The 57,671-nt window shown below is 39.0% G+C and carries 71 protein-coding genes and 3 other annotated features (1 of these 74 running past the window's edge); of the genes, 64 read left to right on the top strand and 7 right to left on the bottom strand.

Features of this window, described 5'->3' with window-relative positions; translation table 11 throughout:
- The 57 genes from gltX to RST01_RS16325 form a co-directional block, all read left to right on the top strand.
- Positions 1-707, top strand: partial view of a glutamate--tRNA ligase gene (gene gltX / locus RST01_RS13150; protein WP_147197428.1) — the 3' portion only. The gene continues 751 nt to the left of window position 1, outside the view; the window shows 707 of its 1,458 coding nt (coding positions 752-1,458); its start codon lies beyond the left edge, outside the window; its stop codon occupies positions 705-707.
- Between the two features lie 122 nt (positions 708-829).
- Positions 830-1,055 (top strand) — a binding site (T-box leader).
- Positions 1,056-1,123: 68 nt separating this feature from the next.
- Positions 1,124-1,765, top strand: coding sequence for a serine O-acetyltransferase (cysE, locus tag RST01_RS13145; RefSeq protein ID WP_147197426.1), 642 nt, complete (start codon positions 1,124-1,126; stop codon positions 1,763-1,765).
- 6 nt (positions 1,766-1,771) lie between these two features.
- The gene (gene cysS, locus RST01_RS13140; protein ID WP_147197424.1) at positions 1,772-3,172 is read left to right on the top strand and encodes a cysteine--tRNA ligase; all 1,401 of its coding nucleotides are present in this window, start codon (positions 1,772-1,774) and stop codon (positions 3,170-3,172) included.
- Between the two features lie 5 nt (positions 3,173-3,177).
- Positions 3,178-3,603: a Mini-ribonuclease 3 gene (locus RST01_RS13135; RefSeq protein WP_269465571.1), complete on the top strand. Its 426-nt coding sequence runs from the start codon at positions 3,178-3,180 to the stop codon at positions 3,601-3,603.
- A complete protein-coding gene (gene rlmB / locus RST01_RS13130; RefSeq protein ID WP_184117592.1) occupies positions 3,600-4,346 on the top strand; it encodes a 23S rRNA (guanosine(2251)-2'-O)-methyltransferase RlmB in 747 nt (248 codons plus the stop codon). The genes RST01_RS13135 and rlmB overlap by 4 nt, the downstream gene beginning before the upstream one ends.
- A gap of 9 nt (positions 4,347-4,355) precedes the next feature.
- Entirely contained in the window at positions 4,356-4,874 is a 519-nt protein-coding gene (locus tag RST01_RS13125; protein WP_066790963.1) for an NYN domain-containing protein, read from the top strand.
- Positions 4,875-4,932: 58 nt separating this feature from the next.
- A complete protein-coding gene (sigH, locus tag RST01_RS13120) occupies positions 4,933-5,580 on the top strand; it encodes an RNA polymerase sporulation sigma factor SigH (protein ID WP_066790960.1) in 648 nt (215 codons plus the stop codon).
- Between the two features lie 87 nt (positions 5,581-5,667).
- Positions 5,668-5,814, top strand: coding sequence for a 50S ribosomal protein L33 (gene rpmG, locus RST01_RS13115; RefSeq protein ID WP_084246973.1), 147 nt, complete (start codon positions 5,668-5,670; stop codon positions 5,812-5,814).
- Positions 5,815-5,856: 42 nt separating this feature from the next.
- Positions 5,857-6,042 (top strand): preprotein translocase subunit SecE, encoded by a 186-nt coding sequence (gene secE / locus RST01_RS13110; protein WP_066790958.1) that lies wholly within the window; start codon positions 5,857-5,859, stop codon positions 6,040-6,042.
- Between the two features lie 100 nt (positions 6,043-6,142).
- Complete coding sequence (gene nusG, locus RST01_RS13105) at positions 6,143-6,676, top strand: transcription termination/antitermination protein NusG (RefSeq protein WP_066790956.1); 534 nt, start codon at positions 6,143-6,145, stop codon at positions 6,674-6,676.
- A 179-nt stretch (positions 6,677-6,855) separates the two neighbouring features.
- Complete coding sequence (gene rplK, locus RST01_RS13100; RefSeq protein WP_066790954.1) at positions 6,856-7,281, top strand: 50S ribosomal protein L11; 426 nt, start codon at positions 6,856-6,858, stop codon at positions 7,279-7,281.
- A gap of 126 nt (positions 7,282-7,407) precedes the next feature.
- Positions 7,408-8,109: a 50S ribosomal protein L1 gene (rplA, locus tag RST01_RS13095; protein ID WP_066790953.1), complete on the top strand. Its 702-nt coding sequence runs from the start codon at positions 7,408-7,410 to the stop codon at positions 8,107-8,109.
- Between the two features lie 49 nt (positions 8,110-8,158).
- Positions 8,159-8,302 (top strand) — a sequence feature (ribosomal protein L10 leader region).
- A 32-nt stretch (positions 8,303-8,334) separates the two neighbouring features.
- Positions 8,335-8,835 carry a 50S ribosomal protein L10 gene (gene rplJ, locus RST01_RS13090; protein WP_066790951.1) on the top strand — a complete coding sequence of 167 codons (501 nt, stop codon included), beginning with the start codon at positions 8,335-8,337 and terminating at the stop codon, positions 8,833-8,835.
- Between the two features lie 71 nt (positions 8,836-8,906).
- Complete coding sequence (gene rplL, locus RST01_RS13085) at positions 8,907-9,266, top strand: 50S ribosomal protein L7/L12 (protein ID WP_066790948.1); 360 nt, start codon at positions 8,907-8,909, stop codon at positions 9,264-9,266.
- A gap of 214 nt (positions 9,267-9,480) precedes the next feature.
- Positions 9,481-10,080, top strand: a complete 600-nt coding sequence (locus tag RST01_RS13080) for a class I SAM-dependent methyltransferase (RefSeq protein WP_147197422.1) — start codon at positions 9,481-9,483, stop codon at positions 10,078-10,080.
- Between the two features lie 237 nt (positions 10,081-10,317).
- Complete coding sequence (gene rpoB, locus RST01_RS13075) at positions 10,318-13,872, top strand: DNA-directed RNA polymerase subunit beta (RefSeq protein ID WP_066790946.1); 3,555 nt, start codon at positions 10,318-10,320, stop codon at positions 13,870-13,872.
- 128 nt (positions 13,873-14,000) lie between these two features.
- Positions 14,001-17,603, top strand: a complete 3,603-nt coding sequence (rpoC, locus tag RST01_RS13070; protein WP_147197420.1) for a DNA-directed RNA polymerase subunit beta' — start codon at positions 14,001-14,003, stop codon at positions 17,601-17,603.
- Between the two features lie 460 nt (positions 17,604-18,063).
- Positions 18,064-18,483, top strand: a complete 420-nt coding sequence (rpsL, locus tag RST01_RS13065; protein WP_066790943.1) for a 30S ribosomal protein S12 — start codon at positions 18,064-18,066, stop codon at positions 18,481-18,483.
- A gap of 35 nt (positions 18,484-18,518) precedes the next feature.
- Entirely contained in the window at positions 18,519-18,989 is a 471-nt protein-coding gene (gene rpsG, locus RST01_RS13060) for a 30S ribosomal protein S7 (protein ID WP_066790941.1), read from the top strand.
- Positions 18,990-19,031: 42 nt separating this feature from the next.
- Positions 19,032-21,113, top strand: coding sequence for an elongation factor G (fusA, locus tag RST01_RS13055; RefSeq protein WP_147197418.1), 2,082 nt, complete (start codon positions 19,032-19,034; stop codon positions 21,111-21,113).
- A gap of 145 nt (positions 21,114-21,258) precedes the next feature.
- The gene (gene tuf / locus RST01_RS13050) at positions 21,259-22,446 is read left to right on the top strand and encodes an elongation factor Tu (RefSeq protein ID WP_066790935.1); all 1,188 of its coding nucleotides are present in this window, start codon (positions 21,259-21,261) and stop codon (positions 22,444-22,446) included.
- Positions 22,447-22,809: 363 nt separating this feature from the next.
- Positions 22,810-23,118, top strand: coding sequence for a 30S ribosomal protein S10 (gene rpsJ, locus RST01_RS13045; RefSeq protein ID WP_066790933.1), 309 nt, complete (start codon positions 22,810-22,812; stop codon positions 23,116-23,118).
- Between the two features lie 45 nt (positions 23,119-23,163).
- Positions 23,164-23,793 carry a 50S ribosomal protein L3 gene (gene rplC / locus RST01_RS13040; protein WP_066790931.1) on the top strand — a complete coding sequence of 210 codons (630 nt, stop codon included), beginning with the start codon at positions 23,164-23,166 and terminating at the stop codon, positions 23,791-23,793.
- A 26-nt stretch (positions 23,794-23,819) separates the two neighbouring features.
- Positions 23,820-24,443 (top strand): 50S ribosomal protein L4, encoded by a 624-nt coding sequence (rplD, locus tag RST01_RS13035; RefSeq protein WP_147197416.1) that lies wholly within the window; start codon positions 23,820-23,822, stop codon positions 24,441-24,443.
- A complete protein-coding gene (gene rplW, locus RST01_RS13030) occupies positions 24,443-24,721 on the top strand; it encodes a 50S ribosomal protein L23 (protein ID WP_066790927.1) in 279 nt (92 codons plus the stop codon). The genes rplD and rplW overlap by 1 nt, the downstream gene beginning before the upstream one ends.
- A gap of 40 nt (positions 24,722-24,761) precedes the next feature.
- Positions 24,762-25,592: a 50S ribosomal protein L2 gene (gene rplB, locus RST01_RS13025; RefSeq protein WP_147197414.1), complete on the top strand. Its 831-nt coding sequence runs from the start codon at positions 24,762-24,764 to the stop codon at positions 25,590-25,592.
- A gap of 60 nt (positions 25,593-25,652) precedes the next feature.
- Entirely contained in the window at positions 25,653-25,934 is a 282-nt protein-coding gene (gene rpsS, locus RST01_RS13020) for a 30S ribosomal protein S19 (protein ID WP_066790923.1), read from the top strand.
- Positions 25,935-25,955: 21 nt separating this feature from the next.
- Complete coding sequence (gene rplV, locus RST01_RS13015) at positions 25,956-26,300, top strand: 50S ribosomal protein L22 (RefSeq protein WP_066790918.1); 345 nt, start codon at positions 25,956-25,958, stop codon at positions 26,298-26,300.
- A 3-nt stretch (positions 26,301-26,303) separates the two neighbouring features.
- Complete coding sequence (gene rpsC / locus RST01_RS13010; RefSeq protein WP_147197412.1) at positions 26,304-26,960, top strand: 30S ribosomal protein S3; 657 nt, start codon at positions 26,304-26,306, stop codon at positions 26,958-26,960.
- Between the two features lies 1 nt (position 26,961).
- Positions 26,962-27,396, top strand: coding sequence for a 50S ribosomal protein L16 (gene rplP, locus RST01_RS13005; RefSeq protein ID WP_147197410.1), 435 nt, complete (start codon positions 26,962-26,964; stop codon positions 27,394-27,396).
- Positions 27,386-27,586 (top strand): 50S ribosomal protein L29, encoded by a 201-nt coding sequence (rpmC, locus tag RST01_RS13000; protein ID WP_066790908.1) that lies wholly within the window; start codon positions 27,386-27,388, stop codon positions 27,584-27,586. Before rplP ends, rpmC begins: the two co-directional genes overlap by 11 nt.
- A 20-nt stretch (positions 27,587-27,606) precedes the next feature.
- Positions 27,607-27,870 (top strand): 30S ribosomal protein S17, encoded by a 264-nt coding sequence (rpsQ, locus tag RST01_RS12995; RefSeq protein ID WP_066790906.1) that lies wholly within the window; start codon positions 27,607-27,609, stop codon positions 27,868-27,870.
- A 41-nt stretch (positions 27,871-27,911) separates the two neighbouring features.
- Positions 27,912-28,280: a 50S ribosomal protein L14 gene (rplN, locus tag RST01_RS12990; protein WP_147197408.1), complete on the top strand. Its 369-nt coding sequence runs from the start codon at positions 27,912-27,914 to the stop codon at positions 28,278-28,280.
- 35 nt (positions 28,281-28,315) lie between these two features.
- Positions 28,316-28,627: a 50S ribosomal protein L24 gene (gene rplX / locus RST01_RS12985; protein WP_147197407.1), complete on the top strand. Its 312-nt coding sequence runs from the start codon at positions 28,316-28,318 to the stop codon at positions 28,625-28,627.
- 27 nt (positions 28,628-28,654) lie between these two features.
- Entirely contained in the window at positions 28,655-29,194 is a 540-nt protein-coding gene (rplE, locus tag RST01_RS12980; protein WP_147197405.1) for a 50S ribosomal protein L5, read from the top strand.
- 17 nt (positions 29,195-29,211) lie between these two features.
- Entirely contained in the window at positions 29,212-29,397 is a 186-nt protein-coding gene (locus tag RST01_RS12975) for a type Z 30S ribosomal protein S14 (protein ID WP_147197404.1), read from the top strand.
- Between the two features lie 30 nt (positions 29,398-29,427).
- Positions 29,428-29,826: a 30S ribosomal protein S8 gene (gene rpsH, locus RST01_RS12970; RefSeq protein WP_066790894.1), complete on the top strand. Its 399-nt coding sequence runs from the start codon at positions 29,428-29,430 to the stop codon at positions 29,824-29,826.
- A 32-nt stretch (positions 29,827-29,858) separates the two neighbouring features.
- A complete protein-coding gene (gene rplF / locus RST01_RS12965; protein ID WP_147197402.1) occupies positions 29,859-30,398 on the top strand; it encodes a 50S ribosomal protein L6 in 540 nt (179 codons plus the stop codon).
- Between the two features lie 33 nt (positions 30,399-30,431).
- Positions 30,432-30,791 (top strand): 50S ribosomal protein L18, encoded by a 360-nt coding sequence (rplR, locus tag RST01_RS12960; RefSeq protein ID WP_147197400.1) that lies wholly within the window; start codon positions 30,432-30,434, stop codon positions 30,789-30,791.
- Positions 30,792-30,812: 21 nt separating this feature from the next.
- Entirely contained in the window at positions 30,813-31,316 is a 504-nt protein-coding gene (gene rpsE, locus RST01_RS12955) for a 30S ribosomal protein S5 (protein ID WP_066790882.1), read from the top strand.
- A 14-nt stretch (positions 31,317-31,330) separates the two neighbouring features.
- Complete coding sequence (rpmD, locus tag RST01_RS12950) at positions 31,331-31,513, top strand: 50S ribosomal protein L30 (protein WP_066790880.1); 183 nt, start codon at positions 31,331-31,333, stop codon at positions 31,511-31,513.
- A 32-nt stretch (positions 31,514-31,545) separates the two neighbouring features.
- On the top strand, positions 31,546-31,986 hold the full coding sequence (gene rplO / locus RST01_RS12945) for a 50S ribosomal protein L15 (RefSeq protein ID WP_066790877.1): 441 nt from the start codon (positions 31,546-31,548) through the stop codon (positions 31,984-31,986).
- Positions 31,986-33,272 (top strand): preprotein translocase subunit SecY, encoded by a 1,287-nt coding sequence (gene secY / locus RST01_RS12940; RefSeq protein ID WP_066790875.1) that lies wholly within the window; start codon positions 31,986-31,988, stop codon positions 33,270-33,272. Before rplO ends, secY begins: the two co-directional genes overlap by 1 nt.
- A 64-nt stretch (positions 33,273-33,336) precedes the next feature.
- Complete coding sequence (locus RST01_RS12935) at positions 33,337-33,990, top strand: adenylate kinase (protein WP_147197398.1); 654 nt, start codon at positions 33,337-33,339, stop codon at positions 33,988-33,990.
- A gap of 410 nt (positions 33,991-34,400) precedes the next feature.
- Positions 34,401-34,619 carry a translation initiation factor IF-1 gene (gene infA / locus RST01_RS12930; protein ID WP_038179110.1) on the top strand — a complete coding sequence of 73 codons (219 nt, stop codon included), beginning with the start codon at positions 34,401-34,403 and terminating at the stop codon, positions 34,617-34,619.
- Between the two features lie 37 nt (positions 34,620-34,656).
- The gene (rpmJ, locus tag RST01_RS12925) at positions 34,657-34,770 is read left to right on the top strand and encodes a 50S ribosomal protein L36 (protein WP_000868344.1); all 114 of its coding nucleotides are present in this window, start codon (positions 34,657-34,659) and stop codon (positions 34,768-34,770) included.
- 23 nt (positions 34,771-34,793) lie between these two features.
- Positions 34,794-35,159: a 30S ribosomal protein S13 gene (gene rpsM, locus RST01_RS12920; RefSeq protein ID WP_066790872.1), complete on the top strand. Its 366-nt coding sequence runs from the start codon at positions 34,794-34,796 to the stop codon at positions 35,157-35,159.
- Between the two features lie 25 nt (positions 35,160-35,184).
- Positions 35,185-35,574, top strand: coding sequence for a 30S ribosomal protein S11 (rpsK, locus tag RST01_RS12915; RefSeq protein WP_066790867.1), 390 nt, complete (start codon positions 35,185-35,187; stop codon positions 35,572-35,574).
- Between the two features lie 133 nt (positions 35,575-35,707).
- A complete protein-coding gene (locus tag RST01_RS12910; RefSeq protein WP_066790865.1) occupies positions 35,708-36,652 on the top strand; it encodes a DNA-directed RNA polymerase subunit alpha in 945 nt (314 codons plus the stop codon).
- A gap of 51 nt (positions 36,653-36,703) precedes the next feature.
- On the top strand, positions 36,704-37,084 hold the full coding sequence (gene rplQ / locus RST01_RS12905) for a 50S ribosomal protein L17 (protein WP_066790864.1): 381 nt from the start codon (positions 36,704-36,706) through the stop codon (positions 37,082-37,084).
- Between the two features lie 392 nt (positions 37,085-37,476).
- Positions 37,477-38,322: an energy-coupling factor ABC transporter ATP-binding protein gene (locus RST01_RS12900; RefSeq protein ID WP_147197396.1), complete on the top strand. Its 846-nt coding sequence runs from the start codon at positions 37,477-37,479 to the stop codon at positions 38,320-38,322.
- Positions 38,298-39,170, top strand: a complete 873-nt coding sequence (locus RST01_RS12895) for an energy-coupling factor ABC transporter ATP-binding protein (RefSeq protein WP_147197394.1) — start codon at positions 38,298-38,300, stop codon at positions 39,168-39,170. Before RST01_RS12900 ends, RST01_RS12895 begins: the two co-directional genes overlap by 25 nt.
- On the top strand, positions 39,167-39,970 hold the full coding sequence (locus tag RST01_RS12890; protein ID WP_066790861.1) for an energy-coupling factor transporter transmembrane component T family protein: 804 nt from the start codon (positions 39,167-39,169) through the stop codon (positions 39,968-39,970). The genes RST01_RS12895 and RST01_RS12890 overlap by 4 nt, the downstream gene beginning before the upstream one ends.
- A 20-nt stretch (positions 39,971-39,990) precedes the next feature.
- Positions 39,991-40,734 carry a tRNA pseudouridine(38-40) synthase TruA gene (gene truA, locus RST01_RS12885; RefSeq protein ID WP_147197392.1) on the top strand — a complete coding sequence of 248 codons (744 nt, stop codon included), beginning with the start codon at positions 39,991-39,993 and terminating at the stop codon, positions 40,732-40,734.
- Positions 40,735-40,918: 184 nt separating this feature from the next.
- Positions 40,919-41,356 (top strand): 50S ribosomal protein L13, encoded by a 438-nt coding sequence (rplM, locus tag RST01_RS12880; RefSeq protein WP_066790859.1) that lies wholly within the window; start codon positions 40,919-40,921, stop codon positions 41,354-41,356.
- A 21-nt stretch (positions 41,357-41,377) separates the two neighbouring features.
- Positions 41,378-41,770 (top strand): 30S ribosomal protein S9, encoded by a 393-nt coding sequence (gene rpsI, locus RST01_RS12875; protein ID WP_066790857.1) that lies wholly within the window; start codon positions 41,378-41,380, stop codon positions 41,768-41,770.
- Between the two features lie 140 nt (positions 41,771-41,910).
- Positions 41,911-42,096, top strand: a complete 186-nt coding sequence (locus RST01_RS16325) for a CPCC family cysteine-rich protein (protein WP_147197390.1) — start codon at positions 41,911-41,913, stop codon at positions 42,094-42,096.
- A gap of 217 nt (positions 42,097-42,313) precedes the next feature.
- Here the strand turns inward: RST01_RS16325 and RST01_RS12865 are convergent, their stop codons facing one another.
- From RST01_RS12865 to bla, 3 genes are all read right to left on the bottom strand, one after another.
- Complete coding sequence (locus RST01_RS12865; protein ID WP_147197387.1) at positions 42,314-43,696, bottom strand: SMI1/KNR4 family protein; 1,383 nt, start codon at positions 43,694-43,696, stop codon at positions 42,314-42,316.
- A gap of 159 nt (positions 43,697-43,855) precedes the next feature.
- A complete protein-coding gene (locus tag RST01_RS12860; RefSeq protein WP_147197386.1) occupies positions 43,856-44,482 on the bottom strand; it encodes a VanZ family protein in 627 nt (208 codons plus the stop codon).
- A gap of 868 nt (positions 44,483-45,350) precedes the next feature.
- Positions 45,351-46,274 carry a class A beta-lactamase gene (bla, locus tag RST01_RS12855; protein WP_147197384.1) on the bottom strand — a complete coding sequence of 308 codons (924 nt, stop codon included), beginning with the start codon at positions 46,272-46,274 and terminating at the stop codon, positions 45,351-45,353.
- 290 nt (positions 46,275-46,564) lie between these two features.
- On the opposite strand from bla, the gene RST01_RS12850 reads away from it, so the two are divergent.
- The 3 genes from RST01_RS12850 (at position 46,565) to RST01_RS12840 (ending at position 49,284) form a co-directional block, all read left to right on the top strand.
- Positions 46,565-48,340, top strand: a complete 1,776-nt coding sequence (locus RST01_RS12850) for a BlaR1 family beta-lactam sensor/signal transducer (protein WP_371859451.1) — start codon at positions 46,565-46,567, stop codon at positions 48,338-48,340.
- A 28-nt stretch (positions 48,341-48,368) separates the two neighbouring features.
- A complete protein-coding gene (gene blaI / locus RST01_RS12845) occupies positions 48,369-48,749 on the top strand; it encodes a penicillinase repressor BlaI (RefSeq protein ID WP_147197382.1) in 381 nt (126 codons plus the stop codon).
- Positions 48,750-48,894: 145 nt separating this feature from the next.
- On the top strand, positions 48,895-49,284 hold the full coding sequence (locus tag RST01_RS12840; protein ID WP_147197380.1) for a collagen-like protein: 390 nt from the start codon (positions 48,895-48,897) through the stop codon (positions 49,282-49,284).
- 200 nt (positions 49,285-49,484) lie between these two features.
- Here RST01_RS12840 and RST01_RS12835 read toward each other — a convergent pair whose 3' ends face one another.
- On the bottom strand, positions 49,485-50,024 hold the full coding sequence (locus tag RST01_RS12835) for a PadR family transcriptional regulator (protein WP_147197378.1): 540 nt from the start codon (positions 50,022-50,024) through the stop codon (positions 49,485-49,487).
- A 46-nt stretch (positions 50,025-50,070) separates the two neighbouring features.
- Positions 50,071-51,258, bottom strand: a complete 1,188-nt coding sequence (locus RST01_RS12830) for a YhgE/Pip domain-containing protein (RefSeq protein ID WP_147197377.1) — start codon at positions 51,256-51,258, stop codon at positions 50,071-50,073.
- A gap of 323 nt (positions 51,259-51,581) precedes the next feature.
- Positions 51,582-51,796: a binding site (T-box leader), on the top strand.
- 45 nt (positions 51,797-51,841) lie between these two features.
- Here RST01_RS12830 and proS point away from each other — a divergent pair.
- The 3 genes from proS (at position 51,842) to salA (ending at position 55,245) form a co-directional block, all read left to right on the top strand.
- Entirely contained in the window at positions 51,842-53,278 is a 1,437-nt protein-coding gene (gene proS, locus RST01_RS12825; RefSeq protein ID WP_147197375.1) for a proline--tRNA ligase, read from the top strand.
- Between the two features lie 118 nt (positions 53,279-53,396).
- Positions 53,397-54,110, top strand: a complete 714-nt coding sequence (gene cwlD, locus RST01_RS12820) for an N-acetylmuramoyl-L-alanine amidase CwlD (RefSeq protein WP_147197373.1) — start codon at positions 53,397-53,399, stop codon at positions 54,108-54,110.
- 70 nt (positions 54,111-54,180) lie between these two features.
- Positions 54,181-55,245, top strand: coding sequence for an iron-sulfur carrier protein/transcriptional regulator SalA (gene salA / locus RST01_RS12815; RefSeq protein WP_147197371.1), 1,065 nt, complete (start codon positions 54,181-54,183; stop codon positions 55,243-55,245).
- Between the two features lie 47 nt (positions 55,246-55,292).
- On the opposite strand, the gene gerD is transcribed toward salA, so the two are convergent.
- Positions 55,293-55,910 (bottom strand): spore germination lipoprotein GerD, encoded by a 618-nt coding sequence (gene gerD, locus RST01_RS12810; protein ID WP_066790833.1) that lies wholly within the window; start codon positions 55,908-55,910, stop codon positions 55,293-55,295.
- Between the two features lie 148 nt (positions 55,911-56,058).
- Between gerD and RST01_RS12805 the strand changes: the two genes are divergently transcribed.
- Complete coding sequence (locus tag RST01_RS12805; protein WP_147197369.1) at positions 56,059-56,781, top strand: KinB-signaling pathway activation protein; 723 nt, start codon at positions 56,059-56,061, stop codon at positions 56,779-56,781.
- Positions 56,782-56,822: 41 nt separating this feature from the next.
- Here RST01_RS12805 and RST01_RS12800 read toward each other — a convergent pair whose 3' ends face one another.
- The gene (locus RST01_RS12800) at positions 56,823-57,455 is read right to left on the bottom strand and encodes a hypothetical protein (RefSeq protein ID WP_066790831.1); all 633 of its coding nucleotides are present in this window, start codon (positions 57,453-57,455) and stop codon (positions 56,823-56,825) included.
- Between the last annotated feature and the right edge of the window lie 216 nt (positions 57,456-57,671).

Here is a 57,671-nt window from a genome sequence, read left to right as displayed (position 1 = left end):
ATAAAAAACTTTCTAAGCGTGATGAATCCATTATCCAGTTTGTGAAACAATATAGAGATCTTGGCTACCTGCCAGAAGCGATGTTCAATTTCTTTGCTCTTTTAGGGTGGTCTCCAGAGGGTGAAGAAGAGATCTTCACAAAAGAAGAGCTTATCGAAAAGTTCGATGAAAAACGTCTATCTAAATCACCATCCATGTTCGATAAACAAAAACTGAAATGGATGAATAACCAATACATGAAGAAGTTGAATAGCGAAGAAGTAGTTGCTTTAACCCTTCCATTCTTACAAAAAGAAGGACTTCTTCCTGAAAACTTATCCGAGGAACAACAAGAGTGGGCTAATAAGTTGATTGGTTTATACCATGAGCAAATGAGCTTTGGAGCAGAAATTGTTGATTTATCTCGTATGTTCTTCACAGAGGAACTTGCATATACTGATGAAGAAAAAGAAGTTCTTGCAGGAGAGCAAGTACCAGAAGTAATGGCTGCGTTCAAAGAACAGTTACAACAGTTGGAATCATTTGAGCCTGCAGACATTAAGAAAGCAATCAAAACAGTGCAGAAAGAAACAGGCCATAAAGGCAAAAATCTTTTCATGCCAATTCGTGTAGCTACTACAGGTGAAATGCATGGACCAGAACTAAATGATGCACTTTCATTACTGGGCAAAGAAACTGTTGTTAAACGGATCGAAGCATTCATTTAGTAATACTTTTATTCATATGCTGTCGTAGGGCAGAATGGATGAAATAGGTTTATCATTTTTAATCGGTTTTTATTTTGATTGATTTTTTTTCGCTACATTGTAAAATGAAGCTAACAAATGATATAAAAGCGATGAAGAGGAGAAGTACGCAATTCATGCTCTATAAGAGAGGACCATCACCGGCTGAAAATGGTCTGAGCCAATGAATTACGGAAATGCACCTCTGAGCGTTAAGTTGAAATAGTCACTAGAGTAGACTTAGCCGGTAATCTCCGTTAAAAGATGTTCAAGCGGGAAGCGAGTATGCTTCCAATCAGAGTGGAACCGCGCATAGTAGGCGTCTCTGTCTTTCATTAGACAGGGGCGTCTTTTTTGTTGAATCCAAATGTCTTAGATATTTGTGGGGGAGGATTTACATGTTTAAGAATATGAAAGAAGACATTCAAACGATTTTTGATAATGACCCGGCAGCGCGAAGCACAATGGAAGTGGTATTAACCTATGCAGGCTTGCATGCTATATGGTCTCACCGTATTGCCCATGCTTTTTATAAACGCAAATTTTATTTTTTAGCAAGAGCGATTTCTCAGATTAGCCGTTTCTTTACGGGGATTGAAATTCACCCAGGGGCAAAAATTGGCCGGCGTTTCTTCATCGACCATGGTATGGGGGTAGTCATTGGTGAAACCTGCGAGATTGGCAATGATGTGACGATCTATCAAGGCGTGACATTGGGTGGTACAGGGAAAGAAAAAGGTAAACGGCACCCAACACTTCATGACAACGTACTAGTGGCCACAGGAGCAAAGGTATTAGGTTCGATTACAATTGGAGAGAATAGTAAAATCGGGGCAGGATCCGTTGTATTAAAAGAGGTTCCACCAAATGCCACTGTTGTAGGGATTCCAGGCAAAGTAGTCATCCAGGATGGCGTCCGTGTCAACCATAAACAAAAATTAGATCATCAAAACATACCTGATCCAGTAGAAGAACGATTAATGAAAATAGAAGAAAAAATAACGGCTTTAGAACAAGAAGAAAACAAAAAGGAGAGATAGTATTTTATGGGAATCCAAATTTTTAACACGTTAACAAGAGAAAAAGAATTATTTGTCCCTCTTGAAGAAGGAAAGGTTAAGATGTATGTATGCGGTCCAACCGTTTATAACTATATTCACATCGGAAATTCACGTCCTGTCATCGTATACGATACAGTGCGCCGTTATTTAACATATCGCGGATATGATGTGACATATGTTTCTAACTTTACTGATGTGGACGATAAAATTATCAAAGCAGCCAACGAATTAGGGGAAGAAGTGCCTGAGCTAACAGAACGTTTCATAAACGCTTATTTTGAGGATATCACTGCATTGGGCTGCCAAAAGGCGGATGCACATCCACGTGTAACTGAACATATGGATGAAATTATCGATTTTATTAAGGTGTTGGTTGATAAAGGCTATGCCTATGAATCACAGGGAGATGTTTATTACAGAACTCGTAAGTTCGAAGGGTACGGCAAATTATCACACCAGTCAGTAGATGATTTAAAAGTAGGCGCTCGCATTGAAGCGGGTGAGAAAAAAGAAGATGCTTTGGATTTTGCTTTATGGAAAGCAGCGAAGCCGGGAGAGATCTCATGGGAAAGTCCATGGGGCAAAGGACGTCCAGGATGGCATATTGAATGCTCAGTAATGGTGCACAATCATTTTGGTGATACAATCGACATCCATGCAGGTGGTCAGGATCTAACCTTCCCGCACCATGAAAATGAAATTGCCCAATCTGAAGCATACAGTGGCAAAACATTCGCGAGATATTGGATGCACAATGGCTATATCAATATTGACAACGAAAAAATGTCAAAATCACTAGGGAATTTTATCTTAGTGCATGATATTATTCAGCAAATTGATCCACAAGTTTTAAGATTCTTTATGCTATCGGTACACTATCGTCATCCAATTAACTTTGCTCAAGATTTAGTAGAAGCAGCAGCTGCTGGCTTAGAACGTATACGCACTTCTTATACGAATTTAAAACACCGGTTGCAAGTATCTGCGAACCTAGAAGATGCCGATACATCGTACTTGGATGAAATCAAAAAGCAACGCCTGGATTTTGAAACAGCTATGGACGATGATTTCAATACTGCTAATGCTATTGCTGCCTTATTCAGCTTATCAACTGAAGCGAATAAGTACTTGAATCAAGAAAATACTAATAAAGAAGTATTATCTGCTTTTATTGATACGCTATCTGAACTTTCACATGTATTAGGCCTTGAGCTCGAGGTGAAAGAGGAATTAGTAGATGATGAAATTGATGCTCTGATTGAAGAAAGACAACAAGCACGTAAAGATCGTGATTTTAAACGTGCTGATGAGATACGTGATCAATTGAAAGAAATGAATATTATTTTAGAAGATACACGCCAAGGTGTTCGATGGAAACGAGGTTAATAAAAGTGAAAGAACTGCGCACGGCGGATGTAAAACAACTGAACGCGCTGGCTTTAGCTTATATGGGAGACGCCGTTTTAGAGATTGCCATCCGTGAACACTTGCTACAAACTGGGCGAGTAAAGCCAAATGTTTTACACAGGGAAGCGACGCATTATGTTTCTGCTAAAGCACAAGCGATGGTCATTCGCCAAATGATGGATGAAGCATTTTTTACAGAAGAAGAAATGGCTGTATTAAAAAGGGGACGCAACGCCAAGTCTGGCTCAGTCCCCAAAAATACAGATGTACAAACGTATCATTATAGTTCCGCTTTTGAAGCGGTTCTTGGTTTTTTATATTTAACGAAACAGCAAGAAAGACAAGAACAAGTTATTCAATATGCCATACAATTAGTCGAAAATAAGAGAGAAGAGGTGGCGAAAAAGTGACTGAACAAACAAAAGAAATGATTGCCGGGAAAAATCCGGTTTTAGAAGCTCTTCGTTCAACGAGAGACATCAATAAAATATGGATTGCAGAAGGCGTTAAAAAAAGCGGCATCAATGAATTGATAAGTATGGCAAAAGAACGAGGAATCATCGTACAGTTTGTTCCAAAAAAGAAGATTGATCAACTATCTTCCGAAAACCATCAGGGAATTGTGGCATCTGTTGCAGCATACAATTACGCAGAGCTTGATGATTTATTCCAATTGGCAAAAGAACGCCAAGAAGATCCGTTCTTTATTATTTTAGACGAACTTGAGGATCCTCATAATTTGGGCTCTATTATGCGGACGGCGGACGCGATAGGAGCACATGGCATCATTATTCCAAAGCGCCGGTCGGTAAGTTTGACAGCTGTAGTTGCTAAAGCATCTACAGGGGCCATTGAATACATCCCTACTGTTCGCGTCAACAATTTAGCACAAACGGTAGAAGAGTTAAAAGAACGCGGTGTATGGATTGCAGGGACAGATGCCAAAGGTTCTGTTGATTATCGCAAAATGGATGCCACTCTTCCTCTAGCTGTCATTATCGGTAGTGAAGGAAAAGGAATGAGTCGTATCTTAAAAGAAAAATGCGATTTCCTTTACCACTTGCCGATGGTGGGTCATGTTACCTCTTTGAATGCTTCGGTAGCTGCTTCTCTTTTGATGTACGAGGTATACCGCAAGCGCCATGAGATTTAGGTGACATGAATGAATATACTCTTAGTTGATGGTTATAACATTATCGGTGCGTGGAAAGAGCTTCAACGTTTAAAAGAACATAAGCTTGTAGACGCAAGAGATCGACTGATAGAGTTAATGGCAGACTATCAAGCCTATTCTGGGATGCGAGTCATCGTCGTTTTTGATGCATACCTTGTACCAGGCATTGCCACAAAGTTGAAACAAAGTGATGTGGAAGTGATCTATACAAGGGCAAAGGAAACGGCGGATGATCGCATTGAAAAACTCACGGCAGAGCTGACTTCCAAACGCAATAAGATTTATGTGGCAACGTCTGATATGGCGGAGCAAAGCGTCGCATTTGGTAATGGCGCATTGCGAAAGTCTGCGCGTGAGTTTGAAATTGAGCTGCAGGAAGTCCAAATGCAAATAACGCATAAAGTAAAAAAAATCCAAACACAAAAGCCTAGTTCTAAAATCCCTTTATCAGCAGAAGTATTAGAAAAATTCGAACAAATGCGAAGAGGAAATAAATTGAGTGATTGACTGATAATTTCCACCTCCGTTATACTTGTTCTAAATAGCCATCTGGTGAGGTGATACTTTGGTAACAAGCGATCATTTGCAAGAGAAGCATATACGTCTTGAAGATTGTTCGGATGAGCAATTAGTCGAGATGGCATGCAATGCCGATTCAAACGCATTAGATTTTTTAATCAGCAAGTATAAACCTTTAGTGCGTTTAAAAGTAAAGTCCTATTTTTTAATTGGTGCTGATAAAGAAGATATTGTGCAAGAAGGAATGATTGGGCTTTATAAAGCAGTAAGAGATTTTAATGGCGAGAGAATCACATCATTTAAGGCGTTTGCAGAACTCTGTGTCAGACGCCAAATCATTACAGCAATTAAAGCAGCTACACGCCAAAAGCATATACCACTGAACTCTTATGTTTCGCTGGATAAACCTGTTTTTGAAGAAGAATCATCAGCAAAAACGCTTATGGATATGCTTTCAGGAGCAACAATTGATGATCCGGAAAAACTTATTATCCATCAAGAAGAGTTTAATAGCTTAGAAGAAAAGATTGGACAGGTATTAAGTGACTTAGAACGCCAAGTATTAACTCTATATTTAGAAGGCAGATCATATCAAGAGATTTCCGCGAGTTTGGACCGGCATGTGAAATCAATTGATAATGCTTTGCAGCGAATTAAACGCAAACTCGAACGCCATTTGGAAGTAGAAGTATAGTTTTGAGTGATTAAAAGGTTAGTTGACAGTATTTGTGATAGGTGATAGGCTTCTCTAAAGGGATTAAAGTGTAAAAAGGTGAGGACTATGGGGCAGAAAGTAGCATTAAGCTGCGAAAAATGCGGTTCTAGAAATTATCATTTACCCGCAACTAAGAATCATTCTATACGAATGGAGCTTAAGAAATATTGTTCAAATTGTAATGAGCATACATTACATAAGCAAACGAAATAATACGATTTAGTAGATAGACGATTATATTCGGAGGTTTGGTGAATGGGCAAGATAGGTGGATTTTTTAGCGGCGTTCTATCGGAAATGCGAAAGACAAGTTGGCCAAAACGCAAAGAATTAACAAAGTATACAATCATCATCGTGACAACTTTGCTATTTATGGCTGCCTTTTTTATGGTAGTTGACTTAGGTATTTCTAAATTATTGCGCTGGTACTTAGAATTGTGATTTAATAAGATTAATATGTTCGAATTAGCCCGTATATGAAACGGGTTTTTTCATTTGCCTTTTAGAAAAGGAGGGAAGGGCGGCAATCGCCCTATCTATTATGGAGAAAAATTGGTATGTTGTTCATACTTACTCAGGTTATGAAAATAAAGTCAAAGCAAACCTTGAAAAACGTGTTGAAACAATGGGGATGCAAGACAAAATCTTCCGTGTTGTAATTCCAGAAGAACAAGAAACAGAAGTAAAAGATGGCCGCAAAAAAACGTATATGCGCAAAACTTTCCCTGGCTATGTATTAGTAGAATTGATCATGACAGACGATGCTTGGTATGTTGTACGAAATACGCCAGGCGTTACTGGCTTTATCGGTTCATCAGGCGGTGGTGTAAAACCAACTCCACTATTGCCGGAAGAAGTAGAAGCTATTCTTAAACAAATGGGTGAAACTGAAGGTAAAGTGGATCTAGACTTCAACGTAGGAGACTTAGTAGAAGTTTTAGAAGGACCATTTGCCCACTTCCAAGGTATTGTAGGCGAAATCCTTAGCGACAAAGAAAAAATTAGCGTAACCATCGATATGTTTGGTCGCGAAACAAAAATGGAGCTAGATTTTGACCAAGTTCTAAAAGTTTAATCTCTAGGGACTTGCCTTGTATTTTAAAAAGTGTTATCATTTCAAAGGTCATACTATAGGAATTATCCATACGTAGTAGGCATCAGTAATTTTAATGTTATCGGATTAAGCCGACAGACAAATATTGAGTGGGAGGGGCAACCCTATTACCACATCACGGACTTAAGGAGGTGTGTCTCGTGGCTAAAAAAGTTATTAAAGTTGTAAAACTTCAAATCCCAGCTGGTAAAGCAAACCCAGCACCACCGGTAGGTCCTGCATTGGGTCAAGCAGGTGTTAACATCATGGGATTCTGTAAAGAATTCAATGCTCGTACTGCAGATCAAGCAGGATTAATCATCCCAGTTGAGATTTCTGTATTTGAAGACCGTTCATTCACTTTCATTACAAAAACTCCACCGGCAGCAGTATTACTTAAAGTAGCGGCTGGTATTCAATCAGGCTCTGGTGAACCAAACCGCAACAAAGTTGCTACTGTGAAACGTGATAAAGTACGCGAAATCGCGGAAACTAAAATGCCTGACCTAAACGCAGCATCAGTAGAAGCTGCTATGTCAATGGTTGAAGGTACTGCACGTAGCATGGGTATTGTAATCGAAGACTAATCCCATTACTTGATAAAGTATTGTTTTTGAGGTTGCGATTGTTTCTTATAGTCATATTTGAAACACGCAGCCTTTATTCGTGGGAGGTTTAATCCGTTACAACCACAATCAAGGAGGAAATTTAAAATGGCTAAAAAAGGTAAAAAAATGCAAGAAGCAGTTAAACTTGTAAATCGTGATCAACTTTACACAATTGCAGAAGCAACTGAACTTGCTAAAAAAACAAGCACTGTTAACTTTGACGCAACAGTTGAAGTGGCATTTAACTTAAATATCGATACTCGTAAAAACGACCAACAAATCCGTGGCGCAGTTGTGCTTCCAAACGGTACTGGTAAAACTCAACGTGTATTAGTTTTCGCTAAAGGCGAAAAAATCAAAGAAGCAGAAGCAGCTGGTGCTGACTATGTTGGCGATGCTGAATATATCCAAAAAATCCAACAAGGCTGGTTCGACTTCGATGTAATCGTTGCAACTCCAGACATGATGGGTGAAGTAGGTAAACTTGGTCGTGTATTAGGACCTAAAGGCTTAATGCCAAACCCTAAAACTGGCACAGTTACATTCGACGTAACAAAAGCAGTTAACGAAATTAAAGCTGGTAAAGTAGAATACCGTGCTGACAAAGCTGGTATCGTACATGCGCCAATCGGTAAAGTATCATTCGATGCTGACAAACTAGCTGAAAACTTCTCAACACTTGTTGATGTAATCGTTAAAGCAAAACCTGCAGCAGCAAAAGGTACTTACATCAAGTCTCTTCATGTAACTACTACAATGGGACCATCTATCAAAGTTGATCCATTAACAGCAACTGCAGTAAAATAGTATTTTTTCATTGACAAACTATTGATCGTTTGCTATGATGAATAACGTTGTGATTTATCCATTTGTACCGTAGACCGTAGGGGCCTAGTGCTTAATGATCCTACCGAGGGCAAAGGAACTCAGACTCTTGTTTTAAAGATGATGAAATTCCGCCTCTTGTCTACTGATGGCAAGAGGCTTTTCTTTTGTCGGTATAAATGACTCATTCTTATAGGAGGTGTCAATATGAACAAAGCAGTTGAAATGAAACAAGCTGTTGTTCAAGAAATCGCTGACAAGTTTAAAAATGCAGCATCAGTTGTTGTAGTTGACTACCGCGGACTTTCAGTAGCTCAAGTTACTGAACTACGTAAACAACTACGTGAAGCTGGTGTAGAATTTAAAGTATACAAAAATACTTTAGTTCGCCGTGCTACTGTAGAAGCTGGCCACGAAGATCTAAATGAAGTTCTTACAGGCCCGAACGCAATCGCATTCTCTAATGAAGATGTTGTTGCGCCTGCACGTATCATTAATAACTTCGCGAAAGAAAACGAACAATTAGAAATCAAAGCTGGCCTTATTGAAGGTGCTTACGCTGACGTTGCAGAAGTTAAAGCATTGGCAGAACTTCCATCACGCGAAGGTTTACTATCTATGCTACTTTCTGTTCTTCAAGCTCCAGTACGCAACTTCGCTCTTGCAACAAAAGCTGTTGCAGAACAAAAAGAAGAGCAAGGCGCTTAATTTTAAGTGCAGCTTAAATGCACTTGCATAAAACAAAAAAACTAATACATTCCACATAGGAGGAAAATATAATGAATAAAGAGCAAATCTTAGAAGCAATCAAAGCTATGACAGTTCTTGAATTAAATGATTTAGTAAAAGCAATCGAAGAAGAATTCGGTGTTACTGCAGCTGCTCCTGTAGCAGTTGCTGGTGGCGGCGCTGCAGCTGCAGAAGAAAAAACAGAATTTGATGTTGTTTTAGCTTCTGCTGGCGATCAAAAAATTAAAGTAATCAAAGTGGTTCGTGAAATCACTGGTTTAGGTCTTAAAGAAGCTAAAGAAGTAGTTGATAACGCTCCTAAAGCTCTTAAAGAAGGCGCTTCTAAAGAAGAAGCTGAAGAAATCAAAGCTAAACTTGAAGAAGTTGGCGCATCTGTAGAAGTAAAATAATTTCTACTGATTGATTGTAAAAGCTCGTCAATTTGGCGGGCTTTTTCTTTATCTCAAATTAATGGGCATAAAGTTTTTGTGCCGACTTTTAATAGAGTATAAGTTTGGAGCATTTACCCGTGAAATTACTGATTAGAACAGCAATCAGCAGATAGAAGAACAGCTCCGTTTGTTAGAAGTTTTACGTTATCATTACATGATGGGGGTATTTTTCTTGTCAGAACATTATTATTCCAAAAATCCTCAAGTAGAAAGCAAGCCTTCTAAATGGCAATACACACTACGAGGTTTTTTATTTACTTTTGAGACAGATGCTGGAGTTTTTAGTAAAAGCGAAGTAGATTTTGGTTCCCGTGTATTAATTGATTGTTTTGTTATGCCTGATGTTGAAGGGCATGTTTTAGATGTAGGGTGTGGTTATGGCCCGATTGGATTGTCGATTGCAAAAAGTTATCCTGACCGAATCGTTGAAATGATGGATGTAAATGAGCGGGCGGTTAATTTAGCAAAAAAGAACGCTGAATTGAACGGGGTTCAAAATGTGCAAATTTATGAAAGTGATGCACTTTCATCTGTTCCGAACGGAAAAATCGCTGCTGTTTTGACGAATCCCCCTATACGAGCTGGTAAGAATACTATTTTTAGATTCTATGATGAGGCGTATGATAAGTTGGCGGATTCAGGCGAGTTGTGGGTAGTGATACAAAAAAAGCAAGGAGCTCCATCAACTTTTGATTATTTGGAATTAAAATTCTCAAAAGTGGAGATAGTAGAGAAGAAAAAAGGTTATTGGATTATCAAAGCGAGGAAATAAAAACTTATAGATTGACTTGACAAATGCGCTATGATATTATAATAAAATGCAAAAATATTAATTTGAAGGCGTTTGCCCTTTGGCTGAAAAGTGAATAGCAAGAGCTTTCAAATTTGAATTTGGTTAATCGGAAATGAGCTCATATTTGAACTTATTTTCTTTTTTGTCTTTCGTTATCATACAACATTTATATGGTTTCTGAAAGACCTATTATCGCTTTATTGAGGGGTGAATGAGTTGACAGGTCAACTAGTTCAGTACGGACAACACCGAAAGCGTAGAAGCTTCGCGCGTATTAAAGAGGTGCTAGAACTTCCGAATCTTATTGAGATTCAAACTGCATCTAACGAGTGGTTCCTTGAAGAAGGATTACGTGAAATGTTTCATGATATTTCACCAATTGAAGACTTCACAGGGAATTTATCACTAGAATTCGTCGACTATAGTCTCGGAGAACCGAAATATGATGTCGACGAGTGTAAACAACGTGACGTAACTTATGCAGCTCCATTACGAGTTAAAGTGCGTCTACTCAACAAAGAAACAGAAGAAGTAAAAGAACAAGAAGTATTCATGGGTGACTTCCCGCTTATGACGGATACAGGTACTTTTGTAATTAATGGTGCTGAACGCGTCATTGTTTCCCAATTAGTACGATCACCAAGTGTTTACTATCACGATAAAACAGATAAAAACGGTAAAAAAGGCTTTGGTGCAACAGTTATTCCAAACCGTGGCGCTTGGCTTGAATACGAAACAGATGCAAAGGACATTGTATACGTCCGCATAGACCGTACGCGTAAATTACCGATTACGGTATTGCTTCGCGCGCTAGGGTTTGCATCTGATCAAGAGATTATCGATTTGATCGGTGACAATGAGTTTTTACGCAATACGTTGGAAAAGGACAATACAGACAGCACAGAAAAAGCATTGCTTGAAATCTATGAGCGTCTTCGTCCAGGTGAACCACCAACGGTAGAAAGCGCAAAAAATCTGTTGTATTCTCGTTTCTTCGACCCAAAACGCTATGACTTAGCGAATGTTGGTCGCTATAAAATGAATAAAAAGCTTCATATCAAAAATCGTCTTTTCAACCAAACGATCGCTCAAACATTAGCAGATCCTGAAACAGGCGAGATATTAGTTGAAGCGGGTACATTAATCGACCGTCGCGTTTTAGATCGCCTTATCCCTTATTTAGAAAATGGTGTAGGCTTTAAAACCGTATCAAAAGTAGGCGGTGTCCTTGAAGGTGATATCCAAATTCAAGAGATTAAGATCTATGCACCAAATGACGAATCACAAAAAGAAATTAAAGTGATCAGCAACGCATATATCGATGAAGAAGTTAAACATCTTACTCCTGCTGATGTAGTAGCATCTGTTTCTTACTTCTTTAACTTGCTATATGGTGTAGGTGATACAGATGATATTGACCATTTGGGTAACCGTCGTTTGCGTTCTGTAGGCGAATTGTTGCAAAATCAATTCCGTATTGGTCTTTCCCGTATGGAACGAGTGGTGCGCGAGCGTATGTCAATTAACGACACTGCTTCTCTAGTGCCACAACAATTGATCAATATCCGCCCAGTTATTGCGGCGATTAAAGAGTTCTTCGGAAGCTCTCAATTGTCACAATTCATGGACCAAACAAATCCATTAGCTGAGCTTACGCATAAACGCCGTCTATCCGCTTTAGGACCTGGTGGTTTAACGCGTGAACGTGCTGGCATGGAAGTGCGTGATGTTCACTATTCTCACTATGGCCGTATGTGTCCGATTGAGACACCTGAGGGTCCAAACATTGGTTTGATTAACTCACTATCTAGTTATGCGAAAGTAAACAAATTCGGATTTATCGAAACACCTTACCGTCGCGTAGACCCTGAAACAGGTCGTTTAACAAGCCACATCGACTATTTAACTGCCGATGAAGAAGATAACTATGTTGTAGCGCAAGCAAACTCTCCATTAAATCCAGATGGTTCGTTTGTTGAGGAAGAAGTTGTTGGCCGTTTCCGCGGTGATAACTCTGTGTTTAAACGTGATACAGTCGATTACATGGACGTCTCACCAAAACAAGTAGTATCAGCTGCAACAGCTTGTATCCCATTCTTAGAAAACGATGACTCTAACCGTGCCCTAATGGGTGCGAACATGCAACGCCAAGCTGTTCCTCTTTTAAATCCTGAAGCTCCATTCGTTGGAACAGGTATGGAACACGTAGATGCTAGAGACTCAGGCGCAGCAGTAGTTGCGAAATATCCTGGTATTGTCGAGCATGTTGAAGCACGTACTATTCATGTGCGTCGCATTGAAGAAATCGACGGTAAAGAAGTTAAAGGCGATTTAACAAAATATAAATTACAAAAATTCACTCGTTCTAACCACGGAACAAGTATCAACCAACGCCCGTTGGTAAAAGTCGGTGACCGTGTTCAACCTCGTGATATCTTAGCAGATGGTCCATCTATGGAAAATGGTGAGCTAGCACTAGGACGAAATGTTGTTGTTGCATTCATGACATGGAACGGTTACAACTATGAAGATGCTGTTATCATGAACGAACGTTTAGTGAAAAATGATGTGTATACATCTGTACACATTGAAGAGTACGAATCAGAAGCTCGTGATACAAAGCTCGGACCTGAAGAAATCACTCGCGATATTCCGAATGTCGGTGAAGAGGCATTGCGCAATCTTGACGAACGAGGAATTATCCGTATTGGTGCGGAAGTAAATGATGGCGATATCTTAGTAGGTAAAGTTACTCCTAAAGGTGTAACAGAACTAACTGCAGAAGAACGCCTATTACACGCAATCTTCGGTGAAAAAGCGCGTGAAGTACGTGATACTTCTCTTAAAGTGCCACATGGAGCAGGCGGTATTGTACTAGATGTCAAAGTCTTCAATCGTGAAGATGGCGATGAACTATCTCCAGGTGTTAACCAAATGGTTCGTGTCTATATTGTCCAAAAACGTAAAATCCGCGTTGGGGATAAAATGGCCGGTCGTCATGGTAACAAAGGGGTTATCTCTCGCATCTTGCCTGAAGAAGATATGCCATACTTGCCAGACGGCACTCCAGTAGATATCATGTTAAATCCACTAGGCGTACCTTCTCGTATGAATATTGGACAGGTATTGGAGATTCACCTAGGCATGGCAGCTCGCTATTTAGGCGTGTACATGGCTACACCAGTATTTGATGGTGCTTCAGACGAAGATGTTTGGAGAACAATGGAAGAAGCCGGCATGAACCGTGACGGTAAAACTGTTTTATATGATGGACGTACAGGCGAACCATTCGATAACCGCGTTTCAGTTGGGGTTATGTACATGATCAAACTGGCTCACATGGTTGACGATAAATTGCACGCTCGTTCAACAGGCCCTTACTCACTTGTTACGCAACAACCACTTGGCGGTAAAGCACAGTTCGGTGGACAACGTTTCGGTGAGATGGAAGTATGGGCGCTTGAAGCGTATGGCGCTGCTTATACTCTTCAAGAAATCTTAACAGTTAAATCCGATGACGTTGTGGGCCGTGTGAAAACATACGAAGCCATCGTTAAAGGAGAAAGCGTTCCTGAAGCAGGCGTTCCGGAATCTTTCAAAGTATTAATTAAAGAGCTTCAGTCTTTAGGTTTAGACGTGAAAATGTTGACTATCGATGATGAAGAAATCGAATTGCGTGATACTGAAGATGATGATGATCTTCAACCAAACGATTCATTCAATATTGCTTCGACTACAGAAGAAGAAGCATCAGTAGGATCAGCAGAATAAAAATATTTATAACTACAGGATACTGGACAGGACCGTTTGCGGGCTTGTCCTTATCCCCTTTTACCAATAAATATCGCCGAGCTAATGGAAAGTCACTTAAGACTTCAGAATAAAGGGAGGTAGGCTCCTTGATAGACGTTAATAATTTTGAATACATGAAGATTGGTCTAGCTTCGCCCGATAAAATCCGTTCATGGTCTTATGGAGAAGTCAAAAAACCAGAAACTATTAACTATCGAACACTTAAACCAGAAAAAGACGGTTTGTTCTGTGAACGTATCTTTGGACCGACAAAGGACTGGGAATGTCATTGCGGGAAATACAAACGTGTACGTTACAAAGGTGTTGTATGTGACCGTTGTGGAGTAGAAGTAACTCGCGCTAAAGTACGTCGCGAACGTATGGGGCATATCGAATTAGCTGCTCCTGTCTCACACATCTGGTACTTCAAGGGAATCCCGAGCCGTATGGGACTTATCCTAGATATGTCACCACGTTCACTTGAAGAAGTAATCTATTTTGCATCATATGTTGTAATTGAAGCGGCAGATACACCACTTGAAAAGAAACAATTGCTTTCAGAAAAAGAATACCGTGCGTACCGCGAAAAATACGGTAAAACTTTCGTAGCTTCAATGGGTGCTGAAGCAATTCAACAACTATTATCAGAAATTGATCTTGATAAAGAAACAGAAGCATTAAAAGAAGAACTTAAAACAGCACAAGGCCAACGCCGCACAAGAGCAATCAAACGTCTTGAAGTGGTAGAATCATTCCGCCATTCCGGCAACCGTCCTGAATGGATGATTCTAGATGTGCTACCTGTAATCCCGCCTGAATTGCGCCCAATGGTACAACTAGATGGTGGACGGTTCGCTACATCAGATTTAAATGACTTATATCGTCGTGTAATTAACCGTAACAACCGTTTGAAACGCCTTCTTGATCTAGGCGCGCCTGGCATTATTGTTCAAAACGAAAAACGTATGCTGCAAGAGGCTGTCGATGCACTTATAGACAATGGCCGTCGTGGCCGTCCTGTTACAGGACCTGGTAACCGTCCATTAAAATCTTTATCTCATATGTTAAAAGGGAAACAAGGTCGTTTCCGTCAAAACCTATTGGGTAAACGTGTTGACTACTCTGGCCGTTCTGTAATCGTTGTAGGTCCATCTTTGAAAATGTATCAATGTGGTCTTCCAAAAGGTATGGCAATCGAATTGTTCAAGCCTTTCGTAATGAAAGAGTTAGTAGAACGCGGTCTTGCGCATAATATTAAATCTGCAAAACGTAAAATTGAACGTATGCACCCAGAAATCTGGGATGTTCTAGAAGAAATCATGAAAGAGCATCCAGTACTTCTAAACCGTGCTCCTACTCTTCACAGACTTGGTATTCAAGCATTTGAACCAACTCTTATCGAAGGGAAGGCTATCCGTCTTCATCCATTAGTATGTACAGCTTACAACGCTGACTTCGATGGTGACCAAATGGCGGTTCACGTTCCACTTTCTGCAGAAGCACAAGCGGAAGCTCGTTTACTAATGCTTGCAGCACAAAACATTCTAAATCCAAAAGACGGTAAACCAGTTGTTACGCCATCTCAAGATATGGTACTAGGGAACTATTACTTAACACTTGAAAGAAAAGGCGCTATTGGTGAAGGTTCTGTCTTCTATGGACCAGAAGAATTAAATATTGCTTATCAAAATAACGAAGTGCACTTGCACTCACGTATTGCAATTAAAGCATCTTCTTTAAACAACAAGACATTTACAGAAGAACAAAACAATATGTTGTTGCTTACAACTGCTGGGAAAGTTTTCTTCAATGAAATCTTGGATAATTCATTCCCATATATTAATGAACCAACAAATACAAACTTGCATGATGCAACACCAGACAAATACTTTATTCCTACGACAACAGATGTGAAGGAACATATCGCTTCACAAGAACTTGTTAAGCCGTTTACGAAGAAGTATTTAGGTAATGTTATTGCAGAAGTATTTGCAAGATACCATATTACTGAAACATCCGTCATGCTTGACCGTATGAAAGATCTTGGCTTCAAGTATTCTACTAAAGCCGGTATTTCAATTGGTATTTCCGATATCATCGTATTACCAGGGAAACACGAGATCTTGCATAAAGCGCAAGAGCAAGTGGATAAAGTGATGAAACAATTCCGTCGCGGTTTAATTACAGAAGAAGAACGCTACGATCGCGTTATTTCTTTCTGGAGTGCTGCTAAAGACGAAATTCAATCAAAACTGATGGATTCCCTTCCAGCAGAGAACCCAATCTTTATGATGAGTGACTCTGGTGCCCGTGGTAACGCATCTAACTTTACTCAGCTTGCTGGTATGCGTGGTTTGATGGCCAATCCGGCCGGACGTATTATCGAACTTCCGATTAAATCATCATTCCGTGAAGGTTTAACAGTACTCGAGTACTTCATCTCTACGCATGGTGCACGTAAAGGTCTTGCCGATACAGCGCTAAAAACAGCCGATTCAGGTTACCTTACTCGCCGTCTAGTTGACGTAGCACAAGATGTTATTGTTCGTGAAGATGATTGCGGTACTGATAGAGGTTTAGCAATCTCTGCTTTGAAAGAAGGCACAGAGATTATTGAAACACTAGAAGAGCGTATGATCGGACGTTATGCGAAGAAAACAATTCGCCACCCAGAAACAAACGAAGTCCTTGTAGCACGCGACGAATTGATTACAGCTGAACTTGCTCGCCTAATTGAAGAAGTGGGCATTGAAGAGGTAACAATCCGTTCTGCCTTCACATGTAACACCAAACATGGTGTATGTAAAAAATGTTACGGTATGAACTTAGCGACAGGCGATAAAGTTGAAGTTGGTGAGGCTGTTGGTATCATCGCTGCACAATCAATCGGTGAACCTGGTACACAGTTAACAATGCGTACATTCCACCAAGGTGGGGTAGCCGGTGCCGATATTACACAAGGTCTTCCACGTATCCAAGAGATATTCGAAGCACGTAATCCAAAAGGTCAAGCGGTCATTACTGAAATCGCTGGTGTTGTAACAGAGATTGAAGAAATTCGCGAAGGCCAAAAAGAAATTACGGTCCAAGGAAAAGTTGAAACACGTAAATATTTAGCTCCATATAATGCACGTCTAAAAGTTCAATTGAACGAAAATGTGTATCATGGTCAAATATTAACAGAGGGTTCAATTGATCCGAAAGAATTACTTAAAGTTACAGATGTTTCTTCAGTAGAAGAATATCTATTAAAAGAAGTCCAAAAAGTATACCGTATGCAAGGGGTAGAAATTGGTGATAAACACGTAGAGGTAATGGTTCGCCAAATGCTTCGCAAAGTACGTGTTATTGAAGCTGGAGAAACAGACTTACTTCCTGGTACATTGCTAGATGTACACCAATTTGCAGAAGCAAATGCTGAAGCTATTGTTGAAGGTAAGATTCCAGCTACATGTCGACCAGTCATCTTGGGTATTACAAAAGCTTCTCTTGAAACAGAATCATTCTTATCTGCAGCTTCATTCCAAGAAACAACTCGCGTATTAACAGATGCAGCAATCAAAGGTAAACGCGATGAACTACTTGGACTGAAAGAAAATGTTATCTTAGGTAAACTTGTTCCTGCTGGTACAGGTATGCAACGTTACCGTCAAATTAAAATGGCCGATAACGAAACAGAAGAACAAGAAGAAACACTTGCAGTAGATTAGTTAAAAGTATGAGGGGAGGGGTAGTCCTCCTCCTCATCTTTTTAATAAATTCGTTGACAATATGATCAATGGATGATAATATATTTTAGGTTGATAGTTGGTTGTCTGTTGCACTCATCGATCTTGTATTGAACAAATGCATAGGATAACAAACAATCATTGGTAAGAAAACAAAACAGTACAGCATTGCAAGGGTATATTACCGAAGTTTTCGTTGCTCATATGCAGACGATCGAATGGCCACGCATGCGGTGCTTATAGCACAAAGAATTGGCATTCCCGTTGTATAGGTAGACTCGAAAAGAAGACTTGGTAGAGCCTACGCAATATAATAGAGCAACAATAGTGCGACCACTGAATATTGGTTTTTGCGATGATCACGCAAAAGCTTTGTTTTTTACCTTAAAATGAACCACCTGGATGTGTGGATTAAGAAACAGTATGAAGGGAGGAAAAATCGATGCCTACAATTAACCAATTAGTACGTAAGCCTCGTCAATCCAAAAGTAAAAAATCTAAATCACCAGCTCTAAACAAAGGTTATAACAGCTTTGTAAAATCATTGACTGATGTAAACTCACCACAAAAACGCGGTGTTTGTACACGTGTTGGTACAATGACTCCGAAAAAACCGAACTCAGCTTTACGTAAATATGCTCGTGTTCGCTTAACTAACCAAATCGAAGTTAATGCTTACATTCCTGGTGAAGGCCACAACTTGCAAGAACACAGTGTTGTTCTAATCCGCGGCGGCCGTGTAAAAGACTTACCAGGGGTACGTTACCACATCGTACGTGGTGCTTTGGATACTGCTGCAGTAAACGGCCGTATGCAATCTCGTTCTCTATATGGTGCTAAAAAACCAAAAGAAAAAAAATAATCTAATTATGCTTTTTAATGAAAGGAGGAAAACAAATGCCTCGTAAAGGTCCTGTTTCCAAACGTGACGTGTTACCAGATCCAATTTATAACTCAAAACTAGTAACTCGTTTAATCAATAAAATGATGGTAGATGGTAAAAGAGGTACTTCTCAAAAAATCTTATACGGAGCTTTCGAATTAGTAAAAGAACGCTCTGGTCAAGATCCACTAGAAGTATTTGATGCTGCTCTAAATAATGTAATGCCAGTTCTTGAAGTTCGTGCTCGCCGTGTCGGTGGTGCTAACTATCAAGTACCAGTTGAAGTTCGTCCAGAACGTCGTACAACTTTAGGTCTTCGTTACCTAGTGAACTACTCTCGTCTTCGTGGCGAAAAAACAATGGAAGAGCGTTTAGCAAATGAAATTCTAGATGCTTCTAACAACACTGGTGCGTCAGTTAAAAAACGTGAAGATATGCACAAAATGGCAGAAGCGAACAAAGCATTCGCTCACTATCGTTGGTAATCACAAACTAACCTTAATCCATTATGGAAGGAGAAAGACAGCATGACTAGAGAGTTCTCCCTTGAGAATACTCGTAATATCGGAATCATGGCTCACATTGATGCTGGTAAAACAACAACAACTGAGCGTATCCTTTATTACACTGGTAAGATTCACAAAATCGGTGAAACTCATGAAGGTGCTTCTCAAATGGACTGGATGGAGCAAGAGCAAGAACGTGGTATCACTATCACTTCTGCTGCTACAACAGCTCAATGGAAAGGCAACCGCGTAAACATCATCGATACTCCGGGACACGTAGACTTCACTGTAGAAGTTGAACGTTCTTTACGTGTACTTGACGGTGCAGTGACTGTACTTGATGCTCAATCAGGTGTAGAACCACAAACTGAAACAGTATGGCGTCAAGCAACAACTTACGGAGTACCACGTATCGTATTTATCAACAAAATGGATAAAATCGGTGCTGACTTCTTGTACTCAGTAAACACTTTGCATGAACGTTTACAAGCAAATGCTCATCCAATTCAGCTTCCAATCGGTGCAGAAGATGAGTTCAATGCTATTATCGACCTAATTGAAATGAAAGCTACTTTCTACAAAGAAGGCGATGACGGTTCTAACGCTGAAGTTCGCGAAATTCCAGAAGAGCACAAAGCTCAAGCTGAAGAATACCGCGAAAAATTAATTGAAGCTGTTGCTGAACTTGATGAAGATTTAATGGAAAAATACTTCGCTGGTGAAGAAATCACTAATGAAGAATTAAAAGCTGCTATCCGTAAAGCTACATTAAATGTTGAGTTCTACCCAGTAACATGTGGTACAGCATTCAAAAACAAAGGTGTTCAATTAATGCTTGATGCTGTAATCGACTACCTTCCTGCTCCAACAGACGTTGCTGCAATTAAAGGTACATCAGTCGATGGAGATGAAGAAATTGTTCGTCATTCATCTGATGAAGAACCATTCTCTGCATTAGCATTCAAAGTAATGACTGACCCTTATGTTGGTAAATTAACTTTCTTCCGCGTATATTCTGGTATCTTAGAATCTGGATCATACGTACAAAACTCTACAAAAGGTAAACGTGAACGCGTAGGTCGTATCCTACAAATGCACGCTAACTCTCGTGAGGAAATCTCAAAAGTATACGCTGGAGACATTGCAGCTGCTGTAGGTCTTAAAGCAACTACTACTGGTGATACTCTATGTGACGAAAAATCACTAGTGATTTTAGAGTCAATGGAATTCCCAGAACCAGTTATCTCACTTTCTGTAGAACCAAAATCTAAAGCTGACCAAGATAAAATGGGACAAGCTTTACAAAAACTACAAGAAGAAGATCCAACTTTCCGTGCTCACACTGACACAGAAACTGGTCAAACAATCATCTCTGGTATGGGTGAACTTCACTTAGATATTCTTGTGGACCGTATGAAACGTGAATTCCATGTGGAAGCAAACGTTGGTGCACCACAAGTATCTTACCGTGAAACATTCCGTTCTGGCGCACAAGTTGAAGGTAAATTTGTACGTCAATCAGGTGGTCGTGGACAATTCGGTCACGTATGGATCGAATTCCAACCAAACGAAGAAGGTAAAGGTTTCGAATTCGAAAACGCAATCGTTGGTGGTGTAGTTCCTCGTGAATACATTCCAGCAGTTGAAGCAGGTCTTCGCGACTCTCTAGAAAATGGTGTCCTTGCTGGATTCCCATTGATCGATATCAAAGCAAAACTATTTGATGGTTCTTACCACGATGTCGATTCAAATGAAATGGCATTTAAAGTAGCTGCTTCAATGGCACTTAAAAATGCAGTTTCAAAATGTAACCCAGTTCTTTTAGAACCAGTTATGAAAGTGGAAGTTGTAATGCCTGAAGAATACCTAGGTGATATCATGGGTAACATCACTTCTCGCCGTGGTCGCGTTGAAGGTATGGAAGCTCGCGGTAACGCTCAAGTTGTTCGCGCTATGGTTCCACTTGCTGAAATGTTTGGTTACGCAACAACTCTACGTTCTGCTACACAAGGACGTGGTACATTCTCAATGGTATTTGACCATTATGAAGAAGTTCCTAAATCAATTAGCGATGAAATTATCAAACAAAACAAAGGTGCATAATTTCAAAGTAATTTTTGATTGAATTTTACCTTTATATAAAGTATAAATAACATGTAAGCTATGTCATCTTCAGGAAGCAAGGGCCCTGCCTCCGAAGATACGTAACTATAAACTAAACTTATAACCTTGAGGAGGCAATTTTAAAATGGCTAAAGAAAAATTCGACCGTTCTAAAACGCATGCTAACATTGGTACAATCGGACACGTTGACCATGGTAAAACAACTTTAACTGCTGCTATCGCTACAGTTCTTTCTAAAAAAATGGGTGGAGAAGCTAAATCATACGATCAAATCGATAACGCTCCAGAAGAAAAAGAACGCGGTATCACAATCAATACTTCTCACATCGAATACGAAACAGAAAAACGTCACTATGCTCACGTTGACTGCCCAGGACACGCTGACTATGTTAAAAACATGATCACTGGTGCTGCTCAAATGGATGGCGCTATCCTTGTAGTATCTGCTGCTGATGGTCCAATGCCACAAACTCGTGAACACATCCTATTATCTCGTAACGTAGGTGTACCTTACATCGTAGTATTCTTAAACAAATGCGATATGGTAGACGACGAAGAATTACTTGAATTAGTAGAAATGGAAGTTCGTGATCTATTATCTGAATATGACTTCCCTGGCGATGATGTTCCTGTAATCAAAGGTTCTGCTCTTAAAGCTCTTGAAGGCGAAGCAGATTGGGAAGAACGCGTTGTTGAATTAATGAACGCTGTTGATGAATACATCCCAACTCCAGAACGTCAAACTGACAAACCATTCATGATGCCTGTCGAAGATGTATTCTCTATCACAGGTCGTGGTACAGTTGCTACTGGTCGTGTAGAACGCGGTCAAGTAAAAGTTGGTGACGTTGTTGATATCGTAGGTATCGCAGAAGAAACTAAACAAACAACTGTAACTGGCGTTGAAATGTTCCGTAAATTATTAGACTACGCTGAAGCTGGCGATAACATCGGTGCATTACTACGTGGTGTTGCTCGTGAAGAAATCCAACGTGGACAAGTATTGGCTAAACCAGGCACAATCACTCCACACACTAAATTCTCAGCTGAAGTTTACGTTTTATCAAAAGAAGAAGGTGGACGTCATACTCCATTCTTCTCTAACTACCGCCCACAATTCTATTTCCGTACAACTGACGTAACTGGTGTTATCACTTTACCAGAAGGTACTGAAATGGTTATGCCTGGCGATAACACAAAAATGAACATCGAACTAATTCACCCAATCGCTATCGAAGACGGTACTCGTTTCTCAATCCGCGAAGGTGGCCGTACAGTTGGTTCAGGCGTTGTTTCATCTATCGAAAAATAATTGTTTCTCGAAAACAATTTATTTATTAAGCTATCCCGAGTGCACACGGGGTAGCTTTTTTGTATTTCAATGATTTGGCAAGAATTCTTATGGACAAAACGATTGCCAAACAAGGAGAAATTTAATATACTGGAATACGTGCAAAACAAGATTTAGTAGATATGAAGACTTTCCAAAACAATATATAAAGAAATTCGTGAAATCACTTGCTTATTCACGAAAATCTATGTATAATATTTAATGTTGGTCTTTGACTGCGATGAAGCGGGAGGTTGCCGACACACCCGGCCGCATTGCCATGGCGCGTGTGTGGGAAATTTCCGTGGAGAATGTCTAGGAAATAGGCGAAAAGGAGGGAAAATAATGGCAAAACAAAAGATTCGAATCCGTTTGAAAGCATATGATCACAGAATTCTTGATCAATCTGCTGAGAAAATTGTTGAAACTGCGAAACGCTCAGGTGCAAGTGTATCAGGTCCGATACCTCTTCCAACTGAAAAATCCATTTACACAATTCTTCGTGCTGTTCACAAGTATAAAGATTCTCGTGAGCAATTTGAAATGCGCACTCATAAACGTCTAATCGATATCGTTAACCCAACTCCACAAACTGTGGATGCGTTAATGAAATTAGATTTACCATCAGGCGTTGATATTGAAATCAAACTTTAATGGTAAAAAATATATTAAATTAAATTATCTCAGGAGGTGTGACTAATGACCAAAGGAATCTTAGGTAGAAAAATCGGTATGACGCAAGTTTTTGCTGAGAATGGTGATTTAATCCCTGTAACTGTTGTTGAAGCTGCTCCAAACGTAGTTCTTCAAAAGAAATCAGTTGATACAGATGGCTACGAAGCAATCCAAATTGGTTTCGATGATAAACGCGAAAAGCTTTCAAACAAACCTGAAAAAGGACACGTAGCAAAAGCAAACACTACTCCTAAGCGCTTCATTCGCGAAATCCGCGATGTAAACTTAGCTGAGTACGAGGTTGGTCAAGAAGTCAAAGTTGAAATTTTCGCAGAAGGCGATGTAGTAGATGTAACAGGTGTTACTAAAGGTAAAGGTTTCCAAGGTGTAATTAAACGCCACGGACAATCTCGTGGTCCAATGGCCCACGGTTCTCGTTACCACCGTCGTCCTGGTTCAATGGGTCCTGTAGCTCCGAACCGCGTATTTAAACAAAAAAAATTACCTGGTCAAATGGGTGGCAACACAGTTACAATTCAAAACTTAACAATTGTTAAAGTTGATGCAGAACGCAACTTGCTACTTATCAAAGGTAATGTTCCTGGTTCTCGTAAAGCATTAGTAACAGTTAAATCTGCTATTAAAGCTAACTAATTTTCCGAAGAAAGGAGGAAACAGGAATGACAAAAGTTAACGTACTTAGTCAAACAGGTTCTTCTGTAGGCGAAATCGAATTAAACGATGCGATCTTCGGAATTGAACCTAATCAATCAGTATTATTTGACGCGATTATCGCTCAACGCGCTTCATTACGTCAAGGTACACATAAAGTAAAAAATCGCTCTGAAGTTTCTGGTGGTGGTCGTAAACCATGGCGCCAAAAAGGAACTGGACGTGCTCGTCAAGGTTCTATCCGTTCTCCACAATGGCGTGGCGGTGGTACTGTATTCGGTCCAACACCTCGCAGCTACAGCTACAAACTTCCTAAAAAAGTTCGTCGTTTAGCTCTTAAATCAGCACTATCTTCTAAAGTTGCTGAAACTAACTTTGTGGTACTAGAAGCATTGAAATTAGATGCGCCAAAAACAAAAGATTTCGCTAAAGTTTTAGCTGATCTTTCAATTAACTCTAAAGCATTATTTGTAACTGCTGATTTAGATGAAACCGTAGCATTATCTGCTCGTAACATCCAAGGTGTAACAGTTCTAACTGCAGCTGGAATCAACGTTCTTGATCTTGTAGGTCACGATAAAGTTGTATTCACTCAAGCTGCTGTAAAAAAAGTTGAGGAGGTGCTTGGTTAATGGAAGCACGTGAAGTTTTAAAACGTCCTGTCATTACTGAGCGTTCTTCAGAACAAATGGCAGAAAACAAATATACTTTTGAAGTTGACACTCGTGCCAATAAAACTGAAGTCAAAGATGCTGTAGAAGAAATCTTTGGCGTTAAAGTTGAAAAAGTTAACATTATGAATTACAAAGGTAAATTCAAACGTGTTGGCCGTCACGGTGGATACACTAACAAACGCCGTAAAGCAATTGTAAAATTGTCTGAAGGCGAAATCGAATTATTCGAAATGTAATATTCGTTCAATATGAACATTAAAGAAGGAGGGAACACAAATGGCGATTAAAAAGTATAAGCCTACCTCAAATGGTCGTCGTAACATGACATCATCTGACTTTGCTGAGATTACAACTAACAAACCAGAAAAATCATTGTTAGAATCTACTAAACGCAAAGCTGGTCGTAATAACCAAGGTAAAATCACTGTTCGTCATAATGGTGGTGGCCACAAACGTCAATACCGTGTCATCGATTTCAAACGTACAAAAGATGGCATTCCAGGACGCGTTGCTACTATCGAGTATGATCCAAACCGATCTGCAAACATCGCATTAATTAACTATGCTGATGGTGAAAAACGTTATATCCTAGCACCTAAAGGTCTAGTAGTTGGAATGACAATTGTATCTGGTCCTGATGTTGATATTAAAGTAGGTAACGCCCTACCATTATCAAATATCCCAATGGGTACAACAATTCACAACATCGAAATGAAACCAGGTAAAGGTGGACAACTAGTACGTTCTGCTGGTACATCTGCTCAAATCCTTGGTAAAGAAGGTAAATACGTAATCATTCGTCTTCAATCTGGCGAAGTTCGTATGATCCTAGCTGCTTGCCGTGCTACAATCGGTGAAGTTGGCAATGAACAACACGAGCTTATCAACATTGGTAAAGCAGGCCGTACTCGTTGGATGGGTAAACGTCCTACTGTACGTGGTTCTGTAATGAACCCTAATGATCACCCACACGGTGGTGGTGAAGGTAAATCTCCAATCGGTCGTAAGTCTCCAATGACTCCATGGGGTAAACCTGCACTTGGTTACAAAACTCGTAAAAAGAAAAACAACTCCGACAAACTTATCATTCGTCGTCGTAAAAAATAATGTGATTAGACTACGGTTCAATGATAGAGCCGTGGTGGAATCACGGAGGGAGGTTCCAAAATGGGTCGTAGCTTGAAAAAAGGACCTTTTGTTGATGAACACTTAATGAAAAAAGTGGAAGCTCAACAAGATTCAGAAAAAAAACAAGTTATTAAAACTTGGTCTCGCCGTTCTACAATCTTCCCGAACTTCATCGGTTCTACAATCGCTGTATATGATGGACGTAAACACGTGCCAGTATACGTGACTGAAGATATGGTAGGTCATAAGCTAGGCGAATTCGCACCAACTCGTACTTATAAAGGACACGGTGCAGATGATAAGAAAACTTCAGTACGCTAATTTGAGGGGAGGTAAATCCTGATGCAAGAAGCTAAAGCTATTGCTCGCACAGTTCGAATTGCTCCTCGTAAAGTCCGCTTAGTAGTTGATTTAATCCGAGGCAAGCAAGTTGGCGAAGCCGTTGCAATTTTACGCCATACTCCAAAAGCAGCATCTCCGGTAGTAGAAAAAGTGTTAAAATCTGCAGTTGCAAACGCTGAACATAATTATGACTTAGACGTTAACAATTTAGTGATCTCTAAAGTATTTGTAGATGAAGGTCCTACATTGAAACGTTTCCGTCCACGTGCACAAGGTCGTGCAAGTGCAATTAACAAACGTACAAGCCACATCACAATCGTGGTATCTGAGAAGAAGGAGGGATAATACGTGGGTCAAAAAGTACATCCAATAGGATTACGTGTTGGTGTCATTCGTGATTGGGAATCTAGATGGTACGCTGAAAAAGACTATGCTACATTACTACACGAAGACATCAAAGTTCGTAAATATATCGAAAAAACTTTAAAAGAAGCATCGGTTTCTAAAGTTGAAATCGAACGTGCTGCTAACAAAATCAACATTACAATTAGCACTGCGAAACCAGGTATGGTTATCGGTAAGGGCGGTACTGAAGTGGAAGCACTTCGTAAACACCTTAACGAAATGACTGGCAAACGCGTACACATCAACATCGTTGAAATCAAACGCGCTGATCTTGATGCTAAACTTGTAGCTGAAAATATCGCTCGTCAATTAGAAAACCGTGTATCATTCCGTCGTGCACAAAAACAAGCAATTCAACGTACAATCCGTTCAGGTGCTCAAGGTATCAAAACTCAAGTATCTGGTCGTCTAGGTGGCGCTGATATCGCTCGTGCAGAACATTATAGTGAAGGTACTGTTCCACTTCATACACTTCGCGCTGACATTGATTATGCTCATGCAGAAGCTGACACTACTTATGGTAAACTAGGTGTTAAAGTATGGATCTACCGTGGTGAAGTCCTTCCAGTTAAGAAGAACTCTGAGGAAGGAGGCAAATAATATGTTATTGCCAAAACGCGTTAAATACCGTCGTGTACACCGTGGCAAAATGCGCGGTCAAGCAAAAGGTGGTACAGAAGTTGTTTTCGGTGAATATGGTTTACAATCACTAGAAGCTAGCTGGATTACAAACCGTCAAATTGAAGCTGCTCGTATTGCTATGACTCGTTATACAAAACGTGGCGGTAAAGTTTGGATTAAAATATTCCCTCACAAACCATACACTAAAAAGCCTCTTGAAGTACGTATGGGTTCAGGGAAAGGTGCTCCTGAAGGTTGGGTAGCAGTAGTAAAACCCGGCAGAATTATGTTTGAAATCGGTGGGGTTTCTGAAGAAATCGCTCGTGAAGCACTTCGTTTAGCAAGTCATAAGTTACCTGTTAAATGCAAGTTTGTTAAACGTGAAGAAATTGGTGGTGAATCTAATGAAAGCTAATGAAATCCGTGAACTTACAACTGCAGAGATCGAAGTAAAAGTAAAATCACTGAAAGAAGAGCTTTTCAACCTTCGCTTCCAATTGGCGACTGGTCAATTAGAAAACACAGCTCGCATTCGTGAAGTACGTAAAGCGATTGCGCGTATGAAAACTGTGATTCGTGAAAGAGAAATCAGTGCAAATAACTGATAATGAGGAGGTTTGCAAGCATGACTGAGCGTAACCAACGCAAAGTTTACACAGGCCGCGTCGTTTCGGATAAAATGGATAAAACTATTACTGTTTTAGTTGAAACATACAAAAAGCACACGCTTTATGGCAAACGTGTAAAATACTCTAAAAAGTTCAAAGCGCATGATGAAAACAACACAGCTAAAGTTGGAGATATCGTACGCATTATGGAAACTCGTCCGCTATCAGCTACTAAACGTTTCCGTTTAGTTGAAGTTGTAGAAAAAGCGGTTATTATCTAATAAATTTCGGAATAAGACAAGTCCGAAGGGAGGTAACCTAAGTGATCCAACAAGAAAGTCGTTTGAAAGTTGCCGACAACTCAGGTGCAAAAGAAGTATTAGCTATTAAAGTACTTGGTGGTTCTGGTCGTAAAACTGCTAACATCGGAGATGTTATTGTTTGTACGGTGAAGAAAGCAACACCAGGTGGCGTTGTCAAGAAGGGTGAAGTTGTTAAAGCTGTTATCGTTCGTACGAAAAGCGGCGTTCGTCGTAAAGACGGTACTTACATCAAATTCGATGAAAACGCATGTGTAATCATTCGTGATGATAAATCACCACGCGGTACACGTATTTTCGGACCTGTTGCACGTGAATTACGTGACAATAGCTTCATGAAAATTGTTTCATTAGCTCCGGAAGTTCTTTAATTACATGAAAGTGCCAATCAAGGAGGTGCGACAGAATGCATGTTAAAAAAGGCGACAAAGTAATGGTTATTACAGGTAAAGATAAAGGTAAATCAGGTGTTATTCTTGCTGCTTTCCCTAAAAAAGATCGCGTGTTAGTTGAAGGTGTTAACATCGTTAAAAAACACGTAAAACCTAACCAACTTAATCCACAAGGTGGAATTGTCAGCCAAGAGGCAGCAATTCACGTTTCGAACGTAATGCTAATCGATCCTAAATCTGGCGAGCCGACTCGCGTAGGTTATAAAGTTGAAGATGGCAAAAAAGTTCGTATAGCAAAAAAATCAGGTGCAGTAATCGATAAATAAGTTTAAACAGAGAAGGGAGGTACAAACATGAACCGCCTAAAAGAAAAATTTGTTAACGAAGTTTCTCCAGCTCTAATGAGCAAATTCGAATACACTTCAACAATGCAAGTACCGAAAGTTGAAAAAATCGTAATCAACATGGGTGTTGGTGACGCTGTTCAAAACTCTAAAGTACTTGACTCTGCTGTTGAAGAATTAACTTTAATCACTGGTCAAAAACCAGTTGTGACTAAAGCTAAAAAATCTATCGCCGGCTTCCGTCTTCGTGAAGGTATGCCAATCGGTGCGAAAGTTACACTACGTGGTGAACGTATGTATGACTTCTTGGATAAATTAATTTCAATTTCTTTACCACGTGTACGTGACTTCCGCGGTGTTTCTAAAAAAGCATTCGATGGTCGCGGTAACTATACTCTTGGTGTGAAAGAACAATTAATCTTCCCTGAAATTGACTATGATAAAGTATCAAAAGTACGCGGTATGGATATCGTGATTGTTACTACTGCGAACTCTGATGAAGAAGCTCGCGAGTTGTTAACTCAATTCGGTATGCCATTCCAAAAATAATATAGGGAGGCGAGAACGTGGCTAAAAAATCAATGATCGTTAAACAACAACGTGGTGCGAAGTATAAAGTTCAAGAATACACTCGCTGTGAACGCTGTGGCCGTCCACACTCTGTATACCGCAAATTCAAACTTTGCCGTATTTGTTTCCGTGAACTTGCATACAAGGGACAAATTCCTGGCGTTAAAAAAGCCAGCTGGTAATCCCCTAATTTGGGAAGGAGGTAAATTGTAATGACTATGACAGATCCAATTGCAGATATGCTTACACGCATCCGTAATGCTAACATGGTCCGTCACGAAAAATTAGAGCTTCCGGCTTCTAATATCAAAAAAGAAATCGCTGAAATCCTTAAGCGTGAAGGTTTTGTTCGTGACGTTGAATATGTTGAAGATGATAAACAAGGTATTATCCGTATCTTCTTGAAATACGGCCAAAATAACGAACGCGTTATCACTGGTCTAAAACGTATTTCAAAACCAGGTTTACGTGTTTACGCTAAAACTGATGAAGTGCCTAAAGTGTTGAACGGTCTAGGTATCGCTTTAGTATCAACTTCACAAGGTTTGTTAACAGACAAAGAAGCTCGCGCTAAAAAAGTTGGCGGCGAAGTTCTAGCATACGTTTGGTAATTAGCAACAAATGAATGGAGGTGCAACATTAAATGTCTCGTATAGGTAAAAAGCCAATCGAGGTGCCTACAGGTGTTACTGTATCAGTTGATGCTGATAACGTAGCAACTGTTAAAGGCCCAAAAGGCGAATTAGTTCGTGCTTTTAACAAAGATATTAAAATCGAACAAGAAGGCAACGTGATTACTTTAACTCGTCCTTCTGAATCTAAAGAACACCGCACAAACCACGGTACAACTCGTGCTTTGCTTGCAAACATGGTTACAGGTGTTTCTGAAGGTTTCTCTAAAACTTTAGAATTAGTTGGTGTCGGTTACCGTGCGCAACTACAAGGTAAAAAACTTGTACTTAACGTAGGTTACTCACATCCAGTTGAATTCACACCAGAAGATGGTATCGAAGTTGAAGTACCTTCTAATACGAAAGTAATCGTAAAAGGTATTTCTAAAGAGAAAGTTGGAGCTCTTGCTTCAAACATCCGTGACGTACGCCCACCAGAACCTTACAAAGGTAAAGGGATTCGTTATGAAGGCGAATATGTTCGTCGTAAAGAAGGTAAAACAGGTAAATAATGCTGCCTAAGCATTAGAAAGGAGTGACCCTTTGTGATTACGAAACAAGATAAAAATCAAGTTCGTAAAAAACGTCATGCTCGTGTACGTTCAAAAATTACCGGTACTACACAACGTCCTCGTTTAAACGTGTACCGTTCTAATAAACACATTTACGCACAAATCATTGACGATACTCAAGGCGTAACACTTGCTTCAGCTTCAACTATGGATAAAGAGTTCGAAGGCACTGCAAGCAACGTGGAAGCTGCTGCGAAAATTGGTGAAACAATCGCTAAACGTGCTGCTGCGAAAGATATCAAAGCTGTTGTATTTGACCGTGGCGGTTACTTATATCATGGACGTGTTAAAGCTTTAGCTGAAGCTGCACGCGAAAACGGGTTAGAATTTTAATAAGAAGGAGGTACACTTTTCATGGGTCTTAATTTTGACGCAAACAATCTAGAACTTGAAGAACGCGTAGTTACGATTAACCGCGTTGCTAAAGTTGTAAAAGGTGGACGTCGTTTCCGCTTCACTGCATTAGTTGTTGTTGGAGATCGTAATGGCCATGTTGGTTTTGGTACAGGTAAAGCTCAAGAAGTACCTGATGCTATTCGCAAAGCTGTTGAAGATGCGAAGAAAAACCTAATCGAAGTTCCACGTGTTGGTGGTACTACTCCTCACTTAGTGATGGGTAAATTCGGTGCAGGTAACATCATGATTAAACCTGCTGCTCCTGGTACAGGAGTTATCGCTGGTGGTCCGGTACGTGCCGTACTTGAACTTGCTGGTATTACTGATATTCTTTCAAAATCTTTAGGTTCAAACACACCAATCAATATGGTGCGTGCGACTATTAAAGGTTTATCTGAATTAAAACAAGCTGAAGAAGTTGCAAAACTTCGCGGTAAATCAGTAGAAGAATTATTAGGTTAAGGGAGGGAAATGACATGTCAAATAAACTAGAAATTACCCTCACTAAAAGTTTAATCGGTACTAAACCTGCACAACGCAAAACAATTGAAGCACTTGGTTTACGTAAAATGAACCAAACTGTTGAACATAACGATAACGTTGCTATCCGTGGTGCGATCACTAAAGTCGCTCACTTAGTAACAGTTACTGAAAAATAATTTTAAATTCTATAACAAGGAGGTGCCATCTAATGAAACTTCATGAGTTAGAACCATCTATTGGATCACGTAAAGAACGCAATCGTGTTGGTCGTGGTATCGCGACTGGTAACGGTAAAACTTCTGGTAGAGGTCAAAAAGGTCAAAATTCACGTTCAGGCGGCGGTGTACGCCCTGGATTTGAAGGTGGTCAAAACCCGATCTTCCGTCGTTTACCAAAACGTGGTTTCACTAACATTAACCGCAAAGAATACGCAATCGTAAATCTTGATGCGTTAAACCGTTTTGAAGAAGGCACAGAAGTTACACCAGCTTTACTTGTTGAAACTGGCGTTGTGAGCAAAGAGAAAGCTGGCATTAAAGTTCTAGGTAATGGAACTCTTAACAAAAAGCTTACTGTAAAAGCTCATAAATTCTCTGCATCTGCACAACAAGCAATTGAAAATGTCGGCGGAAACATTGAGGTGATCTAATGTTTCGAACAATCTCTAACTTTATGCGCGTCAGAGATATTAGAAATAAAATCATTTTCACCCTTTTGATGTTGATAGTATTCCGCATAGGTTCATTTATTCCTGTTCCGAATGTCGACGCTGCAGTATTACAGCAAACTGACCAGTATAACCTAGTCGGTTTCCTAAATACTTTTGGCGGTGGAGCTCTTAAGAACTTCTCTATATTCGCTATGGGGATAATGCCTTACATTACAGCATCAATTATTGTTCAACTGTTGCAAATGGATGTAGTGAAAAAGTTTACCGAGTGGTCAAAACAAGGTGAAGTGGGACGCAAGAAGATTTCTCAATTCACACGATATTTCGCAATTGTCCTTGCTTTCATTCAATCAATCGCTATGTCTTACGGTTTTAACCGTATGTACGGCGGTTCATTGATTAGAGAAGAAGGAGTAATGACTTACATTACAATTGCAATCGTGTTAACTGCTGGAACTGCATTCTTATTATGGCTAGGCGAACAGATTACAGAAAAAGGTGTGGGAAATGGTATTTCCATTATCATCTTCGCTGGGATCGTTGCTGCATTACCAAATACAGTGAACCAAATTTATGCTCAACAGTTTGAAAATGCTGGTGATCAATTGTTCATCAACATTATTACGCTGGTGTTGATTGCTCTTGCTGCATTGGCAATTGTTGTCGGGGTTACTTACGTTCAACAAGCGAATCGTAAAATCCCTATTCAATATGCTAAAGGTACTGGGGCGCAACGTGGAGCTCAACAATCACACTTACCATTGAAAGTTAACTCTGCCGGAGTTATTCCAATTATCTTTGCAGTTGCATTCCTTGTAACGCCTAGAACCATTGCTACTTTCTTTGGAGATACAAGTGTAACAAGATTTATTGAAAAAACGTTTGATTACTCTCAACCTATTGGGATGATCATATATGTAGCGCTAATTGTCGCTTTCACATATTTCTATGCGTTTGTTCAAGTAAATCCTGAAAAGGTTGCTGATAATCTTAAGAAACAAGGTGCCTATATCCCTGGCATTCGCCCAGGAAAAAGCACGCAGGATTATCTAACAGCTGTTCTATACCGTTTAACATTTGTAGGTGCGATTTTCTTATCTGTGATTTCTGTTCTACCAATCTTGTTTATCAATATTGCGAATCTACCTTCATCTGCTCAAATTGGTGGCACTAGTTTACTAATTATAGTAAGTGTTGCTCTTGAAACGATGAAACAATTAGAATCACAACTTGTTAAACGCCACTACAAAGGTTTTATGAAATAAGGTTGGTTTTTTGGAACGGCCACGTTCCTAAAAACCTTCATACTAATAATGGAGGTGACTCCGTATGAATATTGTTTTAATGGGTTTGCCAGGTGCCGGAAAAGGTACGCAAGCAGATAAAATTGTTGAGAAATACGGTATCCCTCATATTTCTACAGGTGATATGTTCCGTGCCGCTATTCAAAACGGTACAGAATTAGGGTTGCAAGCAAAGTCATTCATGGATCAAGGAGCATTAGTTCCTGATGAAGTGACAATTGGCATTGTTCGAGAACGCTTAAGCGAAGCTGATTGTGACAAAGGATTTCTACTTGATGGATTCCCGCGTACAACAGCACAAGCTGAAGCTTTAGATCAAATTTTAGCTGACCTAGGCAAAAAGGTTGAACACGTGATTAACATCGAAGTTGAACAAGATGATTTAGTCAAACGATTGACTGGCCGCCGTATCTGTAAAGTATGTGGATCCTCTTATCATCTTATTTTCAACCCTCCAAAAGAGGCGGGAATATGTGATAAAGACGGTGGAGAGCTTTACCAACGGGCAGATGATAATCCGGAAACGGTTAACAACCGCCTTGAAGTGAATATTAAGCAATCTCAACCGTTGCTTGACTTTTACCGAGAAAAACATATTTTAACTAACATTAATGGTCAGCAAGATATCAATGATGTATTTGCTGAGGTTGATGCTCTTTTAAAAGGTAACCGCAACTAATACCCGCCAGAGGGCGCAGATATCTGCAACCGCGGGAGTATGCGGTAGCATGACGGAATGATATTTTCGAGAGCTGCAAAAGCATATTGTACCCGGTCTATACGCCAATGAATAATAGAATAGATAAGTTGGGATTCTTTATTTAGGGTGGTATAATGGGTTTCGTGGAAAAGTATCTGTGTAAACGGGTATGCAGGATCTCATCTAAAGTAGCCGGGGAACGTGTGGGTATCAGGGCCATCCTGTGGCACATAGTCTTGGTTCGAGAAGCGAAGCCTGATGAGCGTCTTTCGAACATCTCTCATATAGTCTAAACATATGTTGAGCAAGCAGGCTACTGTTGCAACAAATTCTGCAGAATTTGATCATAGATCTGAATTGCATATATATATAGAAGGGAGACAGGGTCGATGGCGAAAGACGATGTAATTGAAATCGAAGGCACAGTTGTTGAAACTTTGCCAAACGCGATGTTTAAGGTAGAATTAGAAAATGGTCATACAGTGCTTGCCCATGTATCGGGTAAAATTCGTATGCACTTTATTCGAATCCTGCCTGGAGATAAAGTAACAATTGAACTATCTCCGTATGACTTAACTCGCGGTCGTATCACATACCGTTTTAAATAATCTTTTGCACTCCGGACCACTAAGGAGGTTAGGTTAGATGAAAGTGAGACCATCTGTGAAACCGATCTGCGAAAAATGTAAAGTTATTCGCCGACGCGGTAAAGTAATGGTAATTTGCGAAAATCCTAAGCATAAACAAAAACAAGGATAATTCCAAGGAGGTGTACATCATACATGGCACGTATTGCTGGTGTTGATATTCCACGCGAAAAACGCGTTGTAATTTCATTAACATACATTTTTGGTATCGGAAACACTACTGCTAAGAAAGTTCTTGCAGATGCTGGTGTTTCAGAAGATGCTCGTGTTCGCGATTTAACTGAAGACGAATTAAACAAAATCCGTGAACAAATTGATAAATACAAAGTAGAAGGTGACTTACGTCGCGAAACTTCTCTTAACATTAAACGATTAATGGAAATCGGTTCTTACCGAGGTATCCGTCATCGTCGTGGCTTGCCTGTTCGAGGACAACATACTAAAAACAATGCTCGTACTCGTAAAGGTCCACGTAAAACTGTAGCTAACAAGAAAAAATAATAGGTAAAGGAGGTTTCTTCTTAACATGGCACGTAAACAACAAACTCGTAAACGTCGTGTGAAAAAGAATATCGAATCCGGTATCGCACACATCCGTTCTACATTTAATAATACAATTGTAACCATCACTGACATGCAAGGTAATGCTGTTTCTTGGTCTTCAGCTGGTGCACTAGGATTTAGAGGTTCACGTAAATCTACACCATTCGCTGCACAAATGGCTGCTGAAACTGCTGCTAAAACGTCTATCGAACATGGTTTAAAAACTTTAGAAGTAACTGTTAAAGGTCCTGGTGCTGGTCGTGAAGCTGCTATCCGTGCACTACAAGCTGCTGGCTTAGATGTGACTGCAATTAAAGACGTAACTCCAGTTCCTCATAATGGTTGCCGCCCACCAAAACGTCGTCGTGTATAATAGTTGCAACTCACTAACGTATTGAGTACACTTTTTATACGCAATTAGAATATAATCATTTTGATTGGTTAGCATTCGATTTTATGATGGAAATAATACCATATATTCGATGTTTTGAAGGAGGGTAAATTGAATGATCGAAATTGAAAAACCAAAGATTGAAACCGTTGAGATCAGCAATGATTTAAAATACGGCAAATTTGTTGTAGAACCACTTGAACGTGGGTATGGAACTACTTTGGGTAATTCACTACGTCGTATCCTTCTGTCTTCTTTACCAGGAGCTGCTGTAACTTCAATCCAAATTGACGGCGTACTTCACGAATTCTCTACTATTGAGGGTGTTGTAGAAGATGTTGCATCAATTATTTTGAACATTAAAAAGCTAGCTTTGAAAATCTATTCCGATGAAGAAAAAGTTATCGAAATTGATTTTAAAGGTAACGGAGCAGTAACTGCTGCTGATATTACTCATGACAGTGATGTAGAAGTATTGAACCCAGATCTATACATTGCAACGGTTGCTACTAACGGCCATCTTCGTATGCGTATGTATGCGCAACGCGGACGTGGATATACTTCAGCTGATCAAAACAAACGTGAGGATCTTCCTATCGGCGTGATCCCGATCGACTCTATTTACACTCCAGTTTCACGCGTCAACTATACAGTTGAAAATACTCGTGTTGGACAATCATCTGATTACGACAAACTTTCACTTGATGTGTGGACAGATGGCAGCATCGGTCCAAAAGAGGCGATTTCGCTCGGAGCTAAGATTTTAACCGAGCATTTAAACATCTTCGTTGGTTTAACGGATGAAGCAAAAACTGCTGAAATCATGGTTGAAAAAGAAGAAGACCAAAAAGAAAAAGTTTTAGAGATGACGATTGAAGAACTTGATCTTTCTGTCCGTTCTTACAACTGCCTAAAACGTGCTGGCATTAATACTGTCTTAGAACTTGCTAACAAGTCTGAAGACGATATGATGAAAGTTCGTAACTTAGGACGTAAATCATTAGAAGAAGTTAAATACAAGTTAGAAGAGCTTGGTTTAGGATTACGAGAAGAAGACTAAGCGTATATAAAATAACTTAGATCAGTAAGTGTATAAAGGAGGGAAATATCCATGGGTTACAGAAAACTTGGACGTACAAGTTCTCAACGTAAAGCGATGCTGCGTGATTTAGCAACTGACTTAATCATCAATGAACGCATTGAAACTACAGAAACTCGTGCGAAAGAATTACGATCAGTAGTTGAAAAAATGATTACTTTAGGTAAACGCGGTGATTTGCACGCACGCCGTCAAGCTGCTGCATTCATCCGTCGTGAAGTAGCTACTTCAACAGATGCTGAAGGTAATGAATCAACAGTTTTTGCACTTCAAAAATTGTTTGATGATGTAGCACCTCGCTACGCTGACCGTCAAGGCGGTTATACTCGTATTATGAAAGTTGGACCACGCCGCGGTGATGGTGCACCAGTCGTTGTAATTGAATTAGTTTAAGTATAACGATTAATTGAGGGTGTAATTGTTCATCATATTTTGAACTGACTTACACCCTCTTTTTTCCAAATAGAAGATTTATACGACAAATTTAAAAGCTGAGTGTTATGATGAGCAGCACCTTATGCTGTCTCGTTTAGCTCTACGTACCCCGTTCCCGTTAAAGGCCTGAGCAACCTTTTTACGTGAGATCTCAAAGCGCATTTCTCTGAATGGGGTGCGCGCTTTTTTATTTATAATAGCTGGATATCTGAATCGACTTTTGCCTTAATGGACAAAGTCGTATTTTTTTACACTTTAAAATGTTTGACTAGCATTCATACATAAAACAATGTAAGTTAAGAATGAGTTGAGCAGAGCCAAGAACAGTTTAGCGAGAGGAGTATAAACACATGCGAGCAATACTAACATTGAACAACGTTACGTTTACATATGCCCCTGAAGACAGTTCAATTAAGAATGCGATTGAAGATGTCTCATTTAGTGTTCAAGAGGGCGAGTGGATTGCCATTGTAGGGCACAATGGATCAGGTAAGTCTACGATTGCCCGTCTTATTAATGGATTAATTTTTCCTCAAAATGGAACGGTAGAAGTAATTGGAGAACCACTAAACGAGGATAACTTGTGGAATAGCCGCTCTCAAATTGGAATGGTATTTCAAAATCCAGATAACCAATTTGTCGGTGCAACAGTTCAAGATGATGTTGCGTTTGCATTAGAGAATAATGGTGTGCCACATGATGAAATGGTGAAGCGTGTTAGAGAAGCTCTAAAGCAGGTGAATATGGATAGCTTTTTGAATCATGAACCAAGTCATCTATCTGGAGGTCAAAAACAGCGTGTAGCTATTGCGGGCGCTCTTGCGTTGCAACCTAGAATGCTTATTTTGGATGAAGCTACGTCTATGCTTGATCCTCAAGGAAGACAAGAAGTGCTATCTATTGTACGAGAACTACGCGAGAAAACAGGGTTAACAGTTTTGTCTATTACGCACGATTTAGAAGAAGCCATGATGGCAGACCGCTTATTATTTATGAATGGCGGAAAGAAATTTGCAGAAGGAACGCCGTCTGAGATTTTTGCAATGGGTGATCAATTAGTGAAATTGGGTCTTGATTTGCCTTTTGCTTTAAAGCTGGGTAAGCTTTTGCAAATAAACGGTGTTAACCTTAGCGGCGAACCTATGACAGAAGAAGAGTTGGTGAATGATTTATGGATATCAAACTTCAAAAATTAAGCTTTGCCTATGCCCCTGGCACACCGTTTGAAAAAAGGGCTTTATTTGATGTGGATTTAGCCATAGCTTCTGGTAGCTATCAAGCGATTATTGGACATACTGGTTCTGGTAAATCAACAATCCTTCAACATCTCAATGCTTTATTAAAGCCTACGGAGGGTTCTATACAGATTGGTGATAAAGTAATTACGGCAGGCAAAAAAGAAAAAGATTTGCGGCCGATTCGCCAAAAGGTAGGGATTGTTTTTCAGTTTCCAGAACATCAATTATTCGAGGAGACGGTGCTAAAGGATATTATCTTTGGGCCGATGAATTTTGGTGTCCCTGAAGAAGAAGCTATGGAAAATGCTCGTGACTTGGTCAAGTTGGTTGGTTTGCCAGAAGCAGTGCTAGAAAAGTCGCCATTTGATTTATCTGGCGGACAAATGCGCCGTGTGGCAATTGCTGGCGTGTTAGCAATGGAGCCTGATGTCATTGTCTTGGACGAACCGACGGCAGGGCTTGACCCTAGAGGGCGTAAAGAAATTATGGACTTATTTTATCAACTACACCAAAAACGCAATTTAACCACTATTCTTGTCACACACAGTATGGAAGATGCCGCTCGCTATGCGGACCAAATTGCTATTATGCATGAAGGGCGATGCGTTTTAACAGGGACGCCAAGAGAAATCTTTAGCGATATCGAAACACTGTCAAATTACCGTCTCGAAGTTCCGCAGATTATTCACTTTCAGAAGCAGCTAGAACAAAAGGCAGGCTTCTCATTTCCAAAATTATGCCTTACAGAGGAAGAGTTTGCATCAATGATTTCTGAATGGCTTCAAGAAAGGCGGAATCAATCATGATGGATAAGCTTATATTTGGCCGTTTCATCCCGGGTGACTCTTTTGTCCATAGGTTGGATCCACGAGCAAAGCTTATATTTGTATTTGCCTTTATCTTTATTGTTTTTATCGCGAATAACACAGCTACGTATGCTGCGTTGCTCATCTTTACAATACTAATTATTCTGTTGTCTAGAATTAAGCTTTATTTTTTGATCAATGGTTTAAAGCCCATTTTGATTTTAATGGCGTTCACTTTCTTCTTGCATATTTTCTTCACCAAAGAAGGGGATATACTTTATCATTGGAAGTTTATTACGATTTATGAAGAAGGCCTCCGCCAAGGGATCTTCATTTCCGTCCGTTTTTTAGTACTTGTTTTTGTTACGACGGTTTTAACACTGACGACTTCACCTATATCCATTACGGATGGTATGGAAGTGTTATTAAACCCATTGAAAAAATTAAAGTTGCCGATTCATGAATTGGCATTGATGATGTCCATTTCTCTACGCTTCATCCCTACTTTAATGGACGAGACAGATAAGATTATGAAAGCACAAACAGCAAGAGGTTCAGACCTTACATCAGGACCAATTAAAGAGCGTATAAAGGCTGTTGTCCCATTATTGGTGCCATTGTTCGTCAGTGCCTTTAAACGTGCTGAGGACCTTGCTACGGCTATGGAAGTACGCGGTTATCGCGGCGGAGAGGGAAGAACGCGTTACCGCCAATTGAAATGGCACGTTAGAGATACAATTGCCGTGCTATCAATTGTTGTAATGGGTGCTGTGTTGATTTATTTGAGAAAATACAGTTAAAGATATAGGAGAATGGACAGATGGAAAAAAGGTTGAAAGCGACCATTGCCTATGACGGTACAAACTTTTCTGGTTATCAAGTGCAGCCCAATCAGCGCACAGTACAAGAAGAGCTAGAAAAAGTCTTAACAAAGATGCATAAAGGAACCAAAGTAAATGTTACGGCAAGCGGCAGAACAGATGCCAAGGTACATGCGACAGGGCAAGTAATCCACTTCGATACATCATTGGATATTCCACTTGATAGTTATAGAAAAGCACTAAATGTCCAATTGCCGACAGATGTTCGTATAAAAGAGATGGAAGAAGTACCTGAGGATTTTCATGCACGCTATAAGGTAGTGAGTAAGAGATATCGCTACATATGGTCCTGTGAAGCCATACAAAGCCCTTTTAGGCGATTTTACGTCACGCCTACTAATGGAGTAAGGCCTGATATTAAAAAGATGATAGAAGCAGCTCAGCACATTATTGGCACCTATGACTTTTCTTGCTTTTGTGCAGCGAATACGAGTGTAAAGGATAAAGTGCGTACAGTCACTCTATTAGAATTTGAATGGCATCAGGATGAGTTGCACATGGTGATTGAAGGGAATGGATTTTTGTACAATATGGTACGAATTATAGCAGGTACTTTATGGGAAGTTGGGACCGGAAAAAGAAATCCAGAACAATTGCCTGAGATCATCGCTTCAATGAATAGAGGGAATGCCGGCAAAACTGCGCCAGCACAAGGTTTGTACCTTGAAAAAGTGAGCTATTAAAGCGAAAGCAACATGACCAGGTGTTTTTCTTGAAATGCTTGACTTATAATTCTATTTGGGTTAAGATGACATATGGTATTTTCATTACCCCACAAGATAAGCCCCGAATCTTAGCTTTTGAGGATAAAGAAAACAATTGGAACAGACAATAGAACAATCATTTGAATTGTAGGAGGATACTAAAATGCGTACAACATTCATGGCTAAAGGTCACGAAGTAGAACGTAAATGGTTAGTAGTAGACGCTGAAGGCCAAACTCTTGGTCGTTTAGCTTCTGAAGTAGCTGCTATTTTACGTGGTAAACATAAAGCAATCTATACACCAAACGTTGATACAGGTGATCACGTGATCATCATCAATGCAGACAAAATCGAATTAACTGGTAACAAATTAAGAGACAAAATTTACTACCGTCACACTCAATTTGCTGGTGGTTTGAAACAACGTACTGCTGGTGAAATGAAAGAAAAATACCCAACTCAAATGCTTGAGTTAGCAATTAAAGGCATGCTTCCTAAAAACACTTTAGGTCGTCAAATGTTCGGCAAATTGCACGTATACACAGGTTCTGAACACCCACACGCTGCACAAAAACCAGAAGCTTACGAGCTTCGCGGATAATAATTAGAGGAGGATACAACCTTGGCACAAGTTCAATATATCGGCACAGGCCGTCGTAAAAGCTCAATTGCCCGCGTACGTTTAGTACCAGGCGAAGGCAAAATCGTTATTAACAACCGTGACGTTGAAAACTACGTCCCATTCGCATCACTACGCGAAGTAATTAAACAACCATTAGTAGCAACTGAAACACTAGGTAGCTACGATATTCACGTAAACGTAAACGGCGGTGGTTTCACTGGCCAAGCTGGCGCAATCCGCCACGGTATTGCTCGTGCGTTGCTAACAGTTGACCCTGATTTCCGTCCAGCACTTAAATCAGCAGGTTTACTAACTCGTGACCCACGTATGAAAGAACGTAAAAAATACGGTCTTAAAGGCGCTCGTCGTGCACCTCAATTCTCAAAACGTTAATTTTGGCGTTTCAAGACTCTCAGTCATTTGGCTGGGGGTCTTTTTTATTGTTGAAACTTTTTTGCAGTATTAACAAACTATGTGATGGACTTCCGATATAATGAATTATACTTGTAGGAGCAGAAGGCAGTTTCTATGTAATGGCTAACGAGTATATATCTAAACTCATATCAGGAATAGTGGGGAGTCATATTGTGGTTGAAGGTCACGCAGAAAGATTTCTACCTTGTTCTTGCTGTAATTATGAGACATTAGTACAGCGAGGGGAATATGGTATTTGTCCAGTCTGCTTCTGGGAGGATGATGGTAACAATAAGCAGGTGTAGTAGGCCCGATCAAAGGACGTTCTCAGAAAGTAGAAGAAACTTTGTTACATATAGAGCTTGCTCAGATTAAGTTAAATCAGTAACCTCAAACAGAAATGAAATCTATAACAAGGCTGAGTGAGAGGAAACGTATAGATATATAATTTTAGATAGGAGATTACAAGGAGAAGAGCCCGCTTTTAAAGCGAGCTCCGTTCATTATAGAGGTATACACAACTTAGGCTTCTTGTAACTTATTTATAACTTCTTCTGAATATGAATCAGTAAACCGAATAATACCGTGGTCCTGTATAATCCGTCCTTCTTTTTTGCGGACATCCAGCCAATCTGTAATGAAAGAGGGAGCATATCCACCTTGACCAAATTCTCCGCCAAATGCGATTATTTTGGGGTAGGCTGCCACATATTGATCACGACTGGTGTCTGGATAGGACTTCGTATACAACCAGAATTGGGCATCATACATGAGATACGATAATTCATCAGCTTGAAAAGAAAAATTGCCTTTCTCTTCACAAATCTGTGTACAGATAGTGCGGATTTTCTGTTCAACTTGGTCTACTTCGATTACCCTTGAGCACAGTTCCTCAAGCAGAGGAGAAAATTTGCCATGTGCTACTTTATCCAGATCTTCTTCTTTGTCTTCCTCAGAAGTATCATATTCTTCATCGTTCACAAGGCCTTTGATAAACTCTTCAAAGTTATCGGCAAGGAAGGTAATTTCATAATCGTCTTCTTGATCGACATGAACAACTTCTGGTTCACCATCTATACCGCAAGCTCGATAGTCTAACATAACAACATCATGTCCGGCTGAAGGACAATCACAAATTACAACACCAATGTCAGGGTATCCCCATTCATCAATCATAAATTGGCTACCTAAGTCTCCACACAAAGAATAGCTTTTCTTACGGCCAATTCCCATGATTCCTGTAATGGCAATATGATCCTCTGCCCAGGAAGTGGGATCCTTTGTTGGGAAGTTGGTGTTGTTCGGCACACCGCCATTCCGTTGCTTCATCAAATCAATATAAGAAGAAGGAAGCTTGTATCCAAGCTCTTTCTCTATCGAATCAATTAAATCATCTGTCGGTAGCTCAGATTGATAAGACTCTCTCGCATACTCGCTCTCCTCCCAGAAATTAGCTAAAAACATATCCGAAAAAAGAACTTTCCCATTGACTGATTCGCCACGTGCCATGGAAGCTTTCTTTTTGGAAAGGCGAAGTTTTTCTCTTTTCTGCTTCTCCGCTTTTTGGCTGCTCCGTGTTAAAAAATACTCTGTATATTGATCTCCAGGGTCTAGTTGATCAGCTCTGCTGAAGGCTTGAGCCGATTCCTCATAACGCTTTAAATAATATAAAGCAAACCCTACCCGATAATGCCAGAGAGAATCCTGTTTGCCAGCCTCAGAAATTTTATCAAAGTGATAGAGCGCTTCTTCGTAAAGCCCCATATTGGTATAGGCTCTGGCCAAAAGGCTGATTGAGTCATAGTCCTGTTCTTCATCAGAAATTGTTAAAAGGAAATCGATAATTCGTTGATGTTCATCTGATTCATGCCACTCGTTTAATTGATCAATTAACTTTTGTTCCATTTCTACCTCCCAATAATTTATAAAATAAATTCATATGTATCTGGTTATATATCATCGTAAATGATAGAAAATGCTGCAGCTGAACATCCCAATTATACTTAAACCTAAGCACAAAATTACAAGTGCAAAAAAGAATGTTTACAAGATTAAATATCTCCTTCAATATTTGTTCCTAAATCGCTTTCTTAAAATTTTTAAAACTGGTAAACAAAGTATATATCCGATAAGAAAACTCACATTATATAAAAATATATCGGCTAAGTCGAAAATACCGACTTTTAATTGAGCTTGTAAATATTCGATTAAAATTGCAAACACTTCAAAAGCAATTAATCTCTTCATAAACGTTTTTAATATGTTTGTGTATGCTAATAAAAAGTACATTGGTAAAAATATTAAGAGATTAATAACCATAACAATCAGTGAAAAATTATCACTTTTAATATCAGAAATAAATCCAAACGGATTCCAGGCATATAATCCAATTTCCGCGGAATATTGCTGATCAGGGCGAAGTAAGCCTAATACTAAAACCAGTAGATAGAGTGCCAGGAGTATATATCTATCAGTTTTAGTGTCCAGGTTAAATATGATGCTCAATAATACATAGACAGTGAAAGTTATTATAAAAATTGCTAAGATGTTCTTTTCAATATTCTCCATGTTAGCAAAAAACATAGGCAAGATATTCATAAATAATCCTACATATAGCAAGACACCTGCTATAACACTGATTAAAAATAACAAAATCTTCATCATCTTTTTTGATGTTACCGACTCAATCACAATCGCTCTCTTTCTTTTAAATTTTTAAACTAAGAAGACTCAAACTCTATTAAATGCCTTTTTTAGGACAACTCCACCCTATCATGAATAAAAAAAGTTTTCAAAAAATTTATCAAAGTATATATAGTTGTACATTTGTAATCTCCTCTGCATCGTCATTTATGTGAAAGGAGCATTCGTTTTAAATAAAGAGGTTGCAAAGAAGCTTGCTCAATTAATTACAGGGGAATTAATGCCAGAACGGAGGGCAGAAAATTTTGCTGTTGCATTCTTTTTTGTTTATTTAGTAATCCAGACACTGTGTAACACGTAGAAATATTGCATAAAGAACAGAAGAGATCACTATTTCTATAAAGGCAGTTATGATGATTGAACAGTTTTACCATATGTTACAATTAGGCTGATTTATCATTATAATTTATACATATTATAGAAACTTGTGTAAGGGATGATTGCTTCTCTAATCGAGAAAAGGATAACAATAAACTCATTTTAAAATGGAGGGAAAATAATGACGAAAGAAGTTAACACGACTGGATGGGATGCAGTTGATGAAGCAGTAACGAAGTTATATGGGGAACAGGAACCAAAGCATTATGGTACGGTGCTTTCTTGATTTAATAACAGGATCTTTGTGTGAATCACTGTGTCCAAACCATTTCTCGAAGTACCGAGAAAGGGTATTTTGATTATTTATGAGTAAATTTGAATAAACCAAGAATTAATGGCCGAGTAACATATGGATAAATAATTAAGAAACCCAACTAACTTCCATAAGAAAGTAGCTGGGTTTTAAAAATAAAATCTATAATAAACATGGCCAAGTATAACCATGATGAACGGAAAGATCTCAGTCCTATTTTGTATATTATTTTAAAGCGTTTACTACAACTTTCGCAGCTTTTGCAATAAGAGCATCATCATAGGTTGCGTCCTTCGTATTGCGAGAAGAAAGGATAGCGATTACTATTGGTTTTCTATCGGGTGGCCAAACAACAGCAATGTCATTACGTGTTCCGTAGCCCCCTGCTCCACTTTTATCAGCAACAACCCAATCCTTAGGTACACCTGCACGTATTAATGTGTCCCCTGTGGCGTTCCCAACTAGCAAATCGGTTAGGAGTGCCTTCTTCTTTGTAGGAAGTACATCACCAATCACGAATTTTTGAAGATTTGATGCAAGTGCTCTCGGTGTACTTGTATCACGAAGGTCTCCGGGAGTGGTAAGGTTTAATTCAGGTTCCAAACGATTAGACTGTGTTACCTTATCTCCCATCTTCCTTAAGGCTTTTTCAAATCCATTAGGACCTCCTAATTCATTGAAAAGTAGGTTTCCTGCTGTATTGTCACTATACCGGATAGCAGCAGTCGCAATATCCTTCACTGTCATTCCTGTATCTACGTATTTCTCAGTGATAGGTGAATAGGTGACCAAATCTTCCTTAGTGTAAGTGATAATCTTATCAAGATCCTTCATGGATTTTTGCTTAAGCATGGCACCTGTGGCAAGTGCTTTGTAAGTAGAAGCAAAAGCAAATCGTTCATCTGATTGATAGCTGATACTCTTTTTTGTTTTCGTATCAATCGCATAAACACCAAGACGGGCATCGAACTCACTCTCCAGCTTTTTGAAAGCTTCAGTATGCGTGCCTTTTTCCTTAGTGGTTTTATGCTCAGGTGAAGCAGCAGAAGAATTAGTTGCATTCGTGCAACCAGCTAGCAGGATTAAACCTAGCAAAGATAAAAAGAGGGTTTTATTTAGTCTACATAATATATTCGTTAATTTCTTCAAGTTATAACCTCATTTCTATTTCATCATTATTGTCTTAAATAGATTAAATCGTCTCCACCTTTCAAATCATATGTATTACACGTGTAATACAATACTACAACTGTAATCCTTGTTGGTCAACCTTTTTTAACAAGAGGGGAATTACAGAATGCATAAGTAGAAAGGGGGTTTGATAAACCATAACCGTCATGATAATATTTGAATATTACAGTTGTAGTTTTAGAGAGAATTTATTTAACTTCTTCGAATGAATAAAAGATAGACGTATTTTGTTTTAATTGGACATGGAGGTGAAAACATTGCTTTTTACATACTTCATCATTTGTTTTATAGTTTCTTCTTTAACGGTTATAGGAATTATGCTGGGAAGGAAGATTTTCCAAAAGCAGTTATCTGTAAAAGGGAAATATCATATGTGGTTTTTATTGATGGTGGCCTTGATTCTGCCATTTCTTCCTTTTCAGTTACTGCCTATTAAATATCCTTCTATCGATTTGGGTGTCAACCGACATAATGAACAAAAACCAGTGTTGGCGAATACTGAATATGCTCAGCATTCGAATTGGATACAGGATTATTCCTTATCTATTCATCGCATTAATATAGAATTTCTGGGGACGGTATTAACTTATATATGGATCGCAGGAATGCTAGTTATGTTATGGCTAGCAATAATTGCTTGGCTTGATATAAAGAAAATTAAACGAACAACATCCCCCTTAGTAAATAAAGATATACTGTTTTTATTTGAACAGTGCAAAAAGCAATTAGGTATATCGGGACAGATAGCAGTAGGGGAGTCAAAGCTTGTCAATTCTCCGATGATAATAGGTCTTCTAAGAAATTATGTTGTATTGCCTTCTAAATTTGATCAATGGCTGTCAAAAGATGAAATCAAATATATTTTTCTACATGAACTTAATCACTATAAATATAAAGATACAGTTGTAAATTACCTTATCCTCTTTTTCCAAATTATTTACTGGTTCAATCCACTAGTTTGGCTAGCTTTTCGAAAGATGAGATTGGATCGGGAAATCACCTGCGATTATGCAGTTTTAGCTTCCTTAGATGAGAATTATCACAAAGAATATGGGCTGACAATTATCCATTTTATAGAGAAAGTCTCGCAGCAGAAAAACCTAATTTTAGCCAATCAATTTAATGGCTTCAAAAAGCAAATGAAAAGCCGTATAGAGCATATTGCTTGTTATACAAAGGAATCGAAGCTTTTGAAACTGAAGAGTATAGTGGTTTTTATGATGTTAGGCATATTGGTGGGGAGTCAGGTTCCATTCATTTCAGCTATGGCTCAGAACCAGAATCGTTATGAGTTTACGAGTGAAAAGACTAGTTATTTGGATCCGAGTAATCTTTTCAAGGGGTATGATGGAAGCTTTGTCTTATACGATAACCAGGCTGACCAATATAAAATATATAATAAAAATAGAAGTACACTTCGAGTTTCTCCGGATTCTACTTACAAGATTTATAGTGCATTAATTGGATTGGAGTCCGATATTATATCAGGTGAAAATTCTAGCCTAAAATGGAATGGGACCAAGTATCCTTTTGATTCTTGGAATTCAAAACAAAATTTGTCGACTGCGATGAAAAATTCAGTGAGCTGGTATTTTCAAGAGTTAGATAGGCGCAATCAGACTGCAATCATTGAATCTTATTTAAAACGAATGAAATATGGCAATTCCGACATGTCGGGCGGAATCAGTCAATATTGGCTAGAATCATCTTTAAAAATATCACCAGTTGAACAAGTACAGTTATTAAAAAAATTCTATACTAATCGGCTAGGGTTTAAGGATAAAAACGTCCAAGCGGTTAAAAAGGCAATCAAACTCGAGCAAAAAAATGGGGTACTGCTTTCTGGGAAAACGGGTACAGGCGCTGTCAATAACAAAGAAGTGAATGGTTGGTTCATTGGATATATTGAGAATGGGAAAAATACGTATTTCTTTGCAACCAATATTCAGAGAAAAGAAAAGGCATCGGGTAAAAAGGCGGCAGAAATAACTTTGTCCATTTTAAAGGACATGGGGATATATTAATTATTGATCTACTAAAGGAGGTTGTATGATGTCTAAAAATATTCCCAATATATCAGAGTCTGAATGGGAAGTGATGACGGTGCTTTGGAAAGAGGCGCCGCTTACTGCAAATGATGTAATCTCCGCCCTACAGAAACGAACTGATTGGAAATCAAAAACAATACGTACGCTCTTAGATCGTCTTGTTAAAAAAGAAGTCGTGGGAGTAAATAAAGAACAAAGGGTGTATACCTTTTTTCCGCTGTATGAGCAGGATGAATGTCAGCGTGCTGAGGCAGAATCGTTTATTAAACGTATTTATGGCGGCACACTGAAGTCTATGTTAGTACAGTTTATTCAGGAGGATAATTTATCTGAAGAGGATATAAAGGAATTAAGATCAATCCTAGATCCGAAGCAAAAAAAATAAAAACAGTAAGAATGCCCATATATCAGGGTATTCTTTTTTTATTTTGTATCAATTGGTACTCTATTTGATCTGAGAGTAATTGAACACAAAAGGACAATACAACATACACTACTTTAGAGTTTTATTTAAGGTGGTGATTTTTAAAATGAATAATCCATTCCAATTTCCAAGTTTCCCTGGGTCATCAGGAATGCCAAGTTTTCCAGGGTCTTCATTTCCAGGAATACCGGGGATACCAAGTTCTCCAGGACCATCATTTCCTGGAACGCCAGGCACTTCACAGGCACCAACTGCTCCGCCCCCATCATTTACTCCGCAACAGTCAACAACTGTTTCGCCATTAGCCGTAGATCCAGGAGCAATTAGAATGTGTCTGTTCCGTAATACGTACGTATGGCTAAACAATGGTGACGCATTTTGGTACTATCCTGTTTTCGTAGGTTCAAGATCCGTTTCAGGTTTCAGATGGACTGGTTGGACCTGGGTGATTTTTGGTATTGATACAAGGAGAATTAGCTCGTTTACGTGTTTTTAAAAACAATATTGCCTGGGCCTTGGTAGAATGAGCCATCGTATCATTATCTTGTTTGATGTACAAAATTGAACATGCATATTTATCAGAAAAACCTCTTTCTGTTATAGCAGCGGAAAGAGGTTTGATATATAAGTTCTTATCAATTAATGTTAGAAAAAAGCCAGTTCTCCTTTATTAGGAAAACTGACTGCTTTCATCTGTTATAGCTGCCCTTGTTGAATTCGATTAATTAGTTCCTCAAGCCAGAGAATCGTGTGTTCCGTTTTAGTTGATACATAACCTGTCATGTAGTTTACAAACTTCTCACTATCTTCATCTAGCTCAATCTGGTCTTTGAACCCAATTACGTGCGCCCATTGGCTTTCAATAGTTCGAGCTTTCTTTTCTAATATCTCTATTACTTTTTCTCGGTTCACATATTTGATATTTGCTATGCCCACGACCATATCTGTAATTTCTTTGGCATTCTCAAATAACTTGTATATGAGCTTGGGCAGCTCTTCGCGACCTTTTTCGGTAATCGCAAAAACTTGCTTATCTGGTCGATTTTCTTCTTTTTTAATTTCAATAATTTCAATCAACCCTTTTTTAGCTAGGGAGTCAAAATTATAATATAGCTTACTTTCTGTTAATCCAGCTATTTGATCTAATGGAATTGGATCGGATAGGTGTTTTTTTAATTTATAAGGGTAGTTGGCACCCTCCATCAGTTTGCTCAATATAAAGATTTGAATAGACATTACTAACACTCCTTCAAGAAGCATGTTAACTCTATTGTAACAAAAACTAGATAGTTGCTTCAGACGAATTCTTTAATTTGTCTGTTTCAGTGGAAGATTCCTCTACTGGGATAGGTTTGTGAATAAATGCAACAATCCCAATGTTAATCAACATAGCAGCTGCACCGACTGCAACCATTGACCAAATATATGGACTTGCACTGATACTTCCGTATAAGTCAGCAAAGTATCCTTGTACAGAGTAATACATTGGTGAAATATAGCTCATCCATTTATAAGGCAAGTACATCATATCGCGGGAAATAGTCGCGCCGTTTGCTAGTGTTTGAATGAGTAAAATTGGTAAGTTGAAAATCATGCCTACTTCTCCAACTAAAAAGATTAAAATAGCCGTGAAGTTGAAGCAGACCATGTAATTAAGAATTTGGTGTCCTAATACGCTGAAGAATAGGCTACCGCTCGGTTTATTAATTAAATATGCAATCCCTGTACCGGCTAGTGATGATACTACTGCCACTAACAATGCTGTTAATTGTACATAGCAGAATGAGCGAGTTTTACTTGCTTTTCCACGACTGCCCTTGAATACGCCTACTAATTGCATGGCACCAATCATCGCACCTGTATAACCAGCCATCGTTAAGAACATTGGCAACATGTTATTATTCATACCATCTGGCATCTCGTTAATTTTTACGACGTTTCCTACATACGACGTTTCAATCTTTTTAGCTAATTCAGCCGCTTGCTCTTTTGGTACATTCACGTTCATTAGAATGCCTTCTGCTGTCTGTTGAGAAAATTGAGTGCTAAATTGGTTATTGATTGCCGTAATGACAGAATTGATAGAAGAGGAAACGGTTGTAGCTCCGGCTTCATTGATTGTAAAGTCGATGCTTGAAGATGTTTCACCTTTTTGCATATTCTTAGAGAATGTTTTTGGAATGTGTACAACTAACGCTAAATCATTATGCTCTAAATCCTTTAAGGCTTTTTTATTTGTTAAATCCATTTCAATTTTTTTAAACGGTAACTTCTCTTGTAACTGATCGGCAATCTTTGCACCGTATTCACCAGAATCATCATTAACTATGGCAATTGGTAATTTATCTATATTTCCTGGGATTGCTGAATAGCCAGGCAAGAAGATCCCTAACATGGCAACCGCATAAAAAATGCCCATGAATATGGCTCCGATTGCCCCTTTTGTTTTTAAGAATTGAGTAAACTTCATTTGTTGAATCCTTCCTTTTGCTAAATTCATTTATGCTTTATTTAAAATACTTTAATCAAAGTACTTTTTAAAAAGTATGTTAGTAGTTTATTTTAATTTAATCAGAAAGTCAATTGAAAAACGTGTTATTATCGTGAACCATTTGATAGAAGAACCAATTATAAAACCCCCTATCCATCGTCGAAAGTAACGGTAGGGGGAGCAGACTTATAAATCTTCTATCCATATTAGAAAAAGAATATGTTAATATGGTATACAAATTAGCATTTGTGTTGATACTAATGATTGAAGTATCTGAAACAAGTTGATATATTTGTTTATATATATAATCAGTGAAGTGATCAAGTAAATAAGAATTGTGAACCAGAAAGTATAGCCTAGGCTGGAAGCTATATCACCTCTTCTTATTGAACCCTGCCACGGAGATGTTAGTGAAAAGCTAACCGAGTCGTTTCGTTATAAACGTTTAGAGGGCATAAAGTTTATTTACGCCGAACTAAGGTGGTACCACGTCTACTAGCATAAAGACGTCCTTATTTGGACGCTTTATGCTTTTTTTATTTTTTCTAAGGAGGAAAAGAAAATGTCTCAAATGACAAACAATTTTTCAAAATGGTATATTGATACAATTCAAAAAGCAGATTTGATTGATTACACTCCAGTACGTGGATGTATTGCATTCAAACCTGACAGCTATGAGATATGGGAACATATCCAAGCGGAGATGGATAAACGATTTAAAGAAACGGGGCACCGCAATGCATACTTCCCAATGTTAATTCCTGAATCTTTCTTCCAAAAAGAAAAGGACCATATTGAGGGATTTTCACCAGAGCTTCCTTGGGTGACAGAAGCAGCAGGAGAAGAATTAGAAGAGCGTTTGGCATTACGTCCAACTTCTGAAACGATGATTGGCCATTTATATTCAAACTGGATTAAAAGCTACAGAGACCTTCCAGTTTTAATTAACCAATGGGCAAATGTATTCCGTTGGGAAAAGAAAACTCTTCCATTCATTCGTACATCCGAGTTCCTGTGGCAAGAAGGTCATACTGCACATGTAGATGAAGAAGAAGCACGCAAAGAAACGATGCAAATGCTATCTATATATAAAGAGGTAGTTGAAGGACTTCTTGCTATCCCTGTTTATGATGGGCAAAAGACACCATCAGAACGTTTTGCTGGTGCGGTTGATACTTTCTCTATTGAAGCGATGATGAAAGACGGAAAAGCTGTACAAGCGGGGACTTCTCATTATTTAGGTACAAAATTTGCGGAAGCATTTGATATCAAATACTTGAATAAAGAAAACAAGCATACTTACGTGCATACAACTTCTTGGGGAACATCTACACGTTTGATTGGTTCTGTTATTATGGTTCACGGAGACGAAAAAGGCCTTGTCTTGCCACCAAAGATAGCACCTACACAAGTGGTGCTTATTCCGGTCGGTCCATGGAAAAAGAATCCTGCCATTATTGAGAAACTCGATGAAATTTTCGCAGCATTGAAAGCGAAAGGTATTCGTGTTCGTCTGGATGATTCAGATCAATCGCCCGGCTATAAATTTAATGAATGGGAGCTGAAAGGTGTTCCTGTCCGTATTGAGCTAGGTCCTCGTGACTTAGAAAATCAGCAAGCTTTAATGAAAGCACGCGATGAGGATGAAAAAGTCTCGGTATCTTTAGATGCTGTCATTGAACATGTAGAAAAAGAACTTGAAATGATGCAAAAGCGTCTTTTAGAAAAAGCAAAAGCTTTCCGAACAGAGAATTCACACACGCATATTGAAACATTAGATGATTTAACAACCCATTTAGAAAAGTCTAAAGAACAAGAAACCATTCCTGGTTGGGTTTTAGCTGGCTGGTGTGGAGATGATGCGTGTGAAGAAACGATAAAAGAAAAAACAAAATTCACTACGCGAAACATACCATTCAATCCGCCAACAACAAAGCATACATGCTTAAATTGTGGCAAAGAAGCAAAACATACAGTGTGGTTTGCCCGCGCTTATTAATACTAATAAACAAAGCCCCTTTCTCATACAGCAGAGAAGGGGTTTTTGTTTTGCTTATGCTACCGACATATCGGGACAGTCTTCCGCATATGGTATGGTAAAAAGGTGGTGTCTGTGATTGAAACGTTGGATGATATGGAGTGTTGTTTTAGTAGCTTGTATTTTCATAGTTGTGTATGAGACCAAAGCATCTAATCGCGGATTCTTTATTTCCGAGACCTTGGGTGGTGTCAAGATAGCATTGGATGCGGGGCATGGGGGGATTGATGGAGGGGCGTCTACAGATAAGTTGATTGAAAAAAATGTAACGTTGGCTATTACGAAAGAAGTGGAAAAGCTTTTAAAGAAAAAAGGCGCAATGGTATATATGACAAGATCAAAGAATGATGATGTGATCGCCGAGCATACACCTAAAGCTGAATTTAACACTTTGAGAGAACGCAAAAAGCAAGACATATTCTTAAGAGAAAAATTAGTGAACAAGGAAAAACCGGATTTATTCCTAAGCATACATGCAAATGCTATTCCTGAAACAAAGTGGCGCGGAGCTCAAGTGTTTTACCATGCGAATGGGCATCCAGCAGGAGAATTGTTAGCTAATTCTATCCAAGACTCCATCAAGGAGAACCTAAAAAATACAAATCGTGAGGCACTAGCAATAAAGCAAGTATATTTGCTGAAAAAAGTGAAAATGCCAGCTGTATTAGTTGAAACCGGCTTTTTAAGTAATCCTGAAGAAGCAGAGCTATTGTCTTCTCCTGATTATCAACGAAAAATGGCGGAAGCTATTGTGAATGGCATTGAACGTTATTCTGAATCCTCTATTGAATAAGATATGCCATAATACTTATTTGTAAGCGTTATGATATACTAAAGGCAAACGCAATAGAGGAGTGTCTACAGTGATTAATGAACAACAAGTTCTGGAATTAGTGGGAGCATTAAAAGATCCTTTTCTACATAAATCCTTAAAGGAAACTGGTGGGGTTTTAGAGGTTTCAATTAAAGAAGAGAAAGAACATGTCAGTGTAAAAATTGCGATTGCGAAAACAAATACACCTGAACAACTTTCTCTTCAAATGGAAATCGTCAATACATTAAAGGAAGCAGGATTTAAAACAGTCGGCATCAGATTCCAAGAACTTCCTCAAGAAAATATCGAGCAATTCCGTGGAACTGCCACTCGTGCAGAAGCACAGGATTTGTTATCGCCTTTAAATAAAGTGAAATTCATCTCCATTGCGTCAGGTAAAGGCGGAGTGGGGAAATCTACTGTCGCTGTCAATTTAGCGGTTGCTTTATCACGTTTAGGGAAAAAAGTAGGCTTAATTGACGCAGATATCTATGGCTTTAGTGTACCGGATATGATGGGTGTACAAACTATGCCAATTGTAGAAGAGAATCGTATAATCCCTGTGGAACGATTTGGAGTAAAAATGATTTCAATGGGCTTCTTTGTCGAAAATAATGCACCAGTTGTATGGCGCGGACCTATGCTAGGCAAAGTATTGGATCAATTCTTCCGTGATGTTGAGTGGGGAGATTTAGATTACTTATTATTAGACCTTCCTCCTGGCACTGGGGATGTTGCGCTTGATATTCACCAAATGTTGCCTGAATCAAATGAAATCGTTGTAACAACGCCACACCCAACTGCAGCATTCGTAGCAGCTCGTGCTGGTGCTATGGCTATCAAAACAGAGCATACAATTCTTGGTGTGATTGAAAATATGTCTTGGTTCCAATCTGATGTATCAGGTGAAAAAGAATATGTATTTGGAAAAGGCGGCGGTCCAAAGCTAGCCGATGAATTGCGAACTGATTTACTTGGCCAAATACCTTTAGGACAACCAGATTGGAATGAAGTTGATTTTGCGCCATCTGTTTATGCCAAAAATCATTCAACAGGTCAAATTTATTTAGAAATTGCACAGCGTGTAAGTGATAAATTAGAGCAAGCAGATTAAGGTAAAAAAGTAGGGATGAAGCTAAATGCTTCATCCCTTTTTCATGCTTACTTACCGCCAACTCCTTTACCGGAGCCGCCGCCACCGCCACCTTGGCCACCATCACTGCCGCCACCGCCATCTGAAGACTTAGACTTTTCTCCTGACGATTCAATTAGCTTTGCCCACTTTTCTTGTAGCATTGGGCTTTTTATGACTTCAGCAATCACTTTTTCTAAATCTTCTTTAGAGCTTGCTGATTTCATGATTTTTTCTAATTGTTTTTGCATATCGGGTTGAGAGAAAAATTGTTCCAAGTCTTTTTGGAAAGAGGCATCCTTCATTAAATCTTTCAGGAGATCCTTTTGTTCCTTTTTCAAGCTTTTAGCAAATGTTTCGCGGAATTTAGGATCTTCAAATTGGGTTTTCCAATATTCTTCGGCCTTTTTAGAAAGCAATGTGTCCTCTATAGCAGAATTGACATCATCATGCTCGAGCACAAGCATATCCTTCATGGCCGGATCTTCTAGAAGTTTTCGTATGACCTTTTTTCCTTCCTCTGTTTGCAATGCATCTAGAGTGGATTTTTTTATATCTTCATACGATTGGCTTTGAGGAGGAGCAGCAGCGGAACAACCTGTTAAAAGAGCAAGAAGAAATGTAAAGATAATGGCTTTTTTATACATAACCTTCCCTCACTTTTGTGTATCAGTCGTTTCATTTATTGTTCACAAAAGCCCGTGTAATATGTATGGGGAACGAGAAGAAATAGATTTTTTAAATATTCATGTTAGAATGAAACAAGAACTTCTAAAAAAATGGAGGACACTCGTTGTGACGATACGTAATTGGTTGAAGTTTGCTTTAAGAGCGTTGATTATAGGCGGCTTGGTCACTGGGGTTATGAGTTTAATCGTTCGGTGGGGAAATTTTTATGGACCGCATTTTTCTAATGGTGAACTAACTGAAGCAATCAGCGGCTTATTGTGGTTTGTATTTCTTGGATTTACAATTAGCATGGTTTGCCAAATGGGGTATTTTGCCTATCTGACGGTGCATCAAATCGGGGTAAATATTTTCCGCTCATTAACTTTGTGGAATTGGGTACAACTATTGTTGATGATTATAGCGATTGCAGATGTGGTCTATTTCCGTTTTAGGCCATATGCCGATACTGCAAATGATTGGTTCCTATACATAGGTTTATTAGCGGTATTATTAGTAGCTGCTTTTTTGACGGCTATCAAAAAAGTCAAAATGACGAATAAAAAGCATATCCTTATCTCCGCTTTATTTTTCATGGTTTTTGTAAGTATTATCGAATGGTTGATTGCGCTTTGGGTTCGTACTGAAGGAGGCAATCAATATATCACGATTTTATTATTCCCAATTTTGGCTGTTAATGCATTCCAACTACTGGAGTTACCTAAATATAATGCACAATCAGCAGCTGATTTGAAGAAAAGGGAAGAGCGCCGTAAAGAACATAATGCCAACGCTACAAAACAACAAGCGAATAATCAACAAACAAACCGCAAAAAAGCGAAACAAAAGTAAAGAAAGGCTATTTCCCTGGTTATGGTGAAATAGCCTTCTTTCTATTTAGGATACTTTTTAGTGGTTGCGGAATAACCAAAAATAACTTCTTCAATTTGTCCAAATTGGTTACTCTCAATTAGTCGCTCTAAGTTTTTTATGGTGATTCTTTCTTCTTGATGATAAGGGATGGCAATAATGTCTCCGTTTGAAACCTTTATTTCTTTTGAATTTGTGCCCATTTTAGACGCTGCTAACATATTGATCTTTTGTTTCCATAAAGCATTTGAAACGTTTGGCAGGAAGATGTAATCTTTCGTTCTGAACCAAAGTGGAGGTTGTTTCATAATGGTGTTGAACAATTCTATATCTTGTTCCAGTTGAGATGGGTTTTCCTCATATATTTCACTGCTTTTGCCTAATAAACCAACAGGAATGTTTTTAGACTTAATGACTTTTACGAGAGTTTTAGAACGTTCTAATAATGCTGGGTCTACCATTAATAATGGGTAAGGAGATTTTGTTTCGTTTAGCCATTTGATAAATTCCTCGTCGGCATATGAAAGATCAATTGTTAATGCCTTTCCGTATGTTCCCTTTAAAATAACGTTTGGCTCATCTGTTAACCGAAATACACTAAGTAAATTGTTTTTAGTCGGAATAAAGACGAGTAGAATAGCTAACATTACTATCATCAGTAGCAGTATTCTTTTAATCAGTATGCTCACCTCCAAAGTATATATATGTTAGAGGCTTGTATTTTAAAACTTTATAAAAAAATAGTTGACTCATTTATAGTAAGAGAGTATAGTTGTTAACGTTGACTCGTCAAAATGAGCAAGACTGATAGTAAACGACTTAAATTATTTTAAAAAAGTTGTTGACTAATGATTTTAACCATGATAAGATAG

Source organism: Rummeliibacillus stabekisii (assembly GCF_007988965.1).
GTDB classification, from domain to species: domain Bacteria; phylum Bacillota; class Bacilli; order Bacillales_A; family Planococcaceae; genus Rummeliibacillus; species Rummeliibacillus stabekisii.
Note: the sequence above shows the minus strand (reverse complement) of the source record. Positions and strands in the feature narration are given on the sequence as shown.

Coding starts and splice junctions, on each gene's coding strand:
- cysE (WP_147197426.1), top strand. CDS start 1,124: ATGTTTAAGAATATGAAAGAAGACATTCAAACGATTTTTGATAATGAC.
- cysS (WP_147197424.1), top strand. CDS start 1,772: ATGGGAATCCAAATTTTTAACACGTTAACAAGAGAAAAAGAATTATTT.
- RST01_RS13125 (WP_066790963.1), top strand. CDS start 4,356: ATGAATATACTCTTAGTTGATGGTTATAACATTATCGGTGCGTGGAAA.
- rpmG (WP_084246973.1), top strand. CDS start 5,668: ATGGGGCAGAAAGTAGCATTAAGCTGCGAAAAATGCGGTTCTAGAAAT.
- secE (WP_066790958.1), top strand. CDS start 5,857: ATGGGCAAGATAGGTGGATTTTTTAGCGGCGTTCTATCGGAAATGCGA.
- nusG (WP_066790956.1), top strand. CDS start 6,143: ATGGAGAAAAATTGGTATGTTGTTCATACTTACTCAGGTTATGAAAAT.
- rplA (WP_066790953.1), top strand. CDS start 7,408: ATGGCTAAAAAAGGTAAAAAAATGCAAGAAGCAGTTAAACTTGTAAAT.
- rplJ (WP_066790951.1), top strand. CDS start 8,335: ATGAACAAAGCAGTTGAAATGAAACAAGCTGTTGTTCAAGAAATCGCT.
- rplL (WP_066790948.1), top strand. CDS start 8,907: ATGAATAAAGAGCAAATCTTAGAAGCAATCAAAGCTATGACAGTTCTT.
- rpsL (WP_066790943.1), top strand. CDS start 18,064: ATGCCTACAATTAACCAATTAGTACGTAAGCCTCGTCAATCCAAAAGT.
- rpsG (WP_066790941.1), top strand. CDS start 18,519: ATGCCTCGTAAAGGTCCTGTTTCCAAACGTGACGTGTTACCAGATCCA.
- fusA (WP_147197418.1), top strand. CDS start 19,032: ATGACTAGAGAGTTCTCCCTTGAGAATACTCGTAATATCGGAATCATG.
- tuf (WP_066790935.1), top strand. CDS start 21,259: ATGGCTAAAGAAAAATTCGACCGTTCTAAAACGCATGCTAACATTGGT.
- rpsJ (WP_066790933.1), top strand. CDS start 22,810: ATGGCAAAACAAAAGATTCGAATCCGTTTGAAAGCATATGATCACAGA.
- rplC (WP_066790931.1), top strand. CDS start 23,164: ATGACCAAAGGAATCTTAGGTAGAAAAATCGGTATGACGCAAGTTTTT.
- rplD (WP_147197416.1), top strand. CDS start 23,820: ATGACAAAAGTTAACGTACTTAGTCAAACAGGTTCTTCTGTAGGCGAA.
- rplW (WP_066790927.1), top strand. CDS start 24,443: ATGGAAGCACGTGAAGTTTTAAAACGTCCTGTCATTACTGAGCGTTCT.
- rplB (WP_147197414.1), top strand. CDS start 24,762: ATGGCGATTAAAAAGTATAAGCCTACCTCAAATGGTCGTCGTAACATG.
- rpsS (WP_066790923.1), top strand. CDS start 25,653: ATGGGTCGTAGCTTGAAAAAAGGACCTTTTGTTGATGAACACTTAATG.
- rplV (WP_066790918.1), top strand. CDS start 25,956: ATGCAAGAAGCTAAAGCTATTGCTCGCACAGTTCGAATTGCTCCTCGT.
- rplP (WP_147197410.1), top strand. CDS start 26,962: ATGTTATTGCCAAAACGCGTTAAATACCGTCGTGTACACCGTGGCAAA.
- rpmC (WP_066790908.1), top strand. CDS start 27,386: ATGAAAGCTAATGAAATCCGTGAACTTACAACTGCAGAGATCGAAGTA.
- rpsQ (WP_066790906.1), top strand. CDS start 27,607: ATGACTGAGCGTAACCAACGCAAAGTTTACACAGGCCGCGTCGTTTCG.
- rplX (WP_147197407.1), top strand. CDS start 28,316: ATGCATGTTAAAAAAGGCGACAAAGTAATGGTTATTACAGGTAAAGAT.
- rplE (WP_147197405.1), top strand. CDS start 28,655: ATGAACCGCCTAAAAGAAAAATTTGTTAACGAAGTTTCTCCAGCTCTA.
- rpsH (WP_066790894.1), top strand. CDS start 29,428: ATGACTATGACAGATCCAATTGCAGATATGCTTACACGCATCCGTAAT.
- rplF (WP_147197402.1), top strand. CDS start 29,859: ATGTCTCGTATAGGTAAAAAGCCAATCGAGGTGCCTACAGGTGTTACT.
- rpsE (WP_066790882.1), top strand. CDS start 30,813: ATGGGTCTTAATTTTGACGCAAACAATCTAGAACTTGAAGAACGCGTA.
- rpmD (WP_066790880.1), top strand. CDS start 31,331: ATGTCAAATAAACTAGAAATTACCCTCACTAAAAGTTTAATCGGTACT.
- rplO (WP_066790877.1), top strand. CDS start 31,546: ATGAAACTTCATGAGTTAGAACCATCTATTGGATCACGTAAAGAACGC.
- secY (WP_066790875.1), top strand. CDS start 31,986: ATGTTTCGAACAATCTCTAACTTTATGCGCGTCAGAGATATTAGAAAT.
- RST01_RS12935 (WP_147197398.1), top strand. CDS start 33,337: ATGAATATTGTTTTAATGGGTTTGCCAGGTGCCGGAAAAGGTACGCAA.
- infA (WP_038179110.1), top strand. CDS start 34,401: ATGGCGAAAGACGATGTAATTGAAATCGAAGGCACAGTTGTTGAAACT.
- rpmJ (WP_000868344.1), top strand. CDS start 34,657: ATGAAAGTGAGACCATCTGTGAAACCGATCTGCGAAAAATGTAAAGTT.
- rpsM (WP_066790872.1), top strand. CDS start 34,794: ATGGCACGTATTGCTGGTGTTGATATTCCACGCGAAAAACGCGTTGTA.
- rpsK (WP_066790867.1), top strand. CDS start 35,185: ATGGCACGTAAACAACAAACTCGTAAACGTCGTGTGAAAAAGAATATC.
- RST01_RS12910 (WP_066790865.1), top strand. CDS start 35,708: ATGATCGAAATTGAAAAACCAAAGATTGAAACCGTTGAGATCAGCAAT.
- rplQ (WP_066790864.1), top strand. CDS start 36,704: ATGGGTTACAGAAAACTTGGACGTACAAGTTCTCAACGTAAAGCGATG.
- RST01_RS12900 (WP_147197396.1), top strand. CDS start 37,477: ATGCGAGCAATACTAACATTGAACAACGTTACGTTTACATATGCCCCT.
- RST01_RS12895 (WP_147197394.1), top strand. CDS start 38,298: ATGGATATCAAACTTCAAAAATTAAGCTTTGCCTATGCCCCTGGCACA.
- RST01_RS12890 (WP_066790861.1), top strand. CDS start 39,167: ATGATGGATAAGCTTATATTTGGCCGTTTCATCCCGGGTGACTCTTTT.
- truA (WP_147197392.1), top strand. CDS start 39,991: ATGGAAAAAAGGTTGAAAGCGACCATTGCCTATGACGGTACAAACTTT.
- rplM (WP_066790859.1), top strand. CDS start 40,919: ATGCGTACAACATTCATGGCTAAAGGTCACGAAGTAGAACGTAAATGG.
- RST01_RS16325 (WP_147197390.1), top strand. CDS start 41,911: ATGGCTAACGAGTATATATCTAAACTCATATCAGGAATAGTGGGGAGT.
- RST01_RS12865 (WP_147197387.1), bottom strand. CDS start 43,696: ATGGAACAAAAGTTAATTGATCAATTAAACGAGTGGCATGAATCAGAT.
- blaI (WP_147197382.1), top strand. CDS start 48,369: ATGTCTAAAAATATTCCCAATATATCAGAGTCTGAATGGGAAGTGATG.
- RST01_RS12840 (WP_147197380.1), top strand. CDS start 48,895: ATGAATAATCCATTCCAATTTCCAAGTTTCCCTGGGTCATCAGGAATG.
- RST01_RS12835 (WP_147197378.1), bottom strand. CDS start 50,024: ATGTCTATTCAAATCTTTATATTGAGCAAACTGATGGAGGGTGCCAAC.
- RST01_RS12830 (WP_147197377.1), bottom strand. CDS start 51,258: ATGAAGTTTACTCAATTCTTAAAAACAAAAGGGGCAATCGGAGCCATA.
- proS (WP_147197375.1), top strand. CDS start 51,842: ATGTCTCAAATGACAAACAATTTTTCAAAATGGTATATTGATACAATT.
- gerD (WP_066790833.1), bottom strand. CDS start 55,910: ATGTATAAAAAAGCCATTATCTTTACATTTCTTCTTGCTCTTTTAACA.
- RST01_RS12800 (WP_066790831.1), bottom strand. CDS start 57,455: ATGATAGTAATGTTAGCTATTCTACTCGTCTTTATTCCGACTAAAAAC.